General features: G+C 41.8%; 41 protein-coding genes and 2 pseudogenes (1 of these 43 running past the window's edge). 17 read left to right on the forward strand and 26 right to left on the reverse strand.

Translation table 11 applies throughout. From position 1 onward, the window contains the following. Positions 1–52: 52 nt before the first annotated feature. From G1O98_RS09890 to G1O98_RS09900, 3 genes are all read right to left on the reverse strand, one after another. Complete coding sequence (locus tag G1O98_RS09890; RefSeq protein ID WP_163928643.1) at positions 53–724, reverse strand: hypothetical protein; 672 nt, start codon at positions 722–724, stop codon at positions 53–55. 514 nt (positions 725–1,238) lie between these two features. Next, positions 1,239–2,153: a DUF1338 domain-containing protein gene (locus G1O98_RS09895; RefSeq protein WP_163928644.1), complete on the reverse strand. Its 915-nt coding sequence runs from the start codon at positions 2,151–2,153 to the stop codon at positions 1,239–1,241. An 84-nt stretch (positions 2,154–2,237) separates the two neighbouring features. Continuing rightward, positions 2,238–3,557 carry an acetyl ornithine aminotransferase family protein gene (locus G1O98_RS09900; protein ID WP_163928645.1) on the reverse strand — a complete coding sequence of 440 codons (1,320 nt, stop codon included), beginning with the start codon at positions 3,555–3,557 and terminating at the stop codon, positions 2,238–2,240. Positions 3,558–4,131: 574 nt separating this feature from the next. On the opposite strand from G1O98_RS09900, the gene G1O98_RS09905 reads away from it, so the two are divergent. From G1O98_RS09905 to G1O98_RS09915, 3 genes are all read left to right on the forward strand, one after another. After that, a complete protein-coding gene (locus tag G1O98_RS09905) occupies positions 4,132–4,335 on the forward strand; it encodes a hypothetical protein (protein WP_163928646.1) in 204 nt (67 codons plus the stop codon). Between the two features lie 209 nt (positions 4,336–4,544). Further along, positions 4,545–4,817 (forward strand): DUF2281 domain-containing protein, encoded by a 273-nt coding sequence (locus G1O98_RS09910; protein WP_163928647.1) that lies wholly within the window; start codon positions 4,545–4,547, stop codon positions 4,815–4,817. An 11-nt stretch (positions 4,818–4,828) separates the two neighbouring features. After that, positions 4,829–5,263: a type II toxin-antitoxin system VapC family toxin gene (locus tag G1O98_RS09915; protein WP_175586611.1), complete on the forward strand. Its 435-nt coding sequence runs from the start codon at positions 4,829–4,831 to the stop codon at positions 5,261–5,263. A gap of 41 nt (positions 5,264–5,304) precedes the next feature. Here G1O98_RS09915 and G1O98_RS09920 read toward each other — a convergent pair whose 3' ends face one another. The 3 genes from G1O98_RS09920 to G1O98_RS09930 form a co-directional block, all read right to left on the reverse strand. Beyond that, positions 5,305–6,522, reverse strand: a complete 1,218-nt coding sequence (locus G1O98_RS09920; RefSeq protein WP_163928648.1) for a M20 family metallopeptidase — start codon at positions 6,520–6,522, stop codon at positions 5,305–5,307. A 171-nt stretch (positions 6,523–6,693) separates the two neighbouring features. Then, on the reverse strand, positions 6,694–7,374 hold the full coding sequence (bioD, locus tag G1O98_RS09925) for a dethiobiotin synthase (RefSeq protein ID WP_163928649.1): 681 nt from the start codon (positions 7,372–7,374) through the stop codon (positions 6,694–6,696). Next, positions 7,374–9,110 (reverse strand): serine/threonine-protein kinase, encoded by a 1,737-nt coding sequence (locus G1O98_RS09930; RefSeq protein ID WP_163928650.1) that lies wholly within the window; start codon positions 9,108–9,110, stop codon positions 7,374–7,376. Before G1O98_RS09930 ends, bioD begins: the two co-directional genes overlap by 1 nt. Positions 9,111–9,989: 879 nt before the next feature. Here G1O98_RS09930 and G1O98_RS09935 point away from each other — a divergent pair. Then, positions 9,990–11,006: a ribose-phosphate pyrophosphokinase gene (locus G1O98_RS09935; protein ID WP_163928651.1), complete on the forward strand. Its 1,017-nt coding sequence runs from the start codon at positions 9,990–9,992 to the stop codon at positions 11,004–11,006. Between the two features lie 158 nt (positions 11,007–11,164). Here the strand turns inward: G1O98_RS09935 and G1O98_RS09940 are convergent, their stop codons facing one another. The 4 genes from G1O98_RS09940 to rsmI all read right to left on the reverse strand — a co-directional run bounded on the left by G1O98_RS09940 (position 11,165) and on the right by rsmI (position 18,108). Further along, a complete protein-coding gene (locus G1O98_RS09940; RefSeq protein WP_163928652.1) occupies positions 11,165–14,800 on the reverse strand; it encodes a response regulator in 3,636 nt (1,211 codons plus the stop codon). A 986-nt stretch (positions 14,801–15,786) separates the two neighbouring features. Beyond that, positions 15,787–16,680, reverse strand: a complete 894-nt coding sequence (locus G1O98_RS09945) for a hypothetical protein (RefSeq protein WP_163928653.1) — start codon at positions 16,678–16,680, stop codon at positions 15,787–15,789. A gap of 58 nt (positions 16,681–16,738) precedes the next feature. Next, positions 16,739–17,017, reverse strand: coding sequence for a GlsB/YeaQ/YmgE family stress response membrane protein (locus G1O98_RS09950; protein ID WP_114083839.1), 279 nt, complete (start codon positions 17,015–17,017; stop codon positions 16,739–16,741). A 230-nt stretch (positions 17,018–17,247) separates the two neighbouring features. Further along, positions 17,248–18,108 (reverse strand): 16S rRNA (cytidine(1402)-2'-O)-methyltransferase, encoded by an 861-nt coding sequence (gene rsmI, locus G1O98_RS09955; protein WP_163928654.1) that lies wholly within the window; start codon positions 18,106–18,108, stop codon positions 17,248–17,250. A gap of 132 nt (positions 18,109–18,240) precedes the next feature. Here rsmI and G1O98_RS09960 point away from each other — a divergent pair, with 132 nt between their 5' ends. The 3 genes from G1O98_RS09960 to G1O98_RS09970 all read left to right on the forward strand — a co-directional run bounded on the left by G1O98_RS09960 (position 18,241) and on the right by G1O98_RS09970 (position 20,921). Beyond that, positions 18,241–19,137, forward strand: a complete 897-nt coding sequence (locus G1O98_RS09960) for a sugar kinase (RefSeq protein ID WP_175586612.1) — start codon at positions 18,241–18,243, stop codon at positions 19,135–19,137. Positions 19,138–19,367: 230 nt separating this feature from the next. Then, positions 19,368–20,228 carry a 3'(2'),5'-bisphosphate nucleotidase CysQ gene (locus G1O98_RS09965; protein ID WP_163928655.1) on the forward strand — a complete coding sequence of 287 codons (861 nt, stop codon included), beginning with the start codon at positions 19,368–19,370 and terminating at the stop codon, positions 20,226–20,228. 378 nt (positions 20,229–20,606) lie between these two features. Next, complete coding sequence (locus G1O98_RS09970) at positions 20,607–20,921, forward strand: RNA-binding protein (protein WP_012408942.1); 315 nt, start codon at positions 20,607–20,609, stop codon at positions 20,919–20,921. A 126-nt stretch (positions 20,922–21,047) separates the two neighbouring features. Here the strand turns inward: G1O98_RS09970 and G1O98_RS09975 are convergent, their stop codons facing one another. The 5 genes from G1O98_RS09975 to G1O98_RS09995 form a co-directional block, all read right to left on the reverse strand. After that, positions 21,048–22,010 (reverse strand): HEAT repeat domain-containing protein, encoded by a 963-nt coding sequence (locus G1O98_RS09975; RefSeq protein ID WP_163928656.1) that lies wholly within the window; start codon positions 22,008–22,010, stop codon positions 21,048–21,050. 26 nt (positions 22,011–22,036) lie between these two features. Then, positions 22,037–22,264: a ferredoxin family protein gene (locus G1O98_RS09980; protein ID WP_012408944.1), complete on the reverse strand. Its 228-nt coding sequence runs from the start codon at positions 22,262–22,264 to the stop codon at positions 22,037–22,039. A gap of 166 nt (positions 22,265–22,430) precedes the next feature. Further along, complete coding sequence (locus G1O98_RS09985) at positions 22,431–23,138, reverse strand: HAD family hydrolase (protein WP_228058406.1); 708 nt, start codon at positions 23,136–23,138, stop codon at positions 22,431–22,433. Then, the gene (locus G1O98_RS09990) at positions 23,139–24,848 is read right to left on the reverse strand and encodes a fumarate reductase/succinate dehydrogenase flavoprotein subunit (protein ID WP_163928657.1); all 1,710 of its coding nucleotides are present in this window, start codon (positions 24,846–24,848) and stop codon (positions 23,139–23,141) included. A 132-nt stretch (positions 24,849–24,980) separates the two neighbouring features. After that, positions 24,981–26,051: an Mrp/NBP35 family ATP-binding protein gene (locus G1O98_RS09995; protein WP_163928658.1), complete on the reverse strand. Its 1,071-nt coding sequence runs from the start codon at positions 26,049–26,051 to the stop codon at positions 24,981–24,983. Positions 26,052–26,592: 541 nt separating this feature from the next. Between G1O98_RS09995 and G1O98_RS10000 the strand changes: the two genes are divergently transcribed. From G1O98_RS10000 to G1O98_RS10010, 3 genes are all read left to right on the forward strand, one after another. Then, positions 26,593–27,591, forward strand: coding sequence for a formylglycine-generating enzyme family protein (locus tag G1O98_RS10000; RefSeq protein ID WP_163928659.1), 999 nt, complete (start codon positions 26,593–26,595; stop codon positions 27,589–27,591). 88 nt (positions 27,592–27,679) lie between these two features. Further along, positions 27,680–30,016: an arylsulfatase gene (locus G1O98_RS10005; protein WP_163928660.1), complete on the forward strand. Its 2,337-nt coding sequence runs from the start codon at positions 27,680–27,682 to the stop codon at positions 30,014–30,016. A 189-nt stretch (positions 30,017–30,205) separates the two neighbouring features. Next, a complete protein-coding gene (locus G1O98_RS10010; RefSeq protein ID WP_163928661.1) occupies positions 30,206–31,081 on the forward strand; it encodes a bile acid:sodium symporter in 876 nt (291 codons plus the stop codon). Positions 31,082–31,224: 143 nt separating this feature from the next. On the opposite strand, the gene G1O98_RS10015 is transcribed toward G1O98_RS10010, so the two are convergent. From G1O98_RS10015 to G1O98_RS10025, 3 genes are all read right to left on the reverse strand, one after another. Continuing rightward, entirely contained in the window at positions 31,225–31,785 is a 561-nt protein-coding gene (locus tag G1O98_RS10015; RefSeq protein ID WP_163928662.1) for a DOMON-like domain-containing protein, read from the reverse strand. Continuing rightward, positions 31,782–32,900, reverse strand: a complete 1,119-nt coding sequence (locus tag G1O98_RS10020; RefSeq protein WP_163928663.1) for an aminoglycoside phosphotransferase family protein — start codon at positions 32,898–32,900, stop codon at positions 31,782–31,784. The genes G1O98_RS10015 and G1O98_RS10020 overlap by 4 nt, the downstream gene beginning before the upstream one ends. 233 nt (positions 32,901–33,133) lie before the next feature. Beyond that, entirely contained in the window at positions 33,134–34,444 is a 1,311-nt protein-coding gene (locus G1O98_RS10025) for a Tudor-knot domain-containing protein (RefSeq protein WP_163928664.1), read from the reverse strand. Between the two features lie 469 nt (positions 34,445–34,913). Here G1O98_RS10025 and G1O98_RS10030 point away from each other — a divergent pair, with 469 nt between their 5' ends. Both G1O98_RS10030 and G1O98_RS10035 read left to right on the forward strand, forming a co-directional pair. Next, a complete protein-coding gene (locus G1O98_RS10030; protein ID WP_163928665.1) occupies positions 34,914–35,123 on the forward strand; it encodes a hypothetical protein in 210 nt (69 codons plus the stop codon). A gap of 44 nt (positions 35,124–35,167) precedes the next feature. After that, complete coding sequence (locus tag G1O98_RS10035) at positions 35,168–41,281, forward strand: SdiA-regulated domain-containing protein (RefSeq protein ID WP_163928666.1); 6,114 nt, start codon at positions 35,168–35,170, stop codon at positions 41,279–41,281. A gap of 601 nt (positions 41,282–41,882) precedes the next feature. Here G1O98_RS10035 and G1O98_RS10040 read toward each other — a convergent pair. Together G1O98_RS10040 and G1O98_RS10045 are read right to left on the reverse strand one after the other, a co-directional pair. Next, positions 41,883–43,322, reverse strand: a complete 1,440-nt coding sequence (locus G1O98_RS10040) for an MlaD family protein (RefSeq protein WP_163928667.1) — start codon at positions 43,320–43,322, stop codon at positions 41,883–41,885. Between the two features lie 114 nt (positions 43,323–43,436). After that, entirely contained in the window at positions 43,437–44,219 is a 783-nt protein-coding gene (locus G1O98_RS10045) for an ABC transporter ATP-binding protein (protein ID WP_163928668.1), read from the reverse strand. A 748-nt stretch (positions 44,220–44,967) separates the two neighbouring features. Here G1O98_RS10045 and G1O98_RS10050 point away from each other — a divergent pair. After that, positions 44,968–46,011 (forward strand): low specificity L-threonine aldolase, encoded by a 1,044-nt coding sequence (locus tag G1O98_RS10050; protein WP_163928669.1) that lies wholly within the window; start codon positions 44,968–44,970, stop codon positions 46,009–46,011. 100 nt (positions 46,012–46,111) lie between these two features. On the opposite strand, the gene G1O98_RS10055 is transcribed toward G1O98_RS10050, so the two are convergent. The 4 genes and pseudogenes from G1O98_RS10055 to G1O98_RS10070 form a co-directional block, all read right to left on the reverse strand. Next, entirely contained in the window at positions 46,112–46,552 is a 441-nt protein-coding gene (locus tag G1O98_RS10055) for a thermonuclease family protein (protein WP_228058405.1), read from the reverse strand. 82 nt (positions 46,553–46,634) lie between these two features. Beyond that, entirely contained in the window at positions 46,635–47,198 is a 564-nt protein-coding gene (locus G1O98_RS10060) for an HD domain-containing protein (protein ID WP_163928670.1), read from the reverse strand. 87 nt (positions 47,199–47,285) lie between these two features. Continuing rightward, positions 47,286–47,633, reverse strand: a pseudogene (locus G1O98_RS10065) (HAMP domain-containing sensor histidine kinase); the annotation flags it as partial. 396 nt (positions 47,634–48,029) lie between these two features. Then, on the reverse strand, positions 48,030–49,139 hold the full coding sequence (locus G1O98_RS10070; RefSeq protein ID WP_163928671.1) for an S-(hydroxymethyl)glutathione dehydrogenase/class III alcohol dehydrogenase: 1,110 nt from the start codon (positions 49,137–49,139) through the stop codon (positions 48,030–48,032). A 362-nt stretch (positions 49,140–49,501) separates the two neighbouring features. Between G1O98_RS10070 and G1O98_RS10075 the strand changes: the two genes are divergently transcribed. The 3 genes from G1O98_RS10075 (at position 49,502) to G1O98_RS10085 (ending at position 54,316) form a co-directional block, all read left to right on the forward strand. Then, a complete protein-coding gene (locus tag G1O98_RS10075) occupies positions 49,502–50,785 on the forward strand; it encodes a valine--pyruvate transaminase (protein WP_163928672.1) in 1,284 nt (427 codons plus the stop codon). Positions 50,786–50,906: 121 nt separating this feature from the next. Continuing rightward, on the forward strand, positions 50,907–51,719 hold the full coding sequence (gene rimM / locus G1O98_RS10080; protein WP_175586613.1) for a ribosome maturation factor RimM: 813 nt from the start codon (positions 50,907–50,909) through the stop codon (positions 51,717–51,719). Between the two features lie 215 nt (positions 51,720–51,934). Then, entirely contained in the window at positions 51,935–54,316 is a 2,382-nt protein-coding gene (locus tag G1O98_RS10085; protein WP_163928673.1) for a phosphoketolase family protein, read from the forward strand. A 219-nt stretch (positions 54,317–54,535) separates the two neighbouring features. Here the strand turns inward: G1O98_RS10085 and G1O98_RS10090 are convergent, their stop codons facing one another. Next, positions 54,536–55,915, reverse strand: coding sequence for an HlyD family efflux transporter periplasmic adaptor subunit (locus G1O98_RS10090; protein ID WP_163928674.1), 1,380 nt, complete (start codon positions 55,913–55,915; stop codon positions 54,536–54,538). A 70-nt stretch (positions 55,916–55,985) separates the two neighbouring features. Further along, positions 55,986–56,864: pseudogene (locus G1O98_RS10095) on the reverse strand (ATP-binding cassette domain-containing protein); the annotation flags it as partial. Positions 56,865–57,228: 364 nt separating this feature from the next. Here G1O98_RS10095 and G1O98_RS10100 point away from each other — a divergent pair. After that, the coding region annotated (locus G1O98_RS10100; protein WP_163928675.1) for a DUF1565 domain-containing protein crosses the window boundary (this coding region is incomplete at its 3' end): on the forward strand, positions 57,229–57,671 show 443 of its 944 nt. 501 nt of the annotated region lie beyond the right edge of the window.

Raw genomic sequence — 57,671 nt, forward strand, 5'->3', positions numbered from 1 at the left:
CATGGTTCACTCTTAGACCGATATTTACCTCAGTATTATCTCGTAGTCTTTTTCAAAAATCAAATATGATTCCTATATCTGTACTTAATGCTAGTTTTGTACTTTGATAAAGCTTTCTAATTTCATCAGCACCTAGTGCCTGAATTTCTACTTTTTCAAAGATGTTTTTATCTTCAATTTCATGTTTTTTAGCACTCATACGCCTGACTAAGTTCTTGTCATCAGTCCATTTACCTGTTGTGATATAGTACATCTTACATAAAGGTCTTCCCCGTACCATCATACTACTTTTTTTAGAGTATATATGTGTTGCTATTTTTGCTTTATATTCAACCATTTCATTGCGTTCTAAAACTGGTTGTTCTTCTGCAAAAAAATCTGAAACTCCCTCAAAGAACTTTAACATATCTCCACTATCAAAAGTGTTTGATGTTTTAGACTGAATAAAGATAAATGTTGCTTCCATACGTTTATTGATATCAGCTAAATCATCAACTTCTTCAATAGAATCTACAAGTTTACCATTTACAATAATAGCGATACCATCAAGCCCAGTATCATTTGAACTGCCTACAGAAACATCTTCTACTTTAAAAGTCTCAGGATACTCTCGTGAAAGTACGCAGTAGTTACAAAATTTTTCAAAATCTATTGCTTCTCCTTCTGATTCTATTTCATGTTCTTTTAGAAAAGCTTCTATCAAACTTTTGGTAATTCTATCCACAAAAATACCTCCGTAATATGCTTAATCAGTGATGCTTGTGGCTGATAGTAAATGTACACAAAAAGGCTACTAGCTCAAGTATATATAATAACGTAAATAACCAAGAACAATGCAAAAGCCTTTCAAACAATTAATTGTATCCGATCATAAAACGATGACCTGGAAACCCGTGATTGTTAGAATATGCATTACTGTTGAGTTGATTATAAAGAAATTAGCTGTTGGCAAAACCCCAGAATAAATCCTAGAATCTAATTCACGACTAATACGCGAAGAAATTTGAGCAGCTATTGAGAATTGAATGTCTACACAAAGCGATCGCTTTATTTTTGAGGTTTTCCGTAAGGCGATCGCTCACCCTTCCACAATAGGCGATCGCTTAGTTTTTAAGGTTTAGTATCCCTTTTCAGATTTGTGTCAATTAACTGCCAAATAAATCTCTCGTTTAGTTGGTGTTGCACCTATTAATAATGATAGTGGGCAACACAAAGGTAAGTTTCAACATAGATGAGGTTTATTTAGATAGACGAGTCATTTCAAACAATTGCTGGGCATTACTTCCTAAAAAAGCATCGAAAAGTATCTGCTTTCCAGGCTCGATTTCGACTAGATAACGCTGGGCAATTTCATAATAAGCGTAAGTCCAAGGGATCTGAATTTCTGCGCCACTGTTATCATCTAGCACTGTCACCATTTCTGTTACAGCTTGAGTTGCAGTTTGCCGCAAACCACAGGCAATATTTCCCTCTATCTCTGCTTTCATTGGTACACCCAAATGAGCCAAACCACTAGCGGTAGTATCAATATCTGGATATTCTGGGGTGTTCTGTCCGTTGACGTAGCCTGTAAAATGGTTGACACCATACCCGTGCAGCAACACCCAAGCCCCATATTGAGTAATCTGATTGACCTCTTCTACAACAGAACGCTTAGGAGGTAGCCAAGGACGGGTAAAGACTTGCTGAAGTTGTTTGGCAATGGTTTCAATCTCCGCATCTTTTTTGAGAAGAGTAACGGCTGAGGTTAGTTGGTGTGGGATTGCAGATACTGTTTTAGAGATGAGTTGAGCAATATTAGCAGGCAGTTCATCAACAATCAACTCGCTGATAAAGAGTTTGGGTAAGTTAAATTCATCTTGCTGGGGATGGCGATAATGACGGGCATATAGATGAGTTTGAGCAAAATTATACTCCCCAGCCGCCACGTAACCCAAAGCTTCTGCAAATTGTGCGAGATAGTCAATTCCTAAATTAACTTGACCCTGTGGACTATCTACTAATAAACGCAAAGACCTAAAGGCGATGTGGTCGTTGGCAACAGTCCCACCCGCAGTAGTTATCATTTGCTGGTAGGTACGGGCATGATTTACTCTGGCGCTGTATTCTTGCCAAAGTAATTTCCATAAATTTAAGGCTATTTCGGGTTTCATAAAGTATTTGGGGATTGGGCATTGGGCATGGGGCATTGGGTATTGGTTATTTACTTCCCGCGACTCCCCATTCCCTATTATTTTTTAAGAACTTAAAATATCACTGATAATCTGAAGGGCGATTTGAATTTGGTCGCTGTCGATAACTAGAGGGGGACAGAAACGAATTGCCGCTTTACCGCAACCTAGTAATAATAAACCGCGTAAAAAAGCTTCTTGAATAATGCGATCGCGCAATTTATGATCGAGATTACCCTGTTCATCCAATAAATCCACGGCTACCATCAAACCTTTACCTCGTGGCGGCGATACTCTCGGAAATCTTTGATGCAACTCGGTAAGACTAGCTTGTAAGAATTCTCCCATCTGGGTAGCGTTGGTCATCAAACCACTTTCCAGCAATTGTAGTGTGGCAATACCAGCAGCACAAGCAACGGGATTACCGCCAAATGTGGTAGCGTGAGAACCTGGAGGCCAAGTCATTAACTCTGGTCTGGCAAGTATCGCACCTAATGGCAGACCACTGGCGATACCTTTGGCAGTGGTAATAATATCAGGCATCACACCCCAATGCTCGATCGCAAATAAGCGACCTGTCCGCCCCATTCCCGCTTGCACTTCATCCACTACCATCAGAATACCGTGGCGATCGCAAATATCCCGAATCCGTTTCAAAAAACCATCCTCTGGTACGATATACCCGCCTTCTCCCTGAATTGCTTCGACTACGATTGCGGCTACTTCTTGCGGTGGTAAAATTGTCCCAAATAGCTGTTTTTCCAGGTAATCTAAGCTGGCGTGAGTGCCGTAGGGAATATGAGTTACCCCAGGAACTAAAGGCCCAAAATTCGCTCGCTGCACTGCTTTAGAACCAGTGAGAGACATTGCCCCATAAGTGCGTCCGTGAAATGCACCTAAGAAAGCCACAATTAGCGATCGCTTGGTGTAATATCTAGCTAGTTTAATCGCTCCTTCGTTTGACTCTGCCCCGGAATTGGTGAAAAATACTTTTGCAGGGAATGCACTGTGACTCTGTAGTTGAGGAAAAGGGGCGCGAATCGCTAGTTGTTCCGCCAGTTCCACCATCGGTTCATAATAAAAATCCGTCCCTGACATGTGCAGCAGACGCGCCGACTGTTCCTGAATTGCTTTGACGACTTCCGGGTGGGCGTGTCCGGTGGCGGTAACGGCAATACCTGCGGTCATATCCAGAAATACATTGCCATCCACATCTTCAATCATACAGCCCTGGCCGCGAGATACAACTAATGGGTAATCGCGGGTGTAAGAAGGGGAAGTTACCGCGCGATCGCGTTGTACAATTGCTTGAGCGCGAGGCCCAGGTAAAGAAGTTATTAAACGGGGTATACGAGGTAAATTTAAGTTAATAGGTATACTTAACATTATTTTTGCAATTTTTTAAAGATTACTGATGATTAAACGCTAAAAGTTGATTAGTTACAGTAGCATTTGATGCCATTGATGTAGAAATTACGCATTTACTGAAAAAGCTTCATAGTAAAGATTTTCGTATTTTGTAAGACTTTGCCCGTTTTTATAACACAACTTCTGCGATCGCGTCTCCACTCAACCACAAAATAGGTAATAACGACCAGCTACGCCTACGCAATAGTTAGATCAGCAGCCGCATTAGTAGCTTTTGTGACTCCAATAGTTAGTTTTTAGTCGCATTAGTAGCTTTTGCAACTCCAATAGTTAGTTTTCAAGTCGCATTAGTAGCTTTTGCAACTCCAATAGTTGGTTTTCAAGTCGCATTAGTAGCTTTTGCGACTCCAATAGTTGGTTTTCAAGTCACATTAGCTGCTTTTGCGACTTCAATAGTTAGTTTTCAAGTCACATTAGCTGCTTTTGCGACTCCAATAGTTAGTTCAGCAGTAGTCAGAAGACCTCAATCTTCTTCTCTGCGCTTCTGCGTGAGCTTATTCAGCAACGCCAACCACGAGAACTCACAAAAAGCGTGTCACAATCAACATTAGCCATTAATAAATCTGGGCGTATGTTCTGGCAAGACGGACAGCTAATATACAACGGCAAATACAAAATAGAAAAATACTTGGGTGGTGGCGGTTTTGCAGTTACCTACCAAGCAATGCATACCAAGCTAAACCGTCGAGTCGTGATCACTTTATTTCTACTTCTTCTCTCGCGTCCAGACTTGTAAATTGTAATCTATAAAGGTTTTCGAGATTTGTAAAACTTTGTGAACAAGATATATTCCACGAAGCCTTGCGGGTTATAGCTTTTCGTTACCTGGCACTGTTTAAATAGGCGACGCACTAGGACGCACACTTCGCAAACAAAAAAACCGTAATCTATATTAGATAATAAATCAATACCCAGTTTTTCAACCATGTAAACACAGGGGTAATAATGACTATTAAAGAACAAATTAACCAAGAATTAGAAAAATTACCTGAACCATTATTACAAGAAATTTTAGACTTTGTACAATTTTTGCAAGTCAAACATGAAAAAAATAGTATATCTTCAGATACCAAACCTGCTCAAACGGTTACAACAGAGCATACCTTAACAGGTTCTACTGCTGAAGATTTATTAGAATTTGTCGGTAGTTGGGAAGGTTCAGATATTAGAGAATGCCTGCAACTAGTTCATGACAGTCGGATACCTCTAGAATTTTAATTATCTATCTCTTGGATACTAATCACTGTTCCTTTTTGATAGAAGGTGTGCCTGGCGTTGTAAATCACTTGCGATCGCTTGGTCAGGTACAATTAGCAACCAGTGTTATTGTTGCTAATGAGTTGCACTTTATGGCACAAAACTCACATCAAAAAGCTGCTAATTTAATAAAAATTAATGCATTTCTCAAACGAATTAACCTAGACGGGATCGACAAAGAAACAACAGAAATCTACGGTGATTTTAAATCAGAAATTATCAAACAATTTGGCCCAAAAGAAAAAAATAAACGTAAAACAACCAAACTAAATATCATAGGCATTAGTGAAAATGACCTCTGGATAGCTGCTACAGTTTTACGTCATTCATTGACTCTTGTTTCATCTGATAGCGACTTTGAGCGAATGCGACAAGTAAGAGAAATTTCTTGGGAAAGTTGGGTGTAAATTAAACAGGGTAAAAAAACAGCTAATTTACACCCACTCAATTAATTCAAAAACTTCTCCACGCATCTAACAAATATTTCCACACCCATTCCCAACGCCGTTTCGTCAAAATCAAACCGGGGATGATGATGAGGATACGCCAAATCTTTCTCTGGATTGGCAGAACCTAAAAAGAAATAGCAACCAGGAACCTCTTGCAAGAAAAATGACATATCTTCAGCAGCCATAGTTTGGCATTCTGGCACAATACCCAACGGGGTTTCTACCACTTCTTCAGCTACAGTTCGCACCAATTCCGCTATCTTAATATCATTAATTACTGGTGGATAAAGTGCCCAATATTCTAAGTCATAACTCGCACCATGACTTTGACAAATTCCAGCAATAATCTGCTCAACACGCTGGTTGAAAAAGCCTTTCAAACTAGGATTAAAATACCTGACAGTAGCACTCATTCGCGCTGTATCAGCAATCACATTCCGCTTGGTTCCAGCATGAAGTTCGCCCACCGTTACCACAGCCGAATCAATGGGATTCACATTCCGGGCGACAATGGTTTGCAGAGCATTTACAATTTGGGCAGCAACTACTACAGAGTCAACAGTTTGATGGGGTAGTGCGCCGTGTCCACCTTTGCCCAAAATTGTGCAGTTAAAGCACTCCACAGCTGCCATCAACGCCCCAGCACGGACACCCACTGTTCCCAAGGGTAAATTATTCCACAAATGCAAACCAATAATCGCGTCAACATCAGGATTTTTCAGGACTCCAGCTTCAATCATCGGCTTTGCGCCTCCTGGTGATTCTTCTGCTGGCTGAAAGATAATTTTCACTGTACCGGAGAAGTCTTGGCGATGCTGTTGCAGATAATAAGCTGTACCTAATGCGATCGCAGTATGTCCATCATGTCCGCAAGCGTGCATCACTCCATCATGCTGCGATTTATAGGGTACTTCGTTAAGTTCTTGGATTGGCAAAGCATCCATATCTGCCCGAATCGCTAAAACTTTCTCTGCACCTAATTTGTTACCCTTGATGGTGGCAACAATGCCAGTGTGAGCAATGCCACTTTGATGCTCAATTCCCCACTCTTGCAGCTTTTGTGATACGAACTCAGCCGTCAGCTTTTCTTGAAAACCCAACTCTGGTTGTTGATGCAATCGCCGCCGCCACTCTACTAATTGCGGTTGCAATGAGCGAATTGCCAGCCGGATGCGAGATAGATCAACAGACGAGGAATTGGGAAAGGTAGAAACCATTATGAAGACAAGCTAGTTTAAGTACAGCTAACTTAGTCTATCGTAATAAATCGGGCATGGGGCATGGGGCATGGGAATAAGGGAGAAATCAATTCAAAATTCAAAATTGAAGAACTCCTCCCTCCTCTTTCCCAATGCCCAATGCCCAATGCCCAATGACAAATGACAAATTCAAAGTGTCAGTGTTTCCCAATCTAAATCTGACGCTATTTGAGCAAGTTTATCTAAATCAGTCAGATTATCTAAATAGGGTAAGCAGCCTAAAACTGGCATGTTAGTAAGTGATTGAATTAATTGCTGTGGTGTCCAGTCGGCTATTTCTGCATCTGTTCGAGGTTGTATGCAGTTCAGAATAATGCCTTTGAGATTAACGCGCGATTGCCTAGCTAATGCAACGTTTGCCACAGCTTGAGCGATCGCACCCAATCTAACTGGTACTACCAATACCGTTGGTAAACGCCATTCTCCAGCTAAATCAGCTACGGTTAACTCGTCAGTTACCGGCGAACCTAACCCTCCCAAGGCTTCTACAAGCACAAAATCACGTTGCGATCGCAACTTAGACAAAGCTTGCCACACAAGAGCTAAATCGACTTGGCGATTTTCTCGTGCGGCGGCGATGGGAGGGGCTAAAGGTGCTTCAAAGTATAACGGTGTAATTTCCTCTGAAGATTGTTCTAGCGCAAATAGCTTTTGATACCACTCGCGATCGCCAATCCCCGATTGAATCGGTTTCATGATTCCCCAGCTACGCTGCGGGTAATATTTTTGCCAATAGGCTGCTAAGGCTGTTGTTAAAACAGTTTTGCCAGCTTCGGTATCAGTTCCAGTAATCAGTAGTGTGTTTAACATTAATTTCTTTGGCCAGAAAATGGTTGTGTTTCATTAACTGGCGGCAAGGTTGGCGTTTCACCAGTGGGCGGAGTTGGAATCGGTATCTCTGTGGGAATTGGGAAGGGTGTTTCTGTAGGAATTGGGAGCGGTGTCTCTGTAGGAATGGGAATCGGTGTCTCAGTGGGAATTGGGAGGGGTGTTTCTGTAGGAATTGGGAGCGGTGTCTCTGTAGGAACGGGAATCGGTGTCTCGGTGGGAATTGGTTTGACTGATTTTTCTAATGAAACATTGAGGTTGTAATTGCTTTCGGCAACTCCCGAAGCCAGTGTTAACTCAATAGTATATCTACCAGTAACTAGCAATATGCCTTCATAAGCTGTTATTGGTTGAGTATTTTGAGCAAGTGGTTGTTCATTGGGACTTAAAACTGTGAGCAATACGCTGCTTGTTGGGTCAATCAATGCAGTTAACTTGTCACCTTTCTGTCCAAAAAAAGTATAGCGGATGATTTGATTTGTTTTGAGAGTATCTGTAACTATGGCTGTGTTATTTGCTCCCAGATTGAGCCGCCTAGAAATAGGTTGCTCAGTGGTGGGTGTGGGTGTGGCTGTGAACGTAGTACCACCAGAAATAACTGGTGAAGGGAAATTTTGTGGAAGCGTTTCAGTTGGTGATGGTTTCGACTGACTGCGGATTGAACTGACTAATGCCCAAGAACCAAATCCGGCGACAAAGACTACAGCAGTGGCAATTGCTGTGATCGCTAACGGATTATCCAAGACTGAACTAGTGGAACTTGGTGGAATCACAGGATCGGGTTGTTTCTTCGGCGAAGCTGGTGGTGGTACTGAGTCAGGACGGCGGCTAACAGCCATTGTCTGCAAATTAGACGCATTCAGGGGAGGAAGACTGACTTGTTCTAAAGGTTGTAGTGCTTGAGATACACTAGCAGCACTCTGATAGCGATCGCTCGGTATATGATTCAACATTCGATTCAACACTACAGCAAATCGCGGACTCACCTTTACCCATCGCTGCCAATTCCAAGTTAGTTGGTTTTCATCAAATAGATCCTTTGGTTCTTTACCAGTCAGCAAAACAATCGCGCTTACCGCTAATGCATACAAGTCACTGCTAGGGTAAGCCCCCCCTGTTTGCATTTGTTCGCTAGGAGAGTAGCCTAATTTTCCCACAGTGGTTTCGGGCATGGCACTCTCTGGCGATCGCAAACGTGTTGCTAGTTCCTTTACCACCCCAAAGTCAATTAACACAGGTTTAGCGTCACTATCTCGCAAAATAATGTTTTCTGGCGAGATATCTCGATGAATGATCCCTCGACTGTGAATATGCTCTAAAACACGCAACAACAACTGTATCAGCTGCAATACTTCAGCCTCTGTGAAGGTTTTACCAACAGCTTGACGTTCAGCCAGCATCGCTCGATAAGTTTGACCTGCAACATAGTCCTCCACCAAAAATAAGCGTTGGTCTTGCTCAAATCTTTCCCGAAATTTGGGGACTTGTGGATGTTCGATTTGATATAAAATGGCAGCTTCTCGGTGAAAAAGCTCCTTTGCCTTTTCCCAAGCCGAAGCCTCCGTTGCTGTTGAAATCAATTCCTTGATCGCGCACAGTTCGTTAAATCGCCTCTGATCTTCTGCCAGATAGGTTCTACCAAATCCTCCTTGTCCGAGAATTTGAATTATGCGGTAACGGTTTTGCAAGACAGTGCCAACTGTAATGGGTGGTTGCATGAGCGATTGATTGAGTGTAGGAGCAACTGAGGAGGAAGTCACCCACCAAGATTAAGTCCGAGAGGCGACACAGTTACATGCAGCGATATTCTACCTTACCTAATGGGTATACCCCCAGTTAGGAGTATACGCAAAGTCACGTTTCAAGTGTCTTATGCAACTTTAAGAACTGTCCACGATACAGGGGGCAAGGGGAGCAGGGGAGGCAGGGAGAGTAAAGAGAAGATTTGAGGAATTTTTCTAGTGAAATAGTCATGAATAGACTTATTTCCTTCTCTTCCCCTGCCTACCCTGTTACCCATCTCACTTTTAGAGCATTGCTCCCCAGAAGATCACTGGGGGAAGAAGAACAAAAATTAGCGCAGCTTGGCGCTGTCAGCCTTGCACGAAAACCACACCTATGAGAGTTTGTTTAAATACAACTATTTTGGAATTTTATTGTGTGAATTAAAACTTAAAATTAAATCTGCCAGTTTACTTATTTATTGCTAGTATCGTAGAATATAATAGGATACAACTTAAACACTTAGTTCCAAATGCTCCTTGTCTAAGAAGAAACTTCAATACCACTTAAAGTTATAAATACTTTACTGTCAGTAATAAATGATGTATTTAGAAGAAGCAATCTAGTACACCAATCTTTGATAGCTTGAGGTTGTTTGTCTCAACTCAAAAATTTGAATTATACATCTTACTGGACGGACTTGATATCAGTTAAGCTATCAATGGTTTGCTTCCAAAGAAAATTAGACAGTTAGCGAATGATAATTTTATGGAGAAATGCTTAAATTTTGTATGGAAGCTTTAATAAAACTCACAGATGTTTTTTTTAGGCTATTTCTCAGTTAAATCTATTAAATCTTTAATGATAATATTGCTATGAATTCAAATAGAGGATCTGCTGTTCTTAGTTCTGCAACTTTCAAAGTGCAAGCATCTTCAACGGGAATGAATGATAATCATCGCTTGCGGCTGTTTTCGGGCTCTGCCAATTTACCTCTGTCTCAAGAAGTCGCTCGTTATGTCGGGATGGACTTGGGCCCAATGATTCGCAAAAGATTTGCGGATGGAGAACTTTACGTTCAAATCCAAGAATCAATTCGGGGTTGTGATGTCTATTTAATTCAGCCATGCTGTCAACCCGTGAACGATCATTTGATGGAATTATTGATTATGGTTGATGCCTGTCGTCGAGCTTCGGCGCGACAGGTGACGGCAGTAATTCCCTACTATGGCTATGCTCGTGCCGATCGCAAAACGGCAGGACGAGAGTCAATCACTGCCAAGCTGGTTGCTAACTTGATCACCGAAGCAGGTGCCAACCGCGTTCTAGCAATGGATTTACACTCGGCGCAAATTCAAGGCTATTTCGATATTCCCTTTGACCATGTTTACGGTTCTCCAGTATTGCTGGATTATCTAGCAAGCAAGCAATTGCCCGATCTTGTGGTTGTTTCCCCCGATGTTGGCGGTGTAGCACGAGCCAGAGCATTTGCCAAAAAACTGAATGATGCTCCCCTGGCGATTATTGACAAACGTCGTCAGGCACATAATGTTGCAGAAGTGTTAAATGTCATCGGCGATGTTAAAGGCAAAACGGCAGTGTTGGTGGATGACATGATCGACACTGGCGGCACGATCGCAGAAGGAGCAAGATTACTGCGTGAAGAAGGAGCGCGTCAGGTATACGCCTGTGCAACTCATGCAGTATTTTCCCCACCAGCGATGGAGCGATTATCCAGTGGTTTGTTTGAGGAAGTTATTGTCACCAACACGATCCCCATACCAGAAAACAATCGTTTTCCCCAACTAGTGGTGTTGTCAGTAGCTAATCTCTTAGGAGAAACTATCTGGCGGATTCATGAAGATACTTCAGTTAGTAGTATGTTCCGCTAAACTGTCTTCGTGTTACAGGCAAAAATTACCCACGCTGACCCCTTGATTGGGTGCAGTGTGGGCTTTTAGTAGTTTAAAACTTTCTGTACTGAGATTACGACACAAATAGTTCGAGCTTCCAAGCTGGTTTACAGAAAACTCTTTCTCCCCCTGCCCCCTTACCGATACAGCCAAACGCGGAGTAGTGAAAGTAGTTGCTCAGTATCTACAGGTTTGGTAATGTAGTCAGAGGCTCCAGCTTCGATGCACTTTTCGCGATCACCTGGCATAGCTTTAGCAGTTAAAGCAATTATTGGTAGTGAGCGAAACTGTTGTTGCTGGCGGATGGCGCGGGTGGTTTCGTAACCATCCATTTCCGGCATCATAATATCCATCAATACTATATTTATGTCAGGATTACTTTGCAGTCTCTCTATGCCATCTATGCCATTTTCGGCAAACAGCACTTGCATTTGATAGCTTTCTAAGAAGCTGGTCAGGGCAAAAATATTCCGCAAGTCATCATCTACAATCAAAATTTTCCGATTAGCTAGCACCGGGTCATTTTGATGTAGTTGCTCTAGCATTTGACGCTTTGGTGGGGGCAAATTTGCTTGCACTCGATGCAAAAACAGGGCCGTTTCGTCTAATAACCGCTCTGGTGATCGCACATTTTTAATGATAATTGTCTCTGCTAATCCGCGCAGTTGGGTTTCTTCTTGGCGGCTGAGTTCTTTGCCGGTATAAACGATAATTGGCAGTTTCAACAGTCTGGGTTCTTTCTTGATTTGCTCAATTAGTGCAAACCCGCTCATATCAGGCAGACCAAGATCCAGTACCATACAGTCAAAGTGCTGCGATCGCAAAATCAACAGCGCTTCTGCTCCCGTACCTACTGCTGTACTCTGGACATCACCATTACCAATCAATTCGATAATACTTTGGGCTTGTACGGGATCGTCTTCTACGATGAGGAGATTTCTTACCTGACGCTCAATAAAACCTTTAATATCAGTCAATACCTGAGTTAGCGCTTCTGGAGAAACAGGTTTTTGTAGGTAAGTAATTGCTCCTAGCTGTAATCCCCGTTGCTGTCTTTCATCTACGGAAAGTATATGTACTGGTATATGCCTGGTATCTGGTTTATGCTTTAGACGATCCAGCACCGTCCAACCATCCATTTCTGGCATATAAATATCTAGCATAATTGCATCGGGCTTAAACTGTTGCGCGAGTGCTAGACCTTGTTTGCTCTGTAAGGCAACTATAGCCTTAAAACCCTGCTCACGAGCCATATCTAGTAAGATGCGGGCGAATTTATCATCATCCTCGATAATTAGCAAAATGCGATCGCCCGGTTGAATTATTTCCCGGTCATCTGGAATTTCTTGGGGGAGGTTGGTAAGTACTTTCGCGGTTGGAGAGGTGTCCACAGTTGTGGGTCTGTTTTCTACCAGAGGCACTTCTTTTCTAGTCGATGCTTGGCGGATTGTGATTGGCTGAGGCGGTGTAAAAGTACTTTGACTATTCTTTTCCTGTCGTCTGGGTAGGTAGAGAGTGAAGGTGCTTCCCTGCCCTGGTTTGCTGACTAATTCAATTCTCCCTCCCAACAGTTGAGCCAATTCTCGGCTGATGGACAAACCCAAGCCAGTGCCGCCATACTTGCGGCTGGTTGTGCCATCTGCCTGCTGAAATGCCTCGAAAATAACCTTCTGTTTCTCGGCTGGAATGCCTATACCCGTATCGCTAACAGCAAAAGCAATCATCGGATTATCAATTTCGGCTGCGTCAGAAGACATACTAATTTCTAACTTCACGCCTCCCCGTTCAGTAAACTTAAAGGCGTTAGCTAGGAGATTTTTCAGCACTTGTTGCAGACGTTTAGAATCGTTATAAATTGTCGGTGGTAACTTACTATCCAGTTCAACAGTAAAACTGAGTTCTTTATTGTGGGCAAGTTGCTGGAAAGTCTGTTCTAGAGATGTTGCCAAATCTGCAAAAGCAATTTGCTCAATATCGAGCGACATCGTACCCGACTCAATTTTGGCTAAATCTAGAATGTCATTGATCAATTCCAGCAAATCAGTGCCAGCCGAGTAAATAGTCCGGCTGTACTCTACCTGTTTATCGGTCAAGTTGTTTAGAGAATTATCTGCTAACAGCCTAGCTAAAATTAACAAGCTATTTAGGGGTGTCCGTAATTCGTGGGACATATTCGCCAGAAATTCCGACTTATATTTGGAAGACAAAGCCAGTTGTTCAGCTTTTTCTTCCAAAGACTTCCTCGCCCTTTCAACTTCCTGGTTCTTACGAGCGACTTCCCGATTTTGAACTTCTAACAGTTCTGCCTTTTCTTCTAACTCCTCATTTAGTTGCTGTAATTCTTCGTTAGACTGCTTGACAAGAAATTGTGATTCCTCCAACTCGTGCGCCTGTTCTTCTAAACGTTGATTGCTCTGCTGTAGTTCTTCTTGCTGAGTTTGCAGTTCTTCTGTTAAAGCAACAGACTCTTCAAGTAGTTGCTGGGTTTGCAATTGTGAGGCGATGTTATTTAAAAATACGCCCAGATTTTCACTTAATTGCTCTAAAAATGTCAGATGCAGATGGCTCAAAGATCCAAAAGAGGCAAGTTCAATTACGGCACTCACCTGCGTCTCAAACATTATAGGCAAAACAATAATATTTAGCGGTGGTGATTCTCCCAAGCCGGAACTGATGCGGATATAGTCACTAGGAACTTCTGTGAGGAGGATTCTTTGTTTTTCTAGAGCGCATTGTCCCACCAATCCTTCGCCCAAGCGAAACTGATTGGCTAAGTTTTTTCGTTCTTTGTAAGCATAACTACTCAACAACTTCAGTACTGGTTGGTCGTCTATAGAGGTCATTGCATAAAAAACGCCCTGTGATGCCCCAACCAGTGGCGCTAAATTCGACAATATCAAGCTAGACGCAACTTCCAGATTTCGCTGCCCTTGGAGCATCTGGGTAAATTCAGCTAAGTTAGACTTTAACCAGTTTTGCTCTTCATTTTTTTGAGTTGTATTTCGCAGATTAACGATCATCTGGTTGAAGGTGCGCGTCAACACGCCAATTTCATCGTAGCGATCGCTATCTGGTAAACTCACCGATAAATCCCCATCCGCCATTTTTTCTGCCAAACCAGAAACTTGCTTTAGAGGTGCTGAGATATGTCTGGTCAAGGCAAATCCGATCAAACCTAAAATTAAAGAAAATAAGGGAATACTATAGACAATACTGGCGATCGTTTGCCGGCCAGCTGCTCTTGCTCTCTCAGAGCGCTGTTTCAGCAGTGCATTCTCCTCAGTTTTCATCGCCTGGATAACTTTCTGAATCTGATCCATTAGCTGTTTACCCTGGTCTGTCAGGATAGCTTTCTGGGAAGCTTCTAAACCCTGGCCTTCCCGTAGCTCAATGACATCTTTCATTACAGCCATTCTTTGAGTTATCAGTGGCTGCAAAGTATCAAGTCGATTTTGTTGGTTGGGGTTATCTGCTGTTAACCTTTGAAGCTCCTTAACTTTTTGATTCAGTAATTCAATTGCAGCGTTATAAGGTTCTAAATAGCGCTGTTCGCCCGTAATAATGTAACCACGTTGACCAGTTTCAGCATTTGTCAGTTGCAGATTGAGGTCTTCAAGCTGACTTAGCACCTGGTAGGTATGAGTTTCTTTGCGCGAAGTTTCAATTAGATCGTTCGTGCTTTGGTAGGAGATTAGACCAATGGTGGTCAGAGTTGCCAAACTCAAGGCAAAACTTACTCCAATCTTGGTTCCAATCTTCAAACGGTTAAACATTATTCCAGGCAGGTATTTAAATTATTTCTGTTTTTCAGACTATTTCGATTATGTTCTAACTATCTAAATTAACTGTAGGATGTTTTGTTTATCTGGGATATGCCTAGTTTTTGGTACGGCAAATATTATCAACTTTAATTCTATATATATAAATGTAACGTTATTTTAAATAATTTTCTAAATAAATTTTTCTAACGTTTTTATATTTTAATAAATTTCAACCCTTTAAATAGCATAATCTCTTTCAAAAGAAGCAACAATTTTTTTGAAAATTTAATATTGCATTGCGGTGGATATTTAAACAGTTGTTCTTAGATTATAAATTTAACATCAGACTTTACAAAAACAGGTTGATTTTTATGATCGCAGTAATTGACATAGCAAGACCTAGATTCTGCAAAGGGCAAAAGGTAGAATTTATTGTTGGATTGGGAACCATAAGAGAATGTCATCCTAACTCTGGAAACGGGTCGTATCTTGTAGAAATGGAAATGGGCTCAGAACCGAAAATGGGTAGGATTGGTTATGAGACGAGTATTTTACTATTTGAAACAGATATTATTTTACTCTAAGGCTAACCTCTTGTTGTCGCTTAGATTTAATTTGACATCATCTTTTTCTCAAAAAAACCTTGGAGGAGATTAAATAATTTCACAAGATTTTAATATTCTCTAGTGAAAGTTAAACCACTTGAGGAATAGATAAAAATCTGGAATAATACAATTAAGCAGATAGGACAGAGGAAATGAACTTCATTTTCTGTAAACGTTAAATATAGTAGTTTTTGCGGATGGATAAAATACCATCACCATTGTACACCAATATTAAGAACAACCTTAACCTTAGTTATTGTAAGCAATATTATGCTAGAAAACTAGGGTTTTAAAAGGCAATATATACTTACGTAAACTATTTCATCTATATAAAAAAATATACTTTCCCTATAAATTTCACGTTATTGAGTTTAACTAGAAGTTAGTAATACTCTAGCGATCGCTTCTAGCCAAATCAAGTTCAGATTGGCTATGTATACTAAAATCTTGGATATTGTTACTTTCTAAAATCGCTCTTGCACCTGCTATGTAGATATCAGTGCCTTTTATGACTACTAGATAATTTCCACCTGCGACCTGATGCTGATAATATCTGGCGAGATCGTTAGGAATTCCTAAAGTGGGGTAAATATCTTGAGAACTGCTGATATTCATGTCAGTAATATCACTTATTTTGCTGGTAATTTTAGCAATTATTGATACTTGACTCATCGGAAAACCAGCAGTTCTCAGTTCAGTAAGCGCTCTTTCTAGATTATAGTACTTAGAAAAAACACCAATAGCGTGCTTATAACGGCTATTTGGGGTGGAGTATGGCTCATAAACACCCGAATGTTGAAGATCGCGGCGATTAAAAATCCTCTTAGCTAGACGAATTTCTATGTCTATGCCGGTTATCATCACCAAATGATAACCTTTACAGACTAGATCGCTGTAACCCTCTGCTTGCTCTTTAGGAATTCCTAAACTTACCAATACATCCGGTAAACAACTTGCTAGATTGCTAGCGATCGCTATTGCTTGTGCGCCGGCTACCATGACTTGGCCTACACCAGGAACTACCCAGCAGACTAGACCAGCTAATAAGTCATTCAAATCGCCTAAAGCACTACCAGTAAAAGCTCGATCGGTGTCTTCTGAGGATGTATTGCTAGTGCTATCTTTAACTTCAACACCAGCAATATCACTTTGTTCTTCTGCATTTTTTGCAATTACAGAAACTTTGTGCATTGGAAAATTAGAAGCTTTTAGTTCCTGAAGTGCCAATTGTGCATCGGAACATTTAGCGAAAACTACTATAGTTCTTCGCTCTTTTTCTAATGTCATTTTATCGGTTTATTGCAGTTAGAAGTGATTCCCAAGATTATTAGCTAATTGAAGGTAATTATACAGCTCGGCGAGTCAGTAAACCCCATAGGAAAATCAGTAGCATAGCACCCAGAACAGCAAATAAAATGCTTCCCAAAGATAAAGCTCCTACAGATGCGGCGGCTGCTGAACTACTCCCTAGTAAAACTTGACCCAAATAACCACCGACTACCGCTCCAAGTATTCCTAATATAATCGTGGAGAGAATACCGCCACCTTGGGTTCCTGGATAAAATAACTTAGCTAACGCGCCTGCAATTAAACCCAAAACCAGCCAAGCAATAATGTTAGTCATTGAATCTTTCCTTTGTGAGAATGTGCTTTGTCGTTTCCTTTCGACTATTTCATATTAAAGTTTGCCTCTAAAATTACCGATCTATCTAGAGAACTAAAATCAAAAATCTTTAGATATCATTTGAATTATCCGGTAGGGGAAATACCCTACGGAAAGCCTTTCTGTATCTAGATAAATTGCTTCTACAGGTTATAGTTTTGCGTAAGCCCTAGTAGTATTTTATTAGTGGTTCAAGACTCAGGAGTAACGACCAAAGAAAGAGCTAGTTGATAAAGTTGGCGACGGGGAAGGGAGGTAAATTTTGCTAACTGACGGCTAGCCTGCGATCGCGATATTCCCTGACTAATTAAAAGTTTCAATTCGGCTTTCAATTCCTCTTCTGTCAGTTGGGGCTGACTGGCTGGAATTCCTGCCACGACTAATGTATATTCACCTTGGGGTTCTCGTTGGCTGTAGTGAGCGATCGCTTCGGCAATTGTCCCCCGCCAAAATTCCTCATACAATTTTGTTAACTCCCGTCCTAGCACAATTTGGCGATCGCTTCCCCAAACTTGTGCTAAGTCTTGTAAAGTATCTCGCAAGCGGTGAGGCGATTCGTAGAAAATCAATGTACGAGATTCTGTTTGCAGAGATTCTAAATATTCTTGTCTCTGTTGAGTTTTCGCCGGAAGAAAGCCTTCAAAGACAAACCTATCTGTTGGTAATCCAGATGCACTCAAAGCGGTAATTGCTGCACTAGCGCCAGGAATGGGAACTACTGAAATCCCCGCCTCAATGCAGGCTTTCACCAGTTCATATCCAGGATCGGAAATACCTGGCATTCCCGCATCACTCACAAGTGCGATCGCTTTATCGTTAATTAAATGCTCTAATAATTCTGGGATGCGACTGGTACGATTGTGTTCGTGGTAACTCACCTGGGGAGTTTTAACTTGAAAATGCTGTAATAATTTCCCTGTGTGACGGGTATCTTCCGCAGCAATGATATCCACAGTCTGCAAAATTCGCACCGCCCGAAAGGTTATATCTTCCAAGTTGCCAATGGGTGTACCGACAACGTAAAGTGTTCTTGGTTTTGGATCGGTTTGCATAAGAGAAAGTTAGGAGTTTTTGTAGAGACGCGATGAATCGCGTCTGTGCAGGAGAAACAAGAGAGACGCGATTCATCGCGTCTGTACAAGAAAGAGTTAAAAATAATAATTTATGCAGCTATACGAACATATATGACAAACGGATCGTCCAAAATCCAAAATCCAAAATCGGATCGTGGGTTATTTGTCGGTTTAGTAACTTTAGATTTGATTTACCTTGCTGAATCTCCCCCCAAAAATAATCAGAAGATTGTCGCTACTGACTATACTGTAGCGGCAGGTGGCCCAGCAACAAACGCAGCTGTAACTTTTAGGCATTTAGGTAATCAAGCTACAGTCTTAGGTGTAGTGGGTTCTCACCCAATGACACAGCTAATTCGAGGTGATTTGGCAAATTACAAAGTTGCGATCGCAGACCTTGAGCCTACCACTGATTTAGCACCGCCTGTCTCCTCAATCATTGTCACCCAAACCACAGGTGAAAGAGCCGTGGTTTCCATCAATGCTGTCAAAACTCAAGCCAGTAGCGCATCTATCCCTTCAGATATTTTGCAAAATGTCAACATAGTACTGATTGATGGGCATCAGATGGCTGTAAGTTATTTCATAGCCCAAGCAGCTAAAGCCAAAAATATCCCAGTAGTAATCGATGGTGGCAGTTGGAAGCCTGGATTTGAGCAAATTTTGCCGTTTGTAGATTATGCCATCTGTTCAGCTAATTTTTATCCCCCCAACTGTCAGACTGGAGAAGACGTTTTTGCCTATCTGTCCGGCTTTGAGATTCCTTACATCGCCATTACCCACGGACAAAAACCAATTGAATACTTGAGTTGCACTAAAGCTGGTATCGTAGATGTGCCGCAAATACACGCGGTTGATACATTAGGGGCTGGAGATATTTTCCACGGTGCTTTTTGTGATTACATTTTAAGGGAAAGTTTTACTGATGCGCTGGCACTAGCAGCTAATATTGCTGCTGATTCTTGTAAATTTTTTGGCACTCGGCGCTGGATGGATTTAAAGTGCTGAATGAAGAAAGGGGGAAAGGGGAAAGGGAAGCAGTAACTTAAAAGTAGGGGTTTCAAATATGGACACTGATTTTTATCGCACTACGTGTCTTAAAAATCTTCTTTTTTATTCGACCTATTTAAAAATAGTGGCTTTATACCTTGTGGGGAAAAGTTCTTTATCCTTTCCTTTCCCCCTTACCCTTTCCCCTTTTCCCCTTTTTGGTAATCAGATTAATAAAGGCAAATTTAATGAAAGACTTACAAGAAATATTAGCGATCGCTCGTGAGATAGGTTGGGGTGCAGCAGATATACTGCGATCGTATTACCACGGCACTGCAAAAGACTCTAACTTAGATGTGCAATATAAACAAAACGAGCCTGTTACCGTTGCCGATGTAGCTGTGAGTCAATATATCTTGCAGAAGCTACAAGCAACTTTGGGTAACGAAGATTTTGCTTACATCAGCGAAGAAACCTATCAGTCACCAACTACAGGCGTACACCCTTCCGCCCCTTGGGTATGGATAATTGACCCTTTGGATGGCACACGAGACTTTATTGAAAAAACTGGGGACTATGCAGTTCACATTGCTTTAGTCAAGGAAACACGCCCGGTTTTAGCAGTGGTGGCAGTACCAGAGGCAGAAAAGTTATATTATGCTACCAAAGGTGGGGGGACATTTGTAGAAACCAGTGATGGCTCTGTTCCTTTACAAGTGTCGTCAAGTAAACCAATTGAGGATTTAACCTTAGTGGTTAGTCGCTCTCACCGCAACCAGCGCTTAGATTACTTACTACAAAATTTACCCTGTCAAAATCAGAAATCTGTGGGTAGTGTCGGCTGCAAAATCGCCACTATTGTCGAGCAACAAGCAGATATCTACATTTCCCTTTCTGGTAAATCTGCGCCTAAAGATTGGGATATGGCAGCACCAGAACTGATTTTAACAGAAGCTGGTGGTAAGTTTACCCACTTTGACGGCGCTCCGTTGCAGTATAACACTGGTGATATCAATCAATGGGGAGGTTTGCTGGCGAGTAATGGTGAATATCACGAAGCACTGTGCCAGCAAGCAGAAAAGATTTTAGCGCAGTTCGACCATAGCTAATGGGACATTTGAGGATGAATATTTTTTAATTTGCTTTTAAAACAGCTAGTCATGTTATGATTGCACCCACTACCGATAATAATCTTTACCTCTAAGTCCACAACTTAATTTTCAAAACACTAAATACCTGCGCGATCGCAGATTAAAAGTGTAACTTTTATAGTACAAGCAACAAAAGCCAGCCAATGGAGAAGTCTGCAAACCCGCCTTAAGGGTTTGATTTGTGAATAAAATTCACTATTAGACGATATTCAAAGGCTGAAGGCTGTGTTAAACTCATGGACATAAAGATTATTTTCGGTTGAGTAACTAGTTTTGATTTCTAAAAACCGTCTCTCCGAATTTAACTCTCTACACTCCCTGAATTCGGAGACTTCTATGTCAATTTACGTCGGGAACCTGTCATATCAGGTTACAGAAGAGGACCTAAAGCAGGCTTTTGCAGAATACGGAACAGTAAGTCGTGTTCAACTACCCACAGATCGGGAAACAGGCCGGCCTCGTGGGTTCGCTTTTGTGGAAATGGAATCAGACACACAAGAACAAGCTGCCATTGATGCACTTGATGGTGCTGAATGGATGGGACGTGACTTGAAAGTGAACAAAGCTAAACCTCGCGAGGATAGAAGCAGTTCTCCTCGTGGTAGCTGGGGTGGTGGTAATGCCCGCCGCAACAATAACAATCGCTACTAAAGTCGATTCCTAAAAGTTTCACATTTAGAGTCTCCAGCAGATAAAGCCAAAAGCTGCCCTCTGCTGGGATATTTTTTGTATCTAACCTTAAACCATTCATCTATTGCAGCTTCATAAAAAATGGTATTAGGGAAGAAAGTTTTTATCTACTTGAGTCTTTTGAATTGCGCGTTGCGCTTGGATGGAAACTTCTCTATCGGGATCATCTAACGCTTGTTGTAAGGGATTAATAGCATCAGGATGAGCTAAATTACCAAGTGCAATTACTGCTTCTTTGCGGACATCTGCATATTCATCTGTTAATGCTTGAATTAATCTCGGCATAACTTGAATATTTGGGATTTTTTGCAAAGCTTGTGCTGCTGATTTTCGCACTTGCCAATGTTCATCATTTAAAGCTATTTCTAATGCTGAAATTGCTTGATGATTTTTATGAATAGCCAGAGATTTAGCTGCATTCCGGCGAACCTGCCAATCACTATCATTTGTGAGTGCTTGACAAAGTATTGTAATCACTTCTGCATCTTGTAAATGTTCTAAAGTTAAAGCAGCAGCACGACGTACACTTGCTTCTCTATCAAAAATTAGATTTAAAGCTTGTGGACATTTTTCTAGTTGATTGATATATCGCAGTGTGGTAACGGCTGTTTCTCTTAATTCGGTATTTTTTGATTCTAGAAATGGCAAAACGTAGGGTAAAGATTGAATATCGTGTATCTTCCGTAAAAGCACTAAAATATTTAATTGGAGATTTACATCATTACTTCGCAGTTTATCTAGTAAAAGTAACAATTCATCTTGTGTTATTAACTCACTTAAGGCTGATGCCGCTTCAGTGCGAATATCTGTATCCGATGAACTAAGGCATTCAATTAAAGCAGGTATTGCTACAGGATTAGCAATTTCCCAAAGGGCGGATATCGCTATTTTTTGAACAGTAATATGTTCATCTTTCAAAGCGATGAGTAAAGCATCTATTGTTTCTTCATCGCCTAAATGCTGTAAGGTTTTTACAGCTACTATACGATCATTTATATCAGGCGATCGCAGCATTTCTAGCCAATACTGGAGGTTATTATCTTCATTCATTGTTTAAAAGCACAGAAAGGGAATCTTTAACGTAATAAAAAGGGAATCTGCACAGTAATGGCATTCGTTGGACATTCTTTTTCACAAGGTAGACAAAACCAACATTCATCATATTTCATGTAGGCTTTGCCTGTTTCTGGATTTTTTGCCAACACATCCAAGGGACAAACTTCAATACAGGCTGTGCATTTTTCTAAACATTTTGATTCATCAACGATCACAGGAACATCTATTCTCTGATTAATTAAAGCCATAAAATAACTCCATGATTTCGTACTCAAACTGCTAATCGGTAAAATAAACGGGGTAAGCTTATATGAATTTTTTCACGATTGTAGGTTGTTTATAGGCATTATCCCGATTTCATGTGTTGGGTTCCACTACGTTCCACCCAACCTACAGGAGAGAGCGATCACACTATTAGTTAAGCAACTCTAGCAATTTTAAGAGTTTACTTATCATAAATTTTGGTTTTGCTTCTTGTGTTAAAGTTTGATTTTTTCTGTTGTAATAGCAAAAATCCATTTTGACTTGTGTTGCTCCTGCATAGTCGTGCTTTAGAGAATCTCCAACGTAAATAACTTCTGCTGGTGTTAAATTTAACCTAGATAAAGCATGATGGAATATCTCAGGAGATGGTTTCGCAAAACCAATTGCTTCAGAAACTACAACTTCTTCAAAAAAATGCTCAATTCCAGCAGCTTGCATTCTCGGTAGTTGCGCTGATACAAACCCGTTCGTAATGACAGCCAAACGATAATTGTGTGCGAGAACAGTTAGCACTTCATTTACATCAGGTTCCATTACGCCCGAATGATTAAAAATATGCCAAAAACTTTGACTAAGCTTGCTGAGTTGATCTGTTTGTATATCTAATTGAGCAAGTGTACTTCGATAAGACCTCTCGATTATCTCACTAGGAGAAAAGATATCTTGCTGTCTCCAATACTTGGAATTATAAGTTTCAAAGACTTGAAGAAAAATAGTCTCACTGACTCCATTTAAATCTAAAGATACTGCACAATCTTCTAATGCTCCTAGAATAGCTTGGCGTTCACATAGCTCAAAATTCAACAGTGTATTATCGAGATCAAAAATTATTGCTTTATAGAGCATTTTCATGGACATTCATTTAACAGCAACATTGTAGACTTCTTTGACTGCATCTACTTCTACGATGTAAGGCTCTACAGGACGCTTAAACAATACCATTTGCTCTAATTTATCTTTCTTTAAATTGACATGACAAAACCATTCTTCATCATTCTTTTCTGGATAATCTAAGCGGTAATGATAAAGACCCCAACGAGTCTCTTGACGATATAATGATGCTCTGGCTGCCATTTCTGCACAGTCCCGAATAAAATGAACTTCTAGACTACGCATCAATTCATGGGGATCGCGAGCGCCCATTAAATCTAATGTTTCTTGATATTGAACGAAATGTTTCAAACCAATCTCTATTTTATTGCCTGTTTTCGGTGGTTGCAGATAATCATTAACTAAGCGCCTTAATTTATATTCAACCTGGGTATGAGGTACACCATTAGGGCGAGTTAATGGGGCATAAATTCTCGATTTTTCTGTTTCTAAAAAATCTACATCTGGTTCGATAAAATCTAAATCTTGAATATATTCAATGGCGTGAGTTCCCGCTATGCGACCGAAAACAAATGCCCCAATCATGTAATTATGGGGAACGCTGGCCATGTCTCCGGCTGCATATAAACCAGGGACGGTTGTTTGAGCATTTTCATTTACCCACACACCAGAGGCACTATGACCGCTACATAAGCCAATTTCGGAAATGTGCATCTCTACGCCGTGAGTGCGGTAATCTTCATTTCTGCCTTGATGAAAGCGTTCTCTACTTGGTCGTTCATTTGCCCAAAGTATTGATTCAATTTCAGCGATTGTATCTTCATCAAGATGGGTCATTTTGAGTTGGACTGGCCCTTTACCAGAGTTTAATTCTTTCCAGATTTCCAACATCATTTGACCACTCCAATAGTCGCAACTAATGAAGCGATTTCCTTCGGCGTTGGCAGTATGAGCGCCAAAAGGGCCGGCGACATAAGCACAAGCAGGGCCGTTATAATCTTTAATTAGAGGATTAACTTGAAAGCATTCAATATTACTAAGTTCTGCTCCTGCATGATAAGCCATTGAATAGCCATCTCCCGCATTGGTGGGATTTTCGTAAGTGCCGTAGAGATAGCCAGAAGCAGGTAATCCTAATCTGCCGCAAGCACCTGTACACAAGATGACTGCTTTGGCTTGAATGACAATATAATCGCCGTTCCTGACATCAAATCCTACTGCACCAACAGCACGACCTTCTTTAACTAACACCCTTGTTGCCATGACACGATTTGTCACTTTGACTTTGTGGCGTTTGACTTGGCGAGTGAGAATGGTTTTTAAGTCTTTACCTTCTGGCATGGGTAAGACATATTTACCCACGCGATGCACTTGTTTTAAATCATAGTTGCCTTGGACATCTTTTTGAAATTTCACACCCCAACTTTCTAATTCTTGGATGACTTCATAACCTAATTTGCCTGTTTGATATACGGCTTTTTGGTTGAGAATACCGTCGTTGGCTAAGGTGATTTCGCGCACGTATTGTTCTGGAGTAGAATGTCCGGGAATGACTGCGGTGTTTACCCCATCCATACCCATTGCGATCGCACCACTCCGTCGGATGTTAGCCTTTTCTAAGATCAGCACCTCTGCATCAGGATTTGCTTGTTTGGCTTTGATACCTGCCATTGTCCCGGCTGTACCGCCACCAATGACAAGTACATCAGTTTTTATCCGTTGGGTATTGATGTCCATAAGCTTTTAGAAGTGGGGAGGAACTTTAAGGATTTATTACCGTTCCAAACGATGTCTTTGACCTTCAGAACTATAAGCACATTCCATACTACGATAAAACTAGCAATTTACCGTACTTTTTTGATAAAATATTCACATAGAACCAGAAAAAGTAGCATCTAACGCCCCAGCAACTTGTACAAATACTTGACTAGCCTTGGAGTTAGGGTCAACCAGTGTTAGGGGTTCTCCGATATCGCCACCGTTACAGATGAGGGGATCAATGGGAATCTGCCCTAAAAGGGGTGCTTTGAGTTCTTCGACTAACTTTTGACCGCCACCACTACCGAAAATCGGAATTTTTTCGCCACCATTCCCCATGAAATAGCTCATATTTTCGATAATACCGATAACAGGAACCCCAACTTGACGAAACATATAAACGCTGCGGCGGACATCCGAAATTGCCACATTTTGGGGAGTTGTTACCAATATTACCCCGCAAATTGGGCTTTCTTGCACGATAGTAATTTGAGCATCACCAGTACCAGGAGGAAGGTCAATTAATAAATAATCCAGTTCTCCCCACTCAACTTCATGGATAAACTGGGTGATGATTTTATGTAAAACTGGGCCGCGCCAAGCTAAAGGATGGTCTGCTTCAGCCAACAGTCCCACAGACATAACTTTAATACCGTGGGCTTCTAATGGCACAAACCTTTGACTTTTGGGAGTATCAATAACTTTCACTTCAGATTTACCCAGTCCCAGCATTTGGGGAACATTGGGGCCGTAAACATCAGCATCCAACAGACCGACTTTTGCCCCAGCTAATTGTAAAGCTGCTGCTAAATTAACCGCAGTGGTAGACTTCCCCACACCCCCCTTACCACTGGAAACTGCTAGAGTTGTTCTTACTCCTGGAATGGTGCAGAGTTGAATGTAAGTTTTTTTGCTCCAAGTTAGAGATGATAATACAGTTTGAATCTCGGTTTCTAATTGATGTTGATGGGAACCAATATACAAACGCAAATATATATAATCATCAACTATCCGCAGATTTCGCACCATCCCCAGACTAATAATGTCATTTTTTAGGGTGCGATCGCTAATTTGCTTGAGAAGTTGCACAACTTCTTGTTTCCGGGCGATGGTGAGGGAGTCGCCAGAAGAAGCTTGTACTTCTTCATCTGAACGCTGGAAAGGTAATTGATGGCTTGACATGAAAAACTCCGCAAAGATAATCTATCAAATCTGGTGTGCAAATTAAATATTCGACAGCTTGGGTGCTAGTTTTGTGATGCACATAAATTTTGGACAAGTCTGATTGAGAACACTCTCTCTTACAACATTGAGCGCCCCGACAATGAACGCGCTACGAAGAGAACTAAGCTATGGACAAGTATTAAATTATGGGGTATTTTGACTCTAAATTTTGAGAAGAAATATTTGCTGAAATACTTGTTTTTTAGTAAAGACTATGGAATACTCCTGATATAGTACAGTAAATCAATCGATAATTAGTATTTTAAGCGCTGGTAAGCTTGCCAGTCAAACAATTGGCGTTGCTGAATTCAGGTATGAAAATGATTTTGCGTGATTTCAAAACCTTATATAGAGACGTTCCATTGCAACATTTCTACACCAAGATTTATATATCTAATCAGCAACGCTAAATAATTTAACTAGTAGGAGTGAGTTCATAACTTTATTTTGCAACAGAGATTTTTCCGTATTCTGGGTTTAACAGTTTCATCGGCGTAAAATGCGAAAAAAACATTGCTTTTTAACGCTACTGCTGATTCAGCTAGTTGCACTCATATCACTATTGAGCAATTTATCCGCATTAGCAGTTACCGTTAATCTCTGTCCTCCAGAGATGGTACTCATTCCTGGAGGTATTTTCAATATGGGAGCGGATGATTCGGGTTTTGTGGAAGAGCGAACAGCGAAAAATGTTACAGTTACATCCTTCTGCATTGATAAATACGAGGTGACAAACGCCCAATTTGCTGAGTTTGTCAAAGCAACAAAGTATGTAACAGTTGCACAACGCCCTTTGCCAAAAGAGCAGTTTCCCGACTTACCAGATGAGCAGAGATTACCAGGTTCTCTGGTGTTTCATCAGCCAAAACAAGGTATTAAGCAAGTCCAATTTCTCAGTTGGTGGCATTGGACACCCGGCGCTAACTGGCAGCATCCCTTTGGTAGTGATAGCACTATTGTAGGTAAAGAAAACTACCCAGTTGTGCATATTGCTTACGAGGATGCCTTAGCTTATGCAATATGGGCAGGAAAATCCTTACCAACAGAAGCACAGTGGGAATATGCAGCTCGTGGTGGCTTAGATGGCGCAACTTATACCTGGGGTAATCAATATTCGGAGAAAAAAGCCAACACCTGGCAGGGGATTTTCCCTTTTTTCAATACCAAAGCTGATGGTTATATCGGAACGGCAAAAGTAGGCTCTTTTTCGGCCAATGGTTATGGACTTTACGATATGACCGGTAATGTTTGGGAATGGACTTCCGACTGGTTCAGCTTAGGACATGACAACAAAGCTCACAGTGTCAACCCTACAGGAGCAAGTAAAAGTTTTGACCCCAAAAAACCCACAGAGATTGCTCTTCATGTAATCAAAGGTGGCTCTTATCTATGTGCGCCGAACTATTGCAGCCGCTACCGTCCAGCCGCACGAGAGTCTCAAGCCCCCGATACAGGAACTAGCCATATCGGGTTTCGCTTGGTGAAGAACCTGGTTTAAAGCAATTTTCATTAGATTGCATTCTTAAGTCCTTTGGAGTACCTCTGCGTCTCTGCGTGAGAAAAAAATAGCTATAAAAGGTTATTGTATGTTGAGTTTAATTTTTCGGGCAATCGCTCTATCTCTAGTCATCACCTTGTTGATAGTTAGTAACCCTGCCCTAGCAGCTACATCAAAGGTTCTCCCTATTCGTCCACTGTCTTTTGAAGGTGAAATTGGCACAACTTACAAAGAGTCAACACCCGATTTTCCCGCCCCAATTACCGCTCCTAAAAATGCTCCTAATGTCTTATTAGTGCTACTGGATGATGTGGGTTTTGGGCAGGCAAGTACCTTTGGTGGTTCTGTAGAAACCCCCAATCTGACTCGTTTAGCGGAAAAAGGATTACGCTACAACCAATTCCACACTACAGCCCTTTGCTCACCTACCAGGGCAGCTTTGTTAACTGGGCGCAATCATCATTCTGTGGGTACAGGTGTAGTCGCAGAGTTAGCAACTGGTTATCCCGGTTACACGACTATTTTACCCAAGAGTGCGGCCACTGTGGCGGAAGTGCTGCGTCAAAATGGTTATAATACTGCGGCTTTTGGCAAATGGCACAATACACCAGATTATGAAACCAGTGCAGTGGGGCCTTTCGATCGCTGGCCGACAGGTTTAGGATTTGAGTATTTTTACGGTTTTCTGGGTGGTGATACTAACCAATGGAGTCCGGCTTTGGTAGAAAATACCAAGCGGATTGCACCACCAATCAACAATCCTGATTACCATTTAACTCCAGATTTAGTAGACCATGCGATCGCCTGGATTCGTTCTCAACAATCCATTGCTCTTGAAAAACCTTTCTTCACCTATCTGGCTACCGGTGCTACCCATGCACCCCACCACGCCCCCAAAGCCTGGATTGACAAGTATCAAGGCAAATTTGACCAAGGTTGGGATAAATTGCGGGAAGAAACCTTTGTCCGTCAGAAACAACTAGGTGTAATTCCTGCCAATGCCCAGCTTACTCCCCGTGCCAAAGAATTCCCAGCTTGGGATTCTCTATCTCAAGATGAACAAAGAATTTATGCCCATGAAATGGAGGTGTTTGCAGGATTTTTAGCACATACAGACTATGAAGTCGGACGGTTGATTGATGCTATAGACAAACTTGGGGAATTAGATAATACCTTAGTAATCTATATCGTCGGTGATAACGGCGCTAGTGCCGAAGGTGGTTTAACTGGTAGTGTCAATGAACTGAAAGTCTTTAACAGAATACCGGAAAGCCAAGAACAACTTTTAGCTTCCTTGAATGACTTAGGTAGTCCCAAAACCTTTAATCATTATCATGCAGGCTGGGCTTGGGCAGGAACTACACCCTTTCAATGGACAAAACAAATTGCCTCTCACTTTGGTGGTACTCGTAATCCCTTAGTTGTTGCTTGGGGCAACCAAATTAAAGATCGTGGTGGACTCCGCAGCCAATTCCATCATGTCATTGATATTACGCCTACAATTCTCGAAGCGACAGGAATTACTGTACCTACTGAAGTTAACGGTGTGAAACAACAGAAAATTGAAGGTACTAGCCTAGTCTACACATTTGATGATCCTGATGCTTCTTCTCAACGCAAAACCCAGTATTTCGAGATGTTCGGAAACCGAGCTATTTATAATAACGGATGGATAGCTGCGGCTCGTCACCCGCGCTTACCTTGGCAGGGGACAATCAATGCTGATTTCGAGCAAGATCCTTGGGAACTATACAACATTGAGGAAGATTTCAGCGAGGCAAATAACCTAGCAGATAAAAATCCAGAGAAACTGGAAAAACTGCAAAAGTTATTTTTATCAGAAGCGCGTAAACACAAAGTTTTACCATTAGACGATCGCGTTTCTGAACGGTTTGATGTCAAAATTCGCCCCTCTCTAGGCGCAGGACGCACCACATTTATTTACTATCCTGGTGCAGTACCAATCCCCGAAGGTAGCGCCCCAAACCTCAAAAACAGATCATTCACCATCAAGGCTGATGTAGAGATTCCAGAAAATGGTGCTGAGGGTGTCTTGTTAACTCAAGGTGGACGCTTTGCTGGTTGGGGCTTTTTTCTTGAAGATGGTAAACCAACCTATACCTACAATTTTGCAAATGCAGAGCGATACATTATTCAATCTCCTGAAAAGTTACCCCCAGGGAAAGCAACAATAGGATTTGATTTTGATTATGACGGTGGTGTTGGTGCAGGAGGAACTGGAAAATTGTTCATCGACAATCAACAGGTAGCTCAAGGTCGAATTGAAAAAACTATACCTTATCGTGTGGCTTTAGATGAAACCTTTGATGTTGGTCGAGATACAGGTACACCTGTAGTTGACACCTATCAAGTACCGTTTGCTTTTACAGGTAATTTACAGAAAGTTACCCTGAACCTGAAATAAGTTTAGGGGTATAGACGTTCCTAGTAACGTCTATACAATACTTCTCGGTTAAGGGGAAAAGGGAAAAGGGAAAGAAAATTTTTTTAACCCTTACCCGATTCTGAGTTAAAAATGTAAAAAACGAGAAGTATTGCTTCTACATCTACTCTTACAAGATCCATAAAAACGATCGCACGAAAGCAAAAAATTATGAATGAAATTATCCCCATACTTGACAAACTTGCATTCTTGTCGTTTGTTGTTGCAACTATGTTTGGTACAGGATTAAAGTTAACTTTACAGCAGATTTGGGAACCACTCCGCAATATCCGTTTAGTTATTTTATCACTGGTGGCAAATTTTTTAATTGTACCCCTTTTTATCTATTTGCTGTTGCAAGTAGTACCTGTAACCGAACCCGTAAAAGCTGGTTTTATCATTATGGCATTAGCATCAGGCCCTCCAGCTTTACCTAAACTGGCTCAAATAGTTAAGGGTAATTTAGCTTTTTCTACAGGCTTAATGATGTTGCTAATGTTTGGCACAGTATTTTATATGCCAATTGCGCTACCGTTAGTTTTGCAAGGTGTACAAGTCAATTCTTGGGATATTGCCAAACCTTTAATATTGTTGATGTTAACTCCGTTAGGAATTGGATTAATTATTAAGGCAAAATCTGAAGACATAGCTGTAAAGTTTCAAGCAATTATGTTCAAAATATCTAACTTTGGATTACTTTTAGGTTTAGTAGTAAGACTAGTAGTCCATTGTAACGAGATTATCATTTTATTAAAAACAGGTGTAATCTTTGTTTGTGCTATTTTTATTATCTTCTCTTTTACTGTGGGTTATTTACTGGGTGGGCCTGGTATTGATACTCAAAGAGTTTTAGGAGTAGGAACGGCTCAACGTAATTTTGCTGCTGCTTTATTAATAGGTACTAGCAATTTTGACGATCCTAATGTGGTGAGTACTATTATGGTGACAAGTTTATTAATGATGGTTTCAGTTCTGATTTTGGGGAAAAAGTTAACAGAAGTAGACCAAGGACAGGGTGCAAAAGTAGAGTCGGTAGAAATTTCGTGAGTAACCCTCCATTGCTCCCGCTACCAAGTTGAGTAAGCTGTTAAGCATTTAATTTGCACATTGAGATCGCAGGGGTTAGGGAGCAAGGGAGAGGGTTTGCAGCTTTTATTACCATGAAAATGATGCAATTTAAATTATAGTATTTACAACTCAATGATAAAACTGTCTCGCAGATGAAAGTCAGCCTCTGTGCCTCGATGAGTTAACGCCCAGTAAGTTATTTCACCATCTCTATCTTTAATAACGCTAGTAATGGCAACTTGAATTGTTTGCTCCATAGAAATGATTTTATCTAAATCAACATTTAAGTCTAGTGCTAAACTATCAGATTGATTTTGAACATTAAAAGGAAGATTTTCAAAAGCTGTTTCCTCTTGCATTCCTTGGCGATACCCATCAAGGCGATAAACATTCCAGTGTCCACTTGGGGACAGGTTGAATTCCCAATACTGTTGAGAATTTTTGATGCCAAGGAAGAACTCAAAGCAGGTTTCTTGCCACAATTCATGCTTGCGTAACGATGTATTTGATGGTTGGGCAATACCTCCGGTAGGCTTTGCCAACGCAATTTCTTTTAAATAGCCTTCAAGCATATAGTGGATGGCAAATTGATTACCATTTCGGCTTATATTGCCTGCAATTTTCAAATTAGGCAGCGATTCAGTAGAAGGGAAGGGTTGTAGGGAAAATGTCTGGTTGTTCATTTCATGTCTTTGATAATGTTACGAATCTGCGTTTCTTGAGATTCAATACTTTCGGTAAGCTTAAACTGCACGATCGCTCTTGCCAAGTTATGTTCTGGGTGCTTAACTTTAAAGTAGACATTCCCGGCTAAATAATCAGCAAAAAATCTCAATCCTAATTCAAAGGCAATGAGACGGATAGCATCATATATGTATGCATAGTCATTCTCGGTAAGAAACGCCTTTGCCACAGAGAGATAGCCTTGTAAGATTCCCTGACAGAGGTCAGTATCGAAATGAACACTTTCCCAATTCTCTGTTTCTTCTCCAGCCTGATTGCAGCCCGATCGCAAACAATCGCCAATATCGTAATGTACCAGACCGGGTTTAACGGTGTCGAGGTCGATGACGCTGACGGCTAGCTGAGTAACAGTGTCGAACATAACGTTATTAATTTTGGGATCGCCGTGCATCAGACGCAGAGGTAGTTTGCCCTCAGCTTTGGCATTTTCTAGGATATGTGCAAAGGTTTGGCGATCGCTAACAAACTGTAAACAATAATTAACTTCCGAAGATTGACTAGCACTAGTTTTCGCCAACGCTTCTTCGTAACGCTGGAGGTAAAGCGGTGTAATATGGAATCCTTGAAGAGTGTCAGCGAGTTTTTCTGGTGGTAAATCACTGATTAAATTGTGGAACATCCCCAAGGCATAACCGATTTCTTTCGCTTGTGAGCGATCGCGCATAGTATCGAAAGACTGGGAGCCTTCAATAAAGCTAATCGCCCGCCAAAATGAGCCGTCTGCATCCTGACAGTGGTCTTGAGCATCCTTAGTTAATAGTACGCGCGGTACTTCCCAGCGACGATTGAGGGAGATATGCTGTAACTGTTTATGAACATGCTCACTGAAGGTACGCATATTCTGCATAATCAGTTTTGGCTGACGAAACACCTGTGTATTGATGCGTTGCAGGACAAAATGTTGTTCTTTTGGGGAATCTAGAGTGACTAAGAAAGTGTCATTGATATTACCACTTCCAAAGGCTTTAACGACTGTAACCTTTCCTACTTGGGCGAATTGATCTGCGATCGCAATCAAATTCTCTGCACGTTGTGTATTAAATTCTTTTGTCATCTGTTTAACCTGCTACTCCTCACATACATTGCACGAAGGCAATAGGGGATATGGTAGCGCGTCAAAATAATTCGTAATTCGTAATTCGTAATTCGTAATTTTTAAAGGTAATAGTGCTAGCACAGGGTGTGACACCGATAGCGAGTATTCAGCAAGCTACGTGCAGCGTCTCGTAGAGAGGATAATAACCCATCGTAGATATTGCTCTTGCCGACCCTGTGCTAATTCAGTAGTTAAGAAATTTCGTCGCTATCAACCCACTCATCATAGGATGAGTCATAACCAATATAGTGAACAAAGTATTGCTGATTTTGGATTTGCTGAATCGTTGCAGAATACCAAGCTTCTTGGTCTTCATCCCAACATTTTACTTTTTGACCAACTGCATATCCATTGTCATCCGCAGCGCGAAGATCGCGAGTCCGAATGTCATCTTCGCCCACCCACTCGTCATAAGATGAACCATAGCCAAGGTAATGAATAAAAAATTGGTCATCTTGAACTTTCTCAATTGTTCCCTGATACCAATCTTCGTCTTCACCATCCCAGACTTCTACTGTTTTGCTGACTTCATACTGAATTTTATCTGACTTGACAGCAGAAGCTGACGAAACATCTTGAATAGGCTTTTGTTGCTCTTGTTTAATTTCCTCTTTTACGAAAGTGTATGCTTCCAAAATCAAGCCGCGAGCGACGGTTTGAGTTCCGGTATGCTCGTAGTAATTGGTAGTTTGATCTAGGAATACTGCGACAAAATCTAAATTATCATCAGCAATCTGAATAAAACTACCCAAATTACTAGAAATTGATTGCGGGGTTATACCTGTCTTAGATACTAAGTTATTCATCCAACCTTGTACGGAGTTAAAACCCTGACTGATAAAACCAACTTTATCAGAGGGATTACTACCTGGTAAAAAGTTATTGATAGCTAAGAAAACCGGATTTTGAGTTATTGCACCAGCATCAGTGCCACTAATAACTCCGTGAATTTTGCTGAGAAAATCGGGGCCTAATGGCAGAATTCCATCTATACAAACTAAAGCTACCATCCGCATTAAGGAGGCATTTTTATAGTTGTTAGTAAGGGAATTAGCAAACTCTTGGGGGTTAGGCTGAGGAATGCCATTTAGTTTACAAAAGGCGATGATTTCGACAGCGATTTTCAGTGCCAAGTCAATAGATTGAGTTACATCAGCTTTGGGAGTAATGTTGCCTAAAAAAGACAGAAAGCCGATTTTTTCACTAACTTTATTCGCTAAAGCTGCCGCTGCCATAGCTGTGTCTGCCTTATCAATTGTTTGATAAAGCTTGATTGCGAACTGGTAGCCTTTTTGAGGATCTTCGTATAACACGACAGCGCGATCGCGGATTCTCTGAATTACCTTAGCATCGGTTTCTCCTGTAATGCTGCGAATACTATTTTCAAACCCTGTCAAATTGCTCCACTCACCTGGCGCTACATAATCAAGAGCCTTTAAAACTTTGACAGTGATATTGTCAGTTGGTAATTCGTCAACCAACTGAATAATTGATTTATCCATCAGCCGATCCTCAAAACTCAAAGTTATGCTTACAACACAGTTAAACTAAACCCACAACAATTAATACCAGTTGCTTACCTTACGGGAAGCCTTTCTCTGGTCAATGCTGCGCGAATTACTGAACCGTATTAATAGAGTTCCCCGACTTGACCAAAAAATAACAAGTGGCGATCGCTACCAATATTTTTCGGTTAAGGGGGAAAGGGGAAAGGGAAAAGGTTTGAATTTACCTTTCCCCAGACCACACCAGATATGGAAAGTACTTATGCGAGAAGTATTGGATTGCCTCTCATCTGCTGACTTTTCAATTAGCTGAGTCTACATTTGAGCCTAACTCCATGCCAAATATTTGTTTTTTTAACCTTTTGCTAGCTGTTTCTTAAACTTACCGGGATAGGTTGAAGTTGATGAGTACGAATTAATACTAATAAAGTATGTAGCTATTTTTTGCTAGTTACTTCGGTCTTTCATGCCGATATTGTCTCATGTTCGCCCAAACGCTGAAGTAAGTTATTGCATCTATCCTTTTGTAGTTATGGGAGGCGATCGCCGCACAAATCAGTGTAATTGCTGTACTTGGTGTAGCGATCGCTTTTGGACTGTTTACGAAGTGCGGACAACTTTGGATAAATCCCAAGAGCGATCGCACTTAATACATCGCTTCGGATCATTTGGTTGATTTTTTGAGGATCTGAAACAAACTAAAGAGGTTAAATAATTCCTATGGCTTTAACACAAGGGGATATTGCTTTTATATCCTTCAATGCTGATGAAGATGGCTGGTCTATTGTTACATTTGTAGATATAGATCCGAACACGACGATTTATTTCACTGATAATGAAGCTATTAGCACGACAGCTTTTAACACTGGTGAGTCTTATTATCAATGGACATCAGGATCTAGTACGATAAATGCTGGTACAGTAATTCGCTTTACTGGAGTTGATATTGCCACCCTTGCTGCATCAGTTGGAACTCTCTCTCGTGCCACGGTATCAGGTAGCAGTAACTACGGTCTCTCTGCAAGTGGTGACGTTATCTATGCTTTTCTTGGCTCTAGCGCAGCTGCTCCAACTACGATTTTAACTGCGGTATCATCGGGAGATGTTGTAACGCCTGGTGATCCAATTGCAAATGCAGGATTAACGGTTGGAGTTAACGCAATAGTATTAAGAACTAGTGCTGACTATGGTGAATATAGTGGCTCTAGAACTGGACAATCTAGCTTTGCAAACTATAAATCTTCAGTCTTTAATGTTAACAACTGGACGGTTGATCAAACTGATGGTAATTATACTACAACTGCTCCAAATACCACGAATTTTACGATCGCCGCATCAACCCCCACTGTCTCGATCGCTGCCACTGATGCCAACGCCGCCGAAGCTGGCACTGACCCTGGCATCTTTCGCATTTCTCGTACAGGCAGTACCACCGATGCCTTGACGGTAAATTACACCATTGCCACGGGTGCTGGACAAGCCACAAGCGCAGATTACACACCAACCCTAACAGGCACAGCAACCATCGCTGCCGGACAATCCTTTGTCGATGTCACCATTACACCTGTAGACGATCCGACAGTTGAAGGAACTGAAACCGTCACTCTGACTCTGAATACCACCGCCGACTATACTCTGGGTAATGCTACTGCAACAGTGGCGATCGCTGACAACGATACGGCGGTAAGTTCCATCGATCTCTCCACCTACGTCCGCATCGGACGTTACGACCTACCCGAACCTACCCGAACCACTGCACCAACTAACAGCTTACTAGCTCAAGAAGTCTCGGCAGTTACCTATAACAAGGATACCGACACGCTGTTCGTTGTCGGCGATGGCGGCAGAGCGATCGTGCAAGTATCGAAGACGGGACAATTAATCGACTCAATGACGCTAGCTGCTGGCAGCAGTCCCCAAGGAACGGAATTCTACGATACAGAAGGGCTTACCTATGTCGGTGACGGTAAGTTTGTCTTGATCGAGGAGCGAGATAGACAGGCTAATTTGTTTACATATACCCCAGGAACCACCCTTACCAGAAGCAACGTCCAAACCGTAAAGCTCGGTACAACGGTCGGAAATATTGGCATCGAAGGTATCTCCTATGACCCACAGACTGGTGGCTTCATCGCAGTTAAGGAGATTACACCCGAAGGAATTTTTCAAACAAACATCGATTTTGCGGCGGGAACTGCAAGTAACGGTTCACTCACCACAGTCAACTCGACCAACCTTTTCGATCCAGCTTTGGCTGGTCTTGCAGACTTCGCAGATGTTTTCGCATTGTCGAATATATCAGCCTTAAACGGGCAACCCGACTCAAGTCATCTGCTAATCTTAAGCCAAGAATCAGGCAAGATTGTTAACATCGATCGCACTGGAAATATCTCTAGCTCATTAACCATCGTCTCCGATGCAGGTAATCCTTTGTCCGTTGTGGATCAGGGGAATGAAGGAATCACGGTAGACAAGGATGGATTGATTTATGTCGTTAACGAGAATGGCGGAGGTGATATCGATCACCCTCAACTTTGGGTCTATGCACCGTCCTCATTTATCTATGCGAATCAAGCCCCTGTAGCTGTCAGCCTTGCAAATACCGTCACCAGCTTGTCAGAAAGCACCAGTACTGTAACTCCCTTTAAAGTCGCCAACATTATCGTCAGTGATGACGCTTTGGGAACAAATACCCTCAGCTTGACTGGTGCAGATGCCAACTCCTTTGAGATTACGGACAATGCTTTGTTCCTGAAAGCGGGAACCACCCTAGATTTTGAAACTAAGACCAGCTACAACGTCAGCGTCAATGTAAATGACACCACCGTTGGCAATAACCCAGACGCAACTACGGCATTTAGCTTATCAGTCACCGATGTAAATGAGAATCCCACCACCAGCAGTATCTTCATCACTGAAGTAGCTCCCTGGAGTAGTGGCAATTCGCCCGTCGGTGCAGACTGGTTTGAGCTTACCAACAAGGGTTTGAGCGCCGTAGATATCACCGGCTGGAAAATTGACGACAACTCGAATAGCTTCGCCTTCTCTGTCGCCTTGAGCGGTATTACAACTATCGGTGCAGGTGAATCGGTAATCTTTCTTGAAGGAGCTACCGTCAATCCTACTTTCCTATCCAACTGGTTCGGCGCAAACCCACCAGCCGGGTTGAAGATCGGCAACTACTCTGGTTCGGGCATAGGCTTGAGTACGGGTGGTGATGCGGTGAATATCTATAATTCCACTGGTGCTTTACAGGCTAATGTAGTTTTTGGAGCATCTCCAGCCGCAGCCCCATTTGCCACCTTCGATAATGCCGCCTTGTCAAACAATGCCACGATCGCAACACTGAGCGCTGTGGGAATCAATGGTGCATTCGTAGCTGTAAATTCAAGCACGGAAATCGGCTCTCCAGGGACTATTGTTTCGTCTCTACCCACAATTGCGATCGCAGCCCAAGATGCCAACGCCGCCGAAGCTGGCACTGATCCTGGTACCTTCCGCATCTCTCGTACAGGCAGTACTACCAATGCCTTGACGGTAAATTACAATGTTGCCACGGGTGCTGGACAAGCCACAAGCGCAGATTACATACCAACCCTAACAGGCACAGCAACGATCGCTGCCGGAGAATCCTTTGTAGATATCACCATTACACCTGTAGATGATCCGACAATTGAAGGAACTGAAACCGTCACTTTGACTCTAAATAGCAGCGCCAACTATACTCTAGGTACTGCTACTGCAACAGTGGCGATCGCTGATGATGACGCAATTCGGATTCACGACATTCAAGGCGCGGCGCATATCTCACCCTTGAGAGGTCAAACCGTTAGCAATGTAGCGGGAATTGTCACGGCTACAGCTAGTAACGGTTTTTACTTGCAAGACCCCAACCCAGATAGCGACGATCGCACTTCTGAAGGTATTTTCGTCTTCACCTCAGCAGCACCAACTGTATCCATTGGCGATTCCATATTAGTCAATGGAACAGTCACGGAGTTTCGTCCCGGTAATAATGCAAATAACCTGACGGTAACACAAATTACTACCCCCACAATTGTCACCGTTTCCACTGGTAATTCTTTGCCAACTGCCACAATTCTGGGTAATGGCGGCAGAACTATCCCAACTACAGTAATCGATAACGATACTACTGGGAATATCGAAACTGGAACCACCACCTTTGACCCTGCCCAGGATGGCATCGACTTCTACGAAAGCTTAGAAGGAATGCGAGTACAGGTTAATAACCCAGTCTCCACTTCACCCACTGGAAACTTTGGGACATCACAGGAAATTTGGATATTAGCAGACAATGGGGCAAATGCCACTGGGCGCACAGCTCGCGGTGGTAGCCTAATTAGTGCCTCAGACTTCAATCCTGAGCGGATTCAGATCGACGATCTCAACAATGCCTTAGTGCTACCTGAGATTAATGTTGGTACGCAACTTAGCACTGTTACTGGTGTCGTTAACTACGACTTTAGCAACTATGAAGTTTTAGTATCGGCTGCTCCCACAGTAGTACAGAACAGTACCCTGCAAAGAGAAGTCACTAATTTAACTCCCACCATTGACCAATTGACAGTTGCTACTTTCAACGTCGAAAACCTTGACCCCAGCGATGGGGCAACCAAGTTTAACAACCTTGCCAGCCGCATTGTCAATAATCTGAAATCACCAGATATCATTAGTCTGGAAGAAATTCAGGACAATAATGGGGCAACGAATAATGGCGTAGTTGATGCCAGCACCACCTTCCAAACATTAATTAATGCAATTATTGCTGCTGGTGGCCCCACATATCAATATCGCCAAATTGACCCAGTAAACGGTACAAATGGCGGTGAACCTGGGGGAAATATCCGAGTGGGCTTCTTGTTTAATCCTGCTCGTGTCAACTTTGTAGATCGCCCCGGTGGTACTTCCACCTCCAGCACCACAGTCACCAACGTCTCTGGTGTTCCTACTCTTTCTGATAGTCCTGGTTTGATTGACCCCACCAACTCGGCTTTTACTAGCAGTCGCAAGCCGTTAGTTGGTGAATTTACTTTCAAGGGTGAAACTGTTTATATAATTGGCAACCACTTCAATTCTAAAGGTGGCGACCAACCATTATTTGGCGTGAATCAACCGCCAACTCTCACCAGCGAAGTGCAGCGTCAGCAACAAGCTACCTTGGTGAAAAACTTTGTCCAAAGTATTTTAGCCATCAACCCTAATGCCAATGTAGTAGTAGCGGGTGACTTGAATGACTTTGAGTTCTCCAACCCTGTCACTACTCTAGAAAGCGCTGGACTGACTTCTTTAATTGAAACTCTGCCAGCAAATGAGCGTTACACCTACAACTTTGAAGGCAATGCCCAAACACTCGACCACCTTTTAGTTAGTAGCAACTTGCTTGGCAAGCTAGATGCCTATGATGTCGTTCACGTCAACTCAGAATTTGCCGATCAAGATAGCGATCACGACCCTAGTGTGGCTCGATTTAATCTGCCTGCAAACCAAGCCCCCACAGCCGTAAATGATACAGTCAGCATTGCCGAAGATGCAACAACATCTAATCTCTATGGCACATTACTGAGTAACGATACTGACCCCGATGCTGGAGATCCGAAAAACATCATTGCCGTGAACACCACAGGCACAAAAGGGACAGTTTTATTTGACCAAAACACTCAAAACTTGACTTATACTGCCTCCAGTTTTAACTCTCTACCCCAAGGGCAGACTGCAACTGATAGTTTTAGCTATGCGATCGCAGACAGTAAAGGTTTACAATCTACAGCGATCGTTAACGTCAGCGTCATTGGTGTCAACGATGCTCCGACGGTAGTGCAACCCCTTGAAGACAGAATCATCTCCACAAGCAAGCTTTTCTCTTTCAACGTCGGTGACAAATTTACTGACATCGATCAAGGCGACACCCTTACCTACACTGCTACGGGCTTACCCACTGGATCTGATATCGCTAACACGGGTCTGATATTCGGCAATATCTCCCAAGCTGGCATTTTTGCCGTCACTGTTACCGCTGCTGATGGCAAAGGTGGCAGTGTTAGCGATACCTTTGACCTGACTGTTGCCAATAACAAAGCGACATCTGGCAACGACATTATCTTTATCGACCAACTTGTTGGTGTGAGCGTACTCAATGCTCTAGGTGGCAACGATCGCGTCATCGGCACTGATGCCAATGAGACACTCAGTGGTGGAGCAGGCAATGATTACATTGATGCCAAGGGCGGTAATGACTCCCTCTTGGGGAACGATGGCATTGACACACTTTTAGGTGGGGCAGGTAATGACATCCTCGATGGTGGAGCTGCCGATGACATCCTTCTAGGTGAACTTGGCAATGACACACTTCTCGGTGGAGGAGGCAATGATAGCCTCGAAGGTGGAGCAGGTAATGATAGCCTCAATGGTGGAGCAGATAATGACACCCTTCTAGGTGGACTTGGCAATGATATCCTGGCTGGAGGTGGTGGCAATGACCACCTGATTGGTTGGGGAGGTGGTACAAACGAAATTGACCAACTCAACGGCGCTCAAAGTGCAGATACTTACATTTTGGGTGATGCTAGTTCAGTTTTCTATGCCAAATCTGGCAATGGTGACTACGCCGATATTGTTAGCTTCAAAGCAACCGATCGGATTCAGCTGAAAGGATCTGCTGACAATTACTTCTTGGGGTCAGCATCAGTATCTGGATTTAGTAGTTCAGCTGTGGGCATTTTCGCCAATAATGGGACGCAATTAGAATTAATTGCGGTTGTGGAAAGCGGATTAAACCGCAATTTGGCAACAGATACTCGGTTCGTATTTGTCTAAGTCTACTTTTTTTAAGATAAAAAGGTGCGTTATGCCTTTGCTTAACGTACTGTGACAGGCTAGTAGTTCGCCAAGTGAACTTGGCGGGGTAAAGGGTAAAGGGGAAGGGGGAAAGGTTTCAAATCCCTTACCCCTGCCCCCTATCCCCACTTCGTGGGGGCCTCACCTTCCCCTTTACCCAGCCATCACGCAGCATTTTTGGGTTGGCAGACTACTAGATCAAAATGATGCGTTACTTCGTTAACGCACCCAATAGCGCAATACTCAAGTTTAAGTCTGTCCCTTTCTGAGTTGGAGAGGGACAGATTTTCCAATACGGTTCGGTTAACGTTTTAATATTTTGAAGATCCGCCCAACCCCTTTTAAAAAGAGGGCTTATGACCCTCTTCTACCCCCTTTCTAAGGGGGTCGCCGCAGGCGGGGGGATCTTAACCGAAAGGTATTGGATTTTCTGTAGAGCGATCGCTCAAGAGGCGCGAGGGGTAGTTCAAGCTCACATTAAATTAAACATCTGGTGAAAAAAAATGTAGAGACATTGCAATGCAACATCTCTACAAAAGTTTCAAGTCAAGCATCATTAATTTCTGGAGATGTCTGTTGCCTATTTTTCCGTCTCCAGTTGCTCTCGTTGCTTACCATACTCCCGCAGCTGTTTTAACAAGACTTCTTGAGATGAGTTAGGAATAGACGGACTGAGGGTTGGTTGAAGGCTGATATCACTACTTTCAAAATTAGCAGGTGAAGGATTAACTTCATAGACAGGTAGTGACTTGTCATTAGACATTGCTTGTTGGGTTTGTGCTGGGGTAGGAATTAGATTATTTGGTTTGCTCACAGCAGCTTTGACCGAATCTAGAGTAGTAGCAACTTGTACTTGTTGCTGCATATCTTGTGTAGAAGAGACTAAACCACTTAAACCATTCACCAATTGCCGCAAATTTTTTCGGAAATTAGGATCGCCTGTCAATTCATCCAAATCAGATGTAATTTTTTGGGTATTTTCAAAGGTGACTCGTGCTGAATCTAAAGTTTGTTGCAGCAGCACCGCATTTTTGGGATCGTTTAAAGTTTTAGAAGCATCGCGTAAATTAGCTGAGGCTTGCGCTGCATTTGCTGAAAGAGCTTCTAAATTGTTGAGTAATTCTCCTTGAGTCAATCGATTGACAGATGGTGATAGGCTACTGACTGTAACACGTAGTTGGTTGCTGGTTTCGGTGATATTATTTAAAGCGCCAACCAGCGAAGAACGATTTGTTGTCAAAAGATTATCCAGGTTGTTGAGCAAACGATTTGCTTGAGTTGCAGTTGTACCGAATTTATTTACTGTTTCATTTGCAGATGTATTAAGTTGGTTAGTCGCTCGTTGTACTGAATTAGCAGTGGCTGAAAATGTATTTAGTTGTTGTCGCAAGCTTTTAGTCAAACCTTGTAAATCCTGACTTAGCTCAGTAAAACTGGATGCTGCACTTGTGGTAGTTTCTAGAACCCTATTGACATTTCTATAAAATTTGGGGTCATTGTATGATGAGGCTAGATCGGTTGAACTGCGAATTAATTCATCAACACTGATGCCAATTTGACCTTTTAAGCGAGAGCCATTACAGACAATCAGACTGGAATCGCAACTTTTATCTAGGGGTCTAGCAATTACAACCCCAGCAGGTAAAGTTGTTTTTGGTGTAATGTCAATAATACTTTCGCTAATTAATCCACTTTGATTAGCTTCCACCACGACATTCCGGGGGATAATTAAGTCAGTTTGGGCAATTTCAATTTCTATATCAATCGCATTCGCTTTTGGTAGAACCTGAGAAATAGTTCCTACTTTAACACCTCGATAGCGAACTATTGCTCCCTTTTGCATTCCGCCAGCGTTAGCAAATTCCACAATAATTTTGTATGAACGGCCAGCAGCAGTAAATCTATTTAACCACAAAAAGAGTAACCCAAATACTCCTAGTCCTACCAGGAGCAACAACCCCACAGAGCCTTCTCTAAATGTTCGCCCAGACGCGAAGCGGCTTGTCATAAGACCTCGCATATTTTTCCTCTACCCAATAATTAGTTATGAGTTGGGAGTTTTGAGTTAGGAGTTATGAATTGAATTTAACTCTCATTCCTCATTTTTCACTCCTCACTTTTCACTTTTCAGTTTCTAACCGACGACTTGAATCGGCCCTTGCACGCTTCCACTCATAAATTGTTTGATCAAGGGATTTTCTGTGTTGTATATCTCACTAACTGTACCCTGCCACTGCACTCTACCTTCATAGAGAAATATAAGTCTATCAGCAGTACGGCGAATAGTACTGTCTTGATGGGTAACAACAGCGTATGTACTACAAACTCCATTCAAACATTGCAAATAGCGGATTAAATCTTCGATTACAGTTGAGGCAATAGGATCGAGTCCGGCTGTTGGTTCATCGTATAATAGAACTTCTGGGCCTTCTGACGGATTATCGGGGTTAGACATGATTGCACGGGCAAAACTTACCCGTTTTCGCATTCCCCCGGAAAGTTCGGCTGGGTAAAGGTGGCTTATTGATGGCAAACCGACCATCTCCAATTTTTCTTTTACCAAATCTCGAATGCGCGATCGCGGCAGCTTTGAATTTTGATAAAGTAAAAATCCCACATTCTCCTCCACCGTCAGCGAATCAAATAGCGCCGCCTGTTGAAACACCATACCAATGCCAACTGGCTGTCCACCATCCTCAATCAAACCGTCCCGCCGCACTCCTTGCACATAAATTTCTCCTTCATCAGGAGCAAGTAACCCCGCCATTACCCGTAGAATTGTTGATTTACCAGTCCCTGATGGCCCAATAATCCCTAGTGCTTCTCCCCGGTAAATGGTCAAGTCTACATTATCTAGAACTTTATGGCTACCAAAGGACTTAGAAACACCTTTTAGTTCAATCAATGGTTCAGTCATTAGTTATTAGTCATTAGTCATTGGTGAGCCGGTGCCTTGGGCAGGTTCCCCAATTTGTACCCTTACAAGGAAGCAAGCTACTGGCAGGGCATTGTATAGTACATTATAAGTATATGATTGGCGTTCTAATTAGCGAACTTTATTTTTTTAGCATAATATTTACTTATTTGCCATTTTCAATGTCCTAAAATCTCCTCAACCCAAAGCTGAGAAATACACCGTAGTAACTTAATGTCTCAGTAAAGGGAAACTAAGACTCCAGTTTTCTGTGGACATTAGCAAATCCATTTAATAATATATTCATCCTATTAGAGGCTATAACTACTCAAACAAAAGCCAAGAAATAATTAACTGTTTAATGTAAGATATAGCAATACTATTTTTGAAAATAAAATTTTGCGAACTACTAACTTATTTTAAAAGCTAGGCTTATAGTTATTTAAAAATAATTTACGATTGCTCTACAAATATTGAATTGATTACTATCTGAAGCAATACTTGTCGGTTAAGGGGAAAACGGGAAGGGAAAATAAAAACCTTTAACCTTTACCCTTTAACCTTTTCCCCAAACCCAATTCCGAGTTAAAAATGCAAAACCCGAGCAGTATTGCCATCTGAAGTTATTGTCATTAGCAGAGTTATTATCTAATTTGAGATATTAATATTTTTCCTAAATCTTGTAGTTGTCAACTACAAAAATTATTTACTAATATTATAATAATTACTAAGAAAAATCAAAGTAGAGATGATGAGTAGCAACTTAGAACAGTTTGCAAGTGATAATTCTTCTGGTATTTGTCCAGAAGCACTGGAATATATGATTAGAGCAAATCAGGGTAGTGTTCCAGCTTATGGGAATGATGAATGGACTCAAAAAGCAACAGATTATTTTCGGGAACTCTTTGAAATTGATTGTGAAGTATTTTTCACCTTTAATGGTACAGCCGCAAATTCTTTATCTTTAGCTGCCCTTTGCCAGTCATATCATAGTGTGATTTGCCATGAAACATCTCACATAGAAACAGATGAATGTGGCGCACCTGAATTTGCATCTAATGGTTCTAAACTTTTACTCGCTCAAGGGAAAAATGGCAAGTTAACATCAGAATCGATAGAAGCAATTGTCACTAGACGCACTGATATTCATTATCCAAAGCCTAAAGTTATTAGTATTACCCAATCAACTGAATTAGGAACTTTATATTCTATTGAAGAACTTCTAAAAATTAAACAAGTAGCGAAAAAGTATAATTTAAAAATTCACATGGACGGCGCTCGTTTTGCAAATGCAGTTGCCGCTATGAATAAAAGCCCTGCTGAAATTACTTGGAAAACTGGAATAGATGTATTATGCTTTTGTGGTACTAAGAATGGAATGGCATTAGGTGAAGCGATTCTTTTCTTCAACAAAGAGTTAGCAGAAGATTTTGATTATCGATGCAAGCAAGCAGGTCAGTTAGCTTCAAAAATGCGGTTTATCTCTGCTCCCTGGTTGGGTTTATTAGAAACTGGTGCTTGGCTAAAAAATGCTAGGCATGCTAATCAATGTGCTGAATATTTAGAAAATCAACTGTTAAATATAGAAGGCGTTGACTTGATGTTTCCGAGAGAAGCCAACGCCGTATTTGTGAAATTACCTGAACAAGTCATTCACACCTTAAAAGCAAACAACTGGCAGTTTTATACATTTATCGGTGTGGGAGGAGTACGTTTTATGTGTTCTTGGAACACTACACAATCAAGGATTGATGAATTGATTGATGATATTAAAAAAGCAATCATAGCTATCTGATTGGTAAAAATTGGTGTTATCTAGATATCCGATTTATTTAAAATTCGGGTATCTAATATCAATTACATCTGAGGTTGCTCGCAAACAACCAGATTTGATATTACTTGCTATGAAACTTCAATTGCATGTTTGATTGCTGCCACAATCCCAGATGCTTATTTTTAGCATTAGCTTCTGCAATTAAATATTGGGTTTTGCTTTCGTAGCAATTTTGTAAAGATTCTCTGTCAACGACAGCATTACCTGACTCTACCAAAAGGAGATTTACTGACCGATTATCCACAAACACTTCACCAACTGTACGACCATTTTCGAGTTTTTCTATGCTTCTAATCACAACAGGAGTTTTAGGTGGTAGTAGCTGTTTTAACCTTTGTGTCGCTGCTAAAGTATACACCTGTCCAACCGCCTTTGGTGCATTAATACACGCTAGCCTGACTGGAATTGTCTGTCCGGCATTATTTTTAACTAAAATTGCGTTTCCGTCTGTAACACCAACTACTGTAGCTAGCACCAACATGAGTTCAAGTAATTCCATCATTTTGTATGTAAGAATTTATGCATGAATATCATGTTATTGCAGTGCTTAGATTGCTAGTGTGATTTGACTCACAAAAGACTATTTAATTGATAAATGCTTTGTAATCTTCAATTAACTTTGCCAAGCGGGAAGCAAGAAATGGACTTGCATCCTGCAAAGCTTCATAAATCTGAATACCTTCTTCTCGATATCGAATGATTTTGTCTTGAGTCCAATAATGTGGTGGTGCTTGCAGGTTAGTGATTCTATCTGCTAATTTCACCATCCATATTTCTTTTGGTTGCTTTTTTATCCTTTGTAAACTATCTGTCATTTGGAGATTTTTTGCTAAATTATCATTTTTAGTCAGTGCAAGTACACCATTAGCTACTGATTCACCAAATTCAATTCTGATTTCCTCAAACGTTGTATTAGTATCTTCAATTGTGTCATGCAAAATAGCACATTGAATAGCAAGATTTCCATCATGTTCTGTTTCTACACTTAGGGCTGCAATTACTTCCATACTCACAAGATTTAAGTGCATGAGGTAAGGTATTTCTGAACCTGCCATTTTTTGACCTTGATGTGCGTGTGCTGCTTTCTTTAAGGCTTTAATATAAATTTCTTGTGACCAGTTTTTTGCGCTGAGTTGATATTTTTCCATTTATCGATTTTTCTCATTAAGTGATGCAATGCTATGTATCGCAATCCTAAATAGGATAACCGTTGCAGAAGAAGTACTTGATATCAATCAAAAGCTCTGAAAAGGAACTACAGGTAATTGAATACTTACGATAGTACCTGTTAAAAGATCAGAACAAATTGACAGTTCCCCATTATGAGCATTGACGATGCGTTTGGTAATAGCAAGCTCTAGCCCAGTTCCACAAGGTTTTGTGGAGAAGAATGGCTGAGAAAGCTTACTTCGAAATTCTGATGGAATTGGTTCGCCGCCATTGTGGACATTAATATAGACTTTATTTATATGAGAACAATCCACTTTCCACTTAATAATATCTCCTGGTTCAACTGCCTCGCAAGCATTACGAAGAATGTTAATAAATACTTGTTTAAGTTTGTCCTTATCCCCCAAAATTTTTTAGCTTAATCCATCAGAGATATCGCTTGGCTTGAGTTTGCTCCATTTACGATGATATGGTTAAATTTATTTATATCTAAACCTCATCTATGTTGAAACCTAGAGTTTTTTAAAAGATATATTTATGTAGCGACTGTCTTGAATGTCAAGTGCGATCGCAATTTATGTTGGGTTACGCTATCGCTGCACCTAACCTACAAAACTACGGTTCTCAAGGTAGACGAGGTTTATCTCAGAGTTGTTAGCGAAAAAATAAGATTTAATTTTGGAATTTTGAAATTTTATTTAGGCTAAAACACGAGATTTTATCTTGTGTTTTAGCTTAAGTTGACACAACTGACAGATATACTTTCCTACTGTTAATTTTATTTTAATAAAAAGCTTTGAATCTAACAGCTAAAAAGTCACCACACTCCGAATTGATTCACCTTTGTGCATCAATTCAAAAGCATCATTAATTTGTTCAATGGGCATCACATGGGTAATTAAATCATCAATATTTATTTTGCCTTGCATATACCAATCAACAATTTTCGGCACATCTGTACGTCCTCTCGCACCTCCGAATGCTGAACCTTTCCAAACGCGCCCAGTTACTAATTGAAAAGGACGAGTGCTGATTTCTTGTCCAGCACCAGCAACCCCAATAATTACACTGACACCCCAACCTTTATGGCAGCATTCTAATGCTTGACGCATAATTTTGACATTACCGATACATTCAAAACTGTAATCAGCACCGCCTTTTGTTAAGTCAACCAGATAGGGAACTAAATCACCCTCTACTTCCTGGGGATTGACAAAGTGCGTCATGCCAAACTTTTCTGCCAAAGCGCGTTTGCTGGGATTAATATCCACCCCGACAATCATATTCGCCCCTACCATCCGCGCTCCCTGGATGACATTTAAGCCAATACCACCCAAGCCAAAAACCACTACATTTGCTCCTGGTTCCACTTTGGCAGTATTGATAACTGCGCCAATACCAGTAGTAACACCACAGCCAATGTAACAAACCTTTTCAAATGGGGCATCTTCCCGAATTTTTGCCAGAGCGATTTCTGGCAACACTGTATAGTTGGCAAAGGTGGATGTACCCATGTAATGATGAATCATCTGCCCGTCGATACTAAAGCGACTGGTGCCATCGGGCATGACACCGCGTCCTTGAGTTAAGCGAATGGCTTGACAAAGATTAGTTTTGAAACTCAGACAATATTCACACTGGCGGCATTCGGGAGTGTAGAGGGGAATCACATGATCCCCTGGTTTGAGACTGGTGACACCAGCGCCTACTTCTACCACCACACCAGCGCCTTCATGCCCCAAAATAGCCGGAAATAAACCTTCGGGATCGTCACCAGATAGGGTAAAAGCGTCGGTATGGCAAATCCCACTGGCTTTCACCTCAACTAACACTTCGCCAGCTTGTGGCCCCGATAGTTGAACGGTTTCAATCGTTAACGGCTTACCTGCGCTGTAAGCCACTGCTGCTTTAACTTGCAACCTCAGCCCCTCCTATATATAGTTATTTGACGTTATCCGCCGTGGTTCAAAACGGGAATTCTTTCACATTTAGGACTTACGCAAAACTACACGCGGTAAGGCCGAGTTCTCCAACGGAGTACTCGTAGTGTAGCCGCTTCTCTACGAGACGCTTCGCGAATGCATCTACATGAATTACCCTATCGGGAAATAAAAGTTTAGGCTATTTTTTGTGTAAGTCCTGACTTTGTTAAAATATCATTCTCTCGCTAGATTGGTTAAGGCGGCGACAGCTGTTTTGGCAACGATGTAAACTAGATGTCAGCAGTAACCCCCAAATAATTTGTCCACCTCTCGATTAATACATTATTTTGTCACAGCTTATGAACCCTGCCCTAACTCAAATTGGCGCTCAAATGTCCAACCTGACTGGCGTAAGAGCAATCATGAAGGATATTATCGAGACATTAAGAGGGGGTGCAGGGCAGCAATTTATTAATTTGAGTGCTGGTAATCCGTTGATTTTGCCAGAAGTAGAGCAGTTATGGCGGGATTGTACTGCACAGCTTTTGGCTAGTCCAGAATATGGTGAGGTAGTTTGTCGTTACGGTTCAAGTCAGGGCTATGCACCATTAATTCAAGCGATCGCAAACGACTTTAACAAACGCTACGGGTTAAACTTAAGCGATCGCAATATTCTCATCACCCCCGGTAGTCAAACCCTCTACTTCTACGCTGTGAATAGCTTCGGTGGCTATACCCCTAGCGGCGAGTTAAAACAAATCGTTTTGCCCCTCAGCCCTGACTACACAGGTTACGGCGGCCTCTCCTTAGTTCCAAAAGCTTTAACTGCCTACAAACCAACTCTCGATATTGATGAAGCCGCCCACCGATTTAAATATCGCCCCGACTTCAGCCAACTGTCGATTTCAGAAAATACGGGTTGTATCCTCTTCTCTCGCCCTTGTAATCCCACTGGTAATGTCCTCACTGAGGATGAGGTGAAAAAGATTGCTGCCCTAGCTGCACCTTACAATCTGCCCGTGTTAATTGACTCGGCTTATGCGCCTCCCTTCCCAGCATTGAACTTTACCGAAATGACACCAGTGTTTGGTGATAACATCCTCCACTGCATGAGTTTATCGAAAGCCGGATTACCAGGAGAAAGGGTTGGTATTGCCATTGGGGATGAAAAGTGGATTGAGGTACTGGAGTGTTTCCAGGCAAATATTGGTCTCCATTCTTCACGTTACGGCCAAGCGATCGCAGCTTATGCAATCAATTCTGGTGCTTTAGTAGAAATTTCTCACACTGTCATCCGTCCTTTTTACCAAAATAAGTTTACCGTTTTAGAAACCAGCTTAGAACAAGCGATGCCTAAGGATTTACCTTGGTTCCTTCATCGCGGTGAAGGGGCAATTTTTGCTTGGTTGTGGTTACAAGATTTACCCATGAGAGACTGGGAATTTTACCAGCTAGTTAAGCAAGTAGGTGTGATTATTGTCCCAGGAAGTAGCTTCTTCCCCGGTTTAGATGAAGAGTGGGCGCACAAGCATCAATGTTTCCGCATCAGCCTCACGGGTACGGATGAAGAGATAGCCACTGCTATGCAACGTTTAGCAAAAGTGGCTGAAGAAGCTTATAAAGGTGCGGCGGTGACTGCCTAGTACTGCAAGGCGGAATTAAAAATTAAAAATTAAAAACTAAAAATGAATACAGTGTAAGCATTTCATTGATTTAGAAGGGGTGGTTTATTTCCGCCGTGTTGTACTAGTAGGAAAAATGGAAATGAAACACGAAGAAGCTAATAAAGAAGAAGCTAATAAAGAGATCAGAGGCAGAGGTGCAGAGGGGCAGAGGGGCAGAGGGGCACAGAGGCAGAGGGGCAAGAGAGTAGGAGGAAATTCAAAAATTCAAAATGTTCAATCTCCAGCCCCTAATCCCCAACCCGTAGTTCCCAATACCCAATCCCTAGTCCCTAATCTCGATAATTGGTTAGAAATTGGTAAGATTGTTTCCCCTCAAGGATTGTCTGGAGAATTAAAGGTTTATCCTGTATCTGACTTTCCCGAAAGATTTGAAGTGCCGGGAAAACGTTGGTTGTTGCGTTTAGATGGCACAGAACCACAACCAATCGAATTATTAACAGGACGTTATATCAGTAACAAAAACTTGTATGTGATCAAATTAGCTGGTGTGAAAACTTGCGATCAGGCGGAGGCGTTGCGTGGTTGTAAACTAATGGTGCCAGTGAGCGATCGCCCCCAATTAGCCGAAGATGAATATCATGTCCTAGATTTGATTGGCTTGGAAGTATTTATGCAAGAATCTGGCGAACTCGTTGGTACGGTGGTAGACATCATCGCCGCCGGCAATGATTTGTTAGAAGTAAAATTACACCCATCTTTTACCACTGACAAAGGACAAATGACAAATACTTCTCTACGAGAGGCTACGCCAACGGCTTCGCTCAGTACAAGTGACAAAAAGCAAACGACGGTTTTGATTCCATTTGTGGAAGCGATCGCACCAGTCGTAGATTTGAAATCTAATCGGATTGAAATTACGCCACCGCCTGGGTTATTAGAAATAAATAATTAGGTCATTAATTAACTGCTCAACAGATTTTTCAAGCGGAGAATATTTCATAATTCATAACTCATAATTCATCGCTTCTCCATTCTGTACCTAAAGCGAAGGAATCTGATAACAAAGGCTGGAAAAATTCATCATGGATAGATGGCAATCATATTGAAAACAAGTATAATTGCTTACTGATGAACTCATCAAAAACCTTTTGGAATGGAGTGTCGATAATGACATTAGCAACGACTCCACAAACAAAGCCTTTAACAGATGAAGAATTACGAAAGATAAACGCCTACTGGCGTGCAGCTAACTATCTTTCCGTTGGGCAAATATATCTACTCGACAATCCGCTACTAAGAGAACCCCTAAAGCTGGAACACGTCAAACCCAGACTCTTAGGGCATTGGGGAACAACGCCAGGGCTGAACTTTATCTATGTTCATCTGAATCGGGTCATTAAAAAATATGACCTCAACACGATTTATATTGCTGGCCCTGGTCATGGAGGCCCTGGACTGGTAGCCAATACCTACCTAGAAGGCACTTACACCGAGTATTACCACAACATCTCCCAAGATGCTGAAGGAATCCAGAAACTCTTCAAACAATTTTCTTTCCCTGGTGGTATTCCCAGCCACGTTGCACCGGAAACCCCTGGTTCTATCCACGAAGGCGGGGAACTAGGTTATGCCCTCGTCCACGCTTATGGTGCTGCCTTTGATAACCCTGACTTAATTGTTGCTGCTGTTGTCGGTGACGGTGAAGCTGAAACAGGTGCTTTAGCAACTAGCTGGCATTCCAACAAGTTTCTTAACCCGGTACGTGATGGTGCTGTACTGCCGATTCTGCACCTGAATGGGTATAAAATTGCTAACCCAACGACATTGGCACGGATTAGCCATGATGAGTTGGAGAGTTTATTTGTAGGCTACGGCTACAAACCATACTTTGTAGAAGGTGAAGATCCCGCAGATGTTCACCAGCAGATGGCGGCGACTCTAGAAACAGTGATCGCCGAAATTCAAAGTATCCAAAGGGAAGCCCGCGTACATGGTTTCACTGAACGTCCCCAGTGGCCGATGATTGTGATGCGAACCCCCAAAGGTTGGACAGGGCCCAAGGAAGTGGATGGTAAAAAAACCGAAGATTTTTGGCGATCGCACCAAGTTCCCTTTGGGAATATCGCTAAACAGCCAGAACATCTGAAACTCCTAGAAGATTGGATGAAGAGTTACAACCCAGAAGAACTCTTCGACGCTAACGGCGCACTGATTCCAGAACTAGCAGAACTGCCTCCCAAAGGTCATCGACGCATGGGTGACAATCCCCACGCTAACGGCGGTCTTTTGCTGCGCGACCTGAAAATGCCCGACTTTCAAAAGTATGCCGTAGATGTTCTCAAACCAGGGCAAGCGATCGCAGAAGCTACCAAAGTGACTGGCAAATTCCTGCGGGATATCATGCGACTTAACCAAGAAAGTAGCAATTTCCGCATCTTCGCCCCCGACGAATTAGCATCGAATCGCCTAGACCCTGTGTTAGAAGTTACAAACCGGGTTTGGGAAGCCGAGATTTACCCTGAAGATGACCACCTTTCCCCCGATGGTCGGGTGATGGAAATTCTCAGCGAAACTTCTTGCCAAGGATGGTTAGAAGGCTACCTCCTCACAGGTCGTCACGGGTTCTTCACTTGTTACGAGGCATTCATCCACATCATTGATTCTATGTTCAACCAACACGCCAAATGGTTGAAAACCACCAGACATATTCCCTGGCGTAGACCGATCGCTTCCCTCAATTACTTACTCACCTCTCACGTTTGGCGACAAGACCATAACGGATTTTCTCACCAAGACCCTGGTTTTATCGACCATGTACTTAACAAAAAAGCCGAGATTGTTCGCGTCTATTTGCCCCCTGATGCCAACACTCTGCTGTCGGTAACTGACCATTGTCTAAAAAGCCGCAACTATGTTAACGTCATCATTGCTGGAAAACAGCCAGCATTGCAATATCTCAATATAGATGCCGCTATCAAGCATTGCACCAAAGGCATCGGCATTTGGGAATGGGCAAGCAACGACGAAGGCGGCGACCCAGATGTAGTGCTAGCTTGTGCTGGGGATATTCCTACCTTAGAAACCTTGGCGGCTGTAGATATCCTGCGTCAGCACTTCGCAGATTTAAAAGTGCGGGTAGTGAACGTAGTCGATTTGATGACACTCCAGCCAAAAACCGAACATCCCCACGGTTTGAGTGAAAAAGATTTTGACACACTTTTCACCACCGACAAACCCGTTATCTTTGCCTTTCATGGCTATCCCTGGCTGATTCATCGCCTAACCTATCGCCACACTAATCATAAAAACATCCATGTGCGTGGCTACAAGGAAGAGGGAACTACCACCACTCCCTTTGATATGGTTGTTCTCAACGATCTAGATCGCTTCCATTTAGTAATTGATGTAATCGATCGCGTACCCAAACTAGGATCTAGCGCAGCTTATGTGAAACAGCAGATGCAAGATAAGCTGATCGAACACAAGCACTACATTGAGAAGTACGGCGACGATGTGCCGGAAATTCGTGATTGGAAGTGGCCCTATTAACTAATTACTAATTCGTAATTTGTAATTCGTAGTGAAAATTCGATTATGAATTACGAATTATTTTAACGCTCTTCTCTCTGTGTTCTCAGTGCCTCTGCGGTTAAAATAATTAATTTTTAACCGCAGAGGCGCAGAGAACGCTGAGAAAAACAAAAGATTTAACGAGAAATAATTTATAAAAAACTTCAAGTCCTGAAATTGTAATTATTTCGTTTAGCATTACACATCTGTAATTAACCTAGCTTTTCTCAAGAAAAATTGCAGTACCGTTTCTTCACGAGAAATAATATCCACTCTACCTTCCATTCCCAATTCAATGTGACACAGATTTTTGCCTTTACCTAAAACCAGACTTTCCGGCTCAATAGTCACCTGATAAAAAGCACCTGGGACAGCCGCTTTGGGAGTGGTATTGGTATGAGCAGGAGATCCATTTGTGCTATTTGTTGAGGGAGTCATAGCATCTGGAGAAATCGCCTCCACCTTACCCTTGAGAGTGCCATAATCTGGGTAGGGACAAGCACTAACGCGCATTTGAACTTGTTGACCAATTTTGAGCTTACTTTTATCTTTAGATGCCACTACTGCCTTGACAATCTGCTTTGCATGACTGGGGACAATCTGCAAGACTTCTTCGCCAGGACGCACAGTTTGACCGTGGTTACGCAAGTTTATCTGAGAAATGATACCATCAGCAGTAGCAGTGATAGTGGTGTGATTAAGTTCAATTTCCACTTGCTTGAGTTCCCTAGTATCACGCTCTAACTGTTTCTCTACTTCAATTCGTTGCTTGATCATTCCTTGCAGTTCTTTGTCTAAAGCGGCTTTGTTACTTTCACCTGCGGCTTTTTGTTGAGCTATCTGCTCAGTAGCAATTTCTATTTCTGCATGACTGGGATTTAAGGCTGCTTCTGCACGTTGCTTTTTAGCGATCGCAGCAGATACTGCTTGTTCTTGCTGTTTTGTAGCTAACTGTGCTTCCTCTAATTTATCCCTAGACAATGCTTCCGCTACACTCTCATATCGCTTTTGCTTTAACTTCGCTGCATTCAAAGCTGCCCTAGTAGAATGGAGATTAGCTTGAGCTTCTTGGAATTCAGCCACAGTGGTAATTTTTTTATCCTGATATTGGCGCTGGCGATCGCTTAATGTCGCCTCGCTAGCAGTCATAATCCGGTTAAATTTAGCAGTTTCGGCGCGAATTTGACTGTTAAACGTTTGAATTTGAGCCTTGATTTGCACTAGCTGCAACTTCGCTTGCTCAATATTAGTATGCAGTTGGCTTTTTTTCGTTTGTAAGCGAGAGTCGTCAATAATGGCGATCGCATCTCCGGCTTTGACAACTTGATTTTCTTTGACATAAATCTGCATAACTTGGCCTTCAGTTGCCGCCTGCACAATTCGCAATTCCCCAGATGGACGGACAACTGCCTGCCCTTTCACTGTCACCTTATATTTGGCAACTGTGGCGACGGGAATCGCTAGTCCCAAAACGCACAGGACAAAGAGTCCACCAAAGGTAATCCAACGACTAATCGGTGGGAGAAATTCATCTGTTTGAATTGGTTGTAAAAAGTCTGTGTTGTGAACGTTAACCATAGTTAGACACTTCAAAATTGAAAAATAGGTGAAAATATTAGCCAACACAGTTTATTTCAGCCCAAAATCATCATTTAGAGACGCGATTTATCGCGTCTGAAAGACTCAAAGTTACATCATCCAAAAAGTCTAAATGCTCTCCATCAAATTGTCGCAAATCTTCTACTGTTCCTTGAATTTTTAACCGTCCTTGTTCTAGAAAAATAATCCAATTTGCACGCTGGATAACTCTAGGACGATGACTAATCAAAATGGTAGTTTTACCCTGGCGATACTCTAAAAGCCTATCTAGTATTTCTGCTTCACTCACTGGATCGAGGGCGCTGGTAGACTCATCTAAAATTAAAATAGGTGGGTTAGTAACTATAGCTCTAGCTATAGCTAATCTTTGCTTTTGTCCACCAGAAAGATTAGCCCCAAATTCTCCTAAGACAGTTTGATATTTATCAGGTAGTTCGCTGATAAATTCGTCTGCACCAGTTATCTGACAGGCGATAATAATGTCTCTAAAACTAAGGTGAGGATAACTAAATTGGAAATTATCCAGAATAGACCGACTCCAAAAATGGGCTTCTTGTGGTATTAAAACCACCTGTTGCCGCAAACATTCCAAAGATATATCTTGCTGGTTATAAAAACCATACCGAATATTGCCTGATTGAATTGTATATAAACCAGGAATCAATTTTGCTATGGTACTTTTGCCACAGCCAGATTTACCAATTAGAGCAATTGCTTGTCCCCCAGGAATAGTTACAGAAAAATCTTGCAGTAAATCAACTCTACCTGTGTGGTGAAAATTAATTTCTGTGCAGGTAATATCTGCATTAGCAGGAATTTCTACCCACTGCTTTTGAAAATCATTTTCATCTTCTGGGGTAGCATCAATAACTTCTGTCAGACGTTGAATAACTATTTGGGAAGTGATAAACTCATCTACTAATCTAATTTGTTTTGACAAAATACAACTTATGTGAATACAGAAAAAGGGAAGTATTAGTAGGTTTATATCAATGCAATAGATATGTGCAAAGAAGGTTTGATGGTAAATGCGTTTCTATAAGAATCGATAAGCTTATTCCCGCCCAATCTTGAGTGCTGGATTGAGCGTGTAATAAATTCTCGTTCCCTAAAAGAGGTATTGCAAATTATCCTTCTTTAATAGCTTTTGCGAGAATAAAAATTTATACAAATGCTTTTGCATAAGTTTTTCACTTTGCAGTGAGAAGTACTTTAAGTTACTTAACGCATCAAACGCTACCCACTTTCATGGTTAGCGCTAGGATAGCTATGTATTTTATCAAAGTATAAATATGGCTCAAACTTTTTACGTAAATCCAGCATCAGGAAGCGATACCAACGCTGGTAGTCAACAAGCCCCTTTCAAAACTATTACCCAAGCCCTTAAGGTAGCTACTATTGATACCAAGATTCAACTGGCAGATGGTAATTACAATGCTTCTAGCGGTGAAGTCTTTCCGCTAACGGTTCCATCTGGTGTGACAGTGCTGGGTAATGAAACAAACACTGGCAAGGGCATTTTGATTGAAGGTAGTGGTACCTACTTGAGCCGTACTTTCGCTGCTCAGAATGTCACATTTGTGTTGCTAGATAAAGCCGAACTCAGAGGGGTAACTGTAACAAATCTGGCTAGCCGTGGTAGTGGTGTCTGGATTGAATCAACTGCTCCTACTGTTGCTAATAACACTTTCACCAACTGTAAGCGGGAGGGAGTATTTGCTACAGGTGAGGCAAA

This window comes from Nostoc sp. UIC 10630 (assembly GCF_010747425.1).
Lineage (GTDB): Bacteria > Cyanobacteriota > Cyanobacteriia > Cyanobacteriales > Nostocaceae > Nostoc.

Coding starts and splice junctions, on each gene's coding strand:
- G1O98_RS09965 (WP_163928655.1), top strand. CDS start 19,368: ATGAAAGACTTACAAGAAATATTAGCGATCGCTCGTGAGATAGGTTGG.
- rimM (WP_175586613.1), top strand. CDS start 50,907: ATGAAACACGAAGAAGCTAATAAAGAAGAAGCTAATAAAGAGATCAGA.
- G1O98_RS10025 (WP_163928664.1), bottom strand. CDS start 34,444: ATGGATAAATCAATTATTCAGTTGGTTGACGAATTACCAACTGACAAT.
- G1O98_RS10060 (WP_163928670.1), bottom strand. CDS start 47,198: ATGGAAAAATATCAACTCAGCGCAAAAAACTGGTCACAAGAAATTTAT.
- G1O98_RS10050 (WP_163928669.1), top strand. CDS start 44,968: ATGAGTAGCAACTTAGAACAGTTTGCAAGTGATAATTCTTCTGGTATT.
- G1O98_RS10015 (WP_163928662.1), bottom strand. CDS start 31,785: ATGAACAACCAGACATTTTCCCTACAACCCTTCCCTTCTACTGAATCG.
- G1O98_RS10020 (WP_163928663.1), bottom strand. CDS start 32,900: ATGACAAAAGAATTTAATACACAACGTGCAGAGAATTTGATTGCGATC.
- G1O98_RS10010 (WP_163928661.1), top strand. CDS start 30,206: ATGAATGAAATTATCCCCATACTTGACAAACTTGCATTCTTGTCGTTT.
- G1O98_RS09990 (WP_163928657.1), bottom strand. CDS start 24,848: ATGGACATCAATACCCAACGGATAAAAACTGATGTACTTGTCATTGGT.
- G1O98_RS10090 (WP_163928674.1), bottom strand. CDS start 55,915: ATGGTTAACGTTCACAACACAGACTTTTTACAACCAATTCAAACAGAT.
- bioD (WP_163928649.1), bottom strand. CDS start 7,374: ATGTTAAACACACTACTGATTACTGGAACTGATACCGAAGCTGGCAAA.
- G1O98_RS09895 (WP_163928644.1), bottom strand. CDS start 2,153: ATGAAACCCGAAATAGCCTTAAATTTATGGAAATTACTTTGGCAAGAA.
- G1O98_RS09975 (WP_163928656.1), bottom strand. CDS start 22,010: ATGAATGAAGATAATAACCTCCAGTATTGGCTAGAAATGCTGCGATCG.
- G1O98_RS09950 (WP_114083839.1), bottom strand. CDS start 17,017: ATGACTAACATTATTGCTTGGCTGGTTTTGGGTTTAATTGCAGGCGCG.
- G1O98_RS10035 (WP_163928666.1), top strand. CDS start 35,168: ATGGCTTTAACACAAGGGGATATTGCTTTTATATCCTTCAATGCTGAT.
- G1O98_RS10085 (WP_163928673.1), top strand. CDS start 51,935: ATGACATTAGCAACGACTCCACAAACAAAGCCTTTAACAGATGAAGAA.
- G1O98_RS10045 (WP_163928668.1), bottom strand. CDS start 44,219: ATGACTGAACCATTGATTGAACTAAAAGGTGTTTCTAAGTCCTTTGGT.
- G1O98_RS10030 (WP_163928665.1), top strand. CDS start 34,914: ATGCCGATATTGTCTCATGTTCGCCCAAACGCTGAAGTAAGTTATTGC.
- G1O98_RS09970 (WP_012408942.1), top strand. CDS start 20,607: ATGTCAATTTACGTCGGGAACCTGTCATATCAGGTTACAGAAGAGGAC.
- G1O98_RS10005 (WP_163928660.1), top strand. CDS start 27,680: ATGTTGAGTTTAATTTTTCGGGCAATCGCTCTATCTCTAGTCATCACC.
- G1O98_RS10055 (WP_228058405.1), bottom strand. CDS start 46,552: ATGATGGAATTACTTGAACTCATGTTGGTGCTAGCTACAGTAGTTGGT.
- G1O98_RS09920 (WP_163928648.1), bottom strand. CDS start 6,522: ATGGTTTCTACCTTTCCCAATTCCTCGTCTGTTGATCTATCTCGCATC.
- G1O98_RS09940 (WP_163928652.1), bottom strand. CDS start 14,800: ATGTTTAACCGTTTGAAGATTGGAACCAAGATTGGAGTAAGTTTTGCC.
- G1O98_RS09910 (WP_163928647.1), top strand. CDS start 4,545: ATGACTATTAAAGAACAAATTAACCAAGAATTAGAAAAATTACCTGAA.
- G1O98_RS09945 (WP_163928653.1), bottom strand. CDS start 16,680: ATGACATTAGAAAAAGAGCGAAGAACTATAGTAGTTTTCGCTAAATGT.
- G1O98_RS10000 (WP_163928659.1), top strand. CDS start 26,593: ATGCGAAAAAAACATTGCTTTTTAACGCTACTGCTGATTCAGCTAGTT.
- G1O98_RS09935 (WP_163928651.1), top strand. CDS start 9,990: ATGAATTCAAATAGAGGATCTGCTGTTCTTAGTTCTGCAACTTTCAAA.
- G1O98_RS09985 (WP_228058406.1), bottom strand. CDS start 23,138: ATGTCCATGAAAATGCTCTATAAAGCAATAATTTTTGATCTCGATAAT.
- G1O98_RS09995 (WP_163928658.1), bottom strand. CDS start 26,051: ATGTCAAGCCATCAATTACCTTTCCAGCGTTCAGATGAAGAAGTACAA.
- G1O98_RS09900 (WP_163928645.1), bottom strand. CDS start 3,557: ATGTTAAGTATACCTATTAACTTAAATTTACCTCGTATACCCCGTTTA.
- G1O98_RS09930 (WP_163928650.1), bottom strand. CDS start 9,110: ATGCAACCACCCATTACAGTTGGCACTGTCTTGCAAAACCGTTACCGC.
- G1O98_RS09980 (WP_012408944.1), bottom strand. CDS start 22,264: ATGGCTTTAATTAATCAGAGAATAGATGTTCCTGTGATCGTTGATGAA.
- G1O98_RS10040 (WP_163928667.1), bottom strand. CDS start 43,322: ATGCGAGGTCTTATGACAAGCCGCTTCGCGTCTGGGCGAACATTTAGA.
- G1O98_RS10075 (WP_163928672.1), top strand. CDS start 49,502: ATGAACCCTGCCCTAACTCAAATTGGCGCTCAAATGTCCAACCTGACT.
- G1O98_RS09960 (WP_175586612.1), top strand. CDS start 18,241: ATGACAAACGGATCGTCCAAAATCCAAAATCCAAAATCGGATCGTGGG.
- rsmI (WP_163928654.1), bottom strand. CDS start 18,108: ATGCAAACCGATCCAAAACCAAGAACACTTTACGTTGTCGGTACACCC.